Here is a 55,655-nt window from a genome sequence, read left to right as displayed (position 1 = left end):
GCAGCCGCCGCCCGACCCGGTCGCGTAGACCTCGGCGACGATCCGCTCGCTGTTGCGCGGTGCGGTGAGCGTCGTGCCGTCGGGCGTGTCGGCGAGGGTGAGCACGCGGTCCGGGGTCCGTTCGGCGGGGCTGCCCGCATAGAACGTCAGGGTCACGTCGACGTCGATGACGCCGGTGTAGGTGTCGTCGACCACGTTGCCGATCAGCATCTCGACGTCCCGCGGGCCGCGGAAAGTGTCGCTGTAGCGGGTGACGTCCTTCTCGACATGCCAGGCGATGCCGTCCGGCGAGGGCTCCGGGGTGGAGGTGCGCAGGATCTCGACCCCACCGACGCGCAGATAGCCGAGCCGGTCGTACTGACGGCCCTTCACCGTGCCGTCCAGGCGGAGTACGACCTTGCTCCAGCGGTCGCCGCATCCCTTGGGCGGGGTGTACGTCCCCTTGTAGGGGGTGAAGTCGCGGAACCGCGCGTCGGCCAGGGTGACCTGACAGGACTTGGTGTGCGGCCGGACGACGGGCGGGACGGCGGTCACCGGGTCGTGCCAGTCGGTGCCGAACTCGGCGGGGACGTCGGCGGCCCGCGCGGTCGCGGCTCCGCCGCCGAAGAAGTCGCGGCTCCGCCGCCGAAGAAGGCGCCGAAGAGGGCGCCGACCAGGAGGACCGCGGTCGCCAGCATGGACATGACTATCCGTTGTCTCATGGGCGGTTTTCTACGGGGAGTTGGGCTAGGCCGCAATGAGCCGATACCGCACCGGGGCCCGGCGGCAGGCACCTGGTGTTCCGTCACCCTGACGCATATTTAGTGCTATAAATGGATCATACTGACATAGTGCGTTCATGGAGATCACGCCCGCAGGCAACCCGGCGGGGCCCCCGCGCCAGGGGTCCGGACAGGGGCGCCCGGACCAGAAGCCGGGGAGAGAACGCCCAGACCGAAGGTACGAACGGCCACACCAGAGGTTCCTCGGGGCGCGTCCCCGCCGCGCGGCCCTCGCCCTCACCGGCGCACTCACCCTGACCGGCGCCGCCATCTGCTTCGACCTGTTCCCGCGCGAGGACCACGGCTCGCCCGCGCCCGGCCCCGCCGCCTCACCGGGGCGCGCCGCGGTCTCGGGTCCGGCAGGAGCGCCGCCCCCGTCCCCCGGCGCGAGCGGCATCGGCGACCCGCTGATGCCGCTCGCGGGAAACGGCGGCTACACGGTCCGCCGCTACACGCTGGACTTCGACTGGCGGGCGCCCCGCACCCCCTTCGAGGCCGGCGCCACGATCAGCGCCACCGCCACCCAGGCCCTGTCCCGCTTCGACCTCGACTTCGCGGGCAACACGCTGCACGGGGTCACGGTCGACGGCGTACCGGCCACGGCCGTACGCGACGGCGACGAACTCGTGGTCACCCCCGCCCGGCCGATCCCCCGCGGCGGCGCGTTCACCGTCCACGTCGCCTACACCGCCGACCCCACCCGGCAAGGCCACCGCGACGACGCGATCCGGGACTACGGCTGGGTCCCCACGCCCGACGGCACCGTGGTCTGCGCCCAGCCCGACGGCGCAAAGATGATCTTCCCTGCGGACGACCATCCGAGCCTGCGCGCGCCGGTCACCTTTCACGTCACCACCCCCGCGAACGTCAGCGCGGTGGCCAACGGACGCCTCGTCAGCACCGGCAAGCGGGCCGACGGACGCGTCGAGTGGACCTACGACTCCGAGCAGCCGATCGCGGCCCAGCTGGTTCAGCTGGCGATCGGAAAGTTCCGCGTCATCAACAGCAGCGGGCCACGCGGGCTTCCGGTGCGCGACGTGGTCCCCGACGGCCTGGTCGGCGAAACCGAGGAGTACCGCTCGCTCACCCCGGAGCACCTGGCCTGGCTCGAACAGCGGCTCGGGCCGTATCCCTTCCGCCGCTACGGCGTGCTGGTCGGGGACACCGAGCTGCCGGTGGCGCTGGAGACCCAGTCGCTGTCGGTCGTGCCGAAGGGCGACCTGCTCGGCGACCGGGTCGACGCCGAACGCAACCTCGTGCACGAGCTGGCACACCATTGGACCGGCGACAGCGTCGCCGTCCGGCGCTGGTCCGACCTGTGGCTGAGCGAGGGTCACGCCCGTTTCTACGAACGGCTGTACTCCGACTCGCACGGCGGCGTCAGCCTGGAGGACGCGATGCGCGACGCCTACGCGCAGCACGACCAGTGGCGGCACGACGACGGCGCCCCCGCCGAGCCCACCGCGGACACCCTGTTCAAGGTGATGCGCTACGACGGCTCGGCCCTGGTGCTCTACGCCCTGCGGGAGAAGGTCGGCGCCGCGGTCTTCGAGCGGATCGAGAAGTCCTGGGTGAGCACCTACCGGGGCCGCACGGCCGGTACCCAGGACTTCATCGCCCTCGCCTCCCGGGTCGCCGCCGAGGATCTGAGACCCTTTCTGACCGACTGGCTCTACGGCCCCCGCACGCCGCCCATGCCGGGCCACCCGGACTGGCGGGTGGACCCCGTCGAGGAGTGAGCCGGATGTCCCCCGTCAGCGGCCCGCAGGGGGTCCCGCACTGACGGGCCGTCGGAGCGCAGCCGCTGCCGCCGACCGGGTGGCCTCTGCCGGGCCGCTGGTCCACCCCGGTGACGGTTGGCGCGACGGGACACGCGGACCACGGAAACGTACGAGGGGTGGTTGTCAGGGGCAACTCCTTTGTCCTGGCGGCGAAGAGCGCGATGAACATGTTTGGAGACCCGTGCCATGAGAAGACCCACCGTCCCACGTGTCCCCAACGGCCGCGTGTGCCGCCGGACCGCCTGCGCCATCGGATTCGCGGCCCTGCTGGCGCCGCTGCTGCTCACCCCGATGACCGACGACGAGGCGCCGGAGCAGCGTCTGCAGGTCGCCTTCACCGACGCCGCCCACGACTTCCATGTGCCGCGCAGTGTGCTCATGAGCGTGTCGTATGTGCAGACCCGCTGGGACGCCCATCCGGGCTCCCCGAGCGTCGCGGGCGGCTACGGGCCGATGCACCTGGTGGACACCAGCCGGTTCCCGGCCGAGTCGCCCTCCCCGGGCATCCAGGGCGGTGGCGCGCTCCAGCCCAGCGCGGGCGCGGCGGGCGCGCCCGCCGCGCGGCCGGAGGGTGTCCTGGCCGGCCGTGCCGTGAAGCCGGCGGACCTCCAGCGCGCCGCCCGGCTGACCGATGCCCCGGCCGGGCGGCTGCGCACGGACGCCAGCGCCAATGTGCGCGGCGGCGCCGCTCTGCTCGCGGCCACCCAGCGGCAGCTGGGCAAGCCCCTCAGCGACGATCCCGCGGACTGGTGGGAGGCGGTGGAACGTTTCCCCGGCACTCCTGACGTCACCTCGGCGGCCATGTACGCGAACGACGTCTTCTCGGTGATCCGCAAGGGCGCCCACCGCACCACCGCCGAGGGCCAGGAGGTCTCCCTGCCCGCGAGTCCCTCCGTGCGCCCCCACACCGTCCGCACGGAGAAGCCCCGGCATGCCAAGGGGACGGAGTGCCCGGCCGAGGTGTCCTGCGACTGGCTCGCGGCGCCGTACGAGGAGATCGACGACGACGGCGACTACGGCAACCACGACCTCGCCGACCGGCCGCGCGACCAGAAGATCGAGTACATCGTCATCCACGACACCGAGGCCAAGCTGTCCAGCATGTTCCAGACGGTGCAGGACCCGACCGAGGCGTCCTGGCACTACTCGATCCGCTCCAGCGACGGCCACATCACCCAGCACGTCCAGACCAAGGACGAGGCCTGGCACTCCGGCAACCAGTACGTCAACGCCCGCTCCATCGGTATCGAGCACGAGGGCTTCCTCCGGCAGCCGGGCACCTGGTTCACCGAGCAGATGTACCGGACCTCGGCACGCCTGGTGCGCTATCTGGCGAAGAAGTACGACGTCCCGCTCGACCGGCAGCACATCTTCGGCCACGACAACGTGCCCTCGCCGACCGGCGACTCCATCCCCGACATGCACGACGATCCGGGCCCCTTCTGGGACTGGCGCCACTACTTCGACCTCCTCGGCGCGCCTCTGAAGGCCACCGCCGGGCCGGACAGCGACATGGTGACGATCCTGCCGGACTACACCACCCACTCGCCCAGGTTCACGGGCTGCCGCAAGGCCGGGGCGACATGTCCGAAGCACGGCTCCAGCGCCGTACGCATGTACACCCGCCCGGACGAGAAGGCGCCGCTGATCCAGGACCCGGGCCGCCATCCGGACGGCGCGGCCTCCACACTGGACGTCGACGACCTGGGGGCGCGCGCCTCGGCCGGCCAGACCTTCGCCGTCGCGGAACGCCGCGGCGACTGGACCGCGGTCTGGTACCAGGGTCGCAAGGCATGGTTCAAGAACCCGAAGAATCAGGAGACGGCGGTGGGTGCGGCCGGCAAGATGGTGACGCCCAGGGAGGGCCTGGACGAGATCCCGGTCTTCGGCCGCGCGCTCCCTGAGGAGGACGCCTACCCGGAGGGCATGGAGGAGGAGCCCGAGGCGCCGCTCCCCTACCACTTCCGCGCGGGCCAGCGGTACGTCACCGAAGGCACCATCGACAGTTCCTTCGTCCCGCGCTCGACCTTCGTCGACACGCCCCAGCCGGTGGTCAAGGGCGAGGAGACCTATTACCAGATCCAGTTCGACCACCGGATCGCCTACGTCCGCTCCAACGATGTGGACGTGATCGGCTCGGCCGTCACGGCGGGACCGTCGTCGGCGCCCCAGGGCGGCTCGTCGGACAACTGACGGGCGCGCGAACGTCAGGCGCCGAGATCCGCCCGGCCCCCCTCACCACCACAGGGTGCCGGGCCGGGCGAGCGTGCGCAGCAGCACCTCCATGGCGTTCCTCGGCATGCTCACGCGGGCCGGGGTGCCGCCGCGGTGGGCCGGGTACGAAACCGGACACCGCCCCCCATGGCCGCGCCCCAGGGGCGGGTGGCGGCGCGCGGCGGGGGCCGGTACCCGGCCGCGGTCGATGGTGACGACGTGACCGAAGTCGTGCTGGTACGCCTCGGGCCGCTCCTTCGGGGACGCGCAGGCGTAGATGTCGTGGTCGTACGGCAGGCCGCTCCCGGGACCGGCGAGCGTATGCCCTTCGGAGGACAGCGTGGACACGCGGACCGGGCCGCGCTTGTCGTCCTCGTGGTGGTCGGGGGTCCAGCCGCGCCGCCCGTTGTGCGTCGGCCGACCGCCCACCTGCTGCCGGCCGCTGCCCTGCCGTAGGTAGAGCGCCACGTCGGACTCGGGCCGGGTCCCGGTCCTCGTGGCCCGGTGCGGCGGTGGACGAGGCCGTGCCGCAGGCGGAAAGGGTCGTCAGGGGCAGGGTTCCGAGGGCCGCACGCCCTCTCTACGCGTCCGGCCATGCCGGCATGACGCCAGGTCGACGAGAAAACCGTTTGAAATCGCTGACTCTGCGAAGCGAACCTTTCACGGCTTGTCCCGGGCCGCCCCGCCGGCTGCCGCCCTTCCCTGACACCCTGTCACGAGCCCTCTGGACGTCATGCAGATTCACGACCTTCCCTATCCCGACCCGGGCGTGCCCGACGCACGCTCAGGACCTCGATTCCTGTGGTGGCTCTGGCGCAACCAACTGGGCGGCCAGCTGAAGGCGCTGGCCTGGGGCCTTCTCCACTTCGCCGCCGTCTCCGCACTCCCCTTCTGCGTCGGCCTCGCGGTGCAGGCCGTCGTGGACCGGTCGGGCACCCGGCTGGCCCTGACGGGCGGTCTGATGCTGCTGTGCGGCACGGCCATCGCCGTGGGCGACACTTTCCTGCACCGGGCCTCCGTCACCAACTGGATCACCGCCGCCGCCCGCGTCCAGCAACTCCTCGCCCGCAAGGCGGCGGAACTCGGTTCGGCGCTGACCCGGCGGGTGGCGGCCGGCGAGGTGGTTGCCGTTTCCACCGGTGACGTGGAGAAGATCGGCTGGTTCGTGGAGGCCGCCTCCCGCTTCACCGCCGCCGCACTGACGGTGGTCGTCGTCTGCGTCGGCCTCCTCGTCTACCAGCCCGCGCTCGGCACGGTCGTCGCCGCCGGACTCCCCGTCGTGGCGCTGGCGGTCCTGCCGCTGCTGCCGCGCGCCACCCGCCGCGCCGACATCCAGCGCGAGAAGGCGGGCCGAGCCACCGAACTGGCCTCGGACACCGTCGCCGGACTGCGGGTGCTGCGCGGCATCGGCGGCGAGGAACTCTTCCTCGACCGCTACCGCCGGGCCTCCCAGGACGTGCGGCACGCGGCGGTGCGCAGCGCCCGCATGTGGTCGCTGATCTCCGCCGTGCAGGTGCTGCTGCCGGGTCTGCTGCTGATCGCGGTCGTCTGGTACGGCGTCCGCCTGGCACGCGAGGGCCGCATCGCCGTCGGCGAACTGGTCACCGTCTACAGCTCGGTGATGGTCCTCAATTACCCGCTGCAACATTTCCAGGAGATCGCGATGTCCTACTCGTTCTCCCGGCCTTCGGCCAAGCGAGCGGCGCACGTGCTGTCGCTGCGACGGTCGACGGCAGGCGTCCAGGGAGCACCGGGCGGGGACCGGGCGGACGTACCCCGCGGCGATCTGTACGACCCCGCGACCGGGCTGGTCGCTGCGGCCGGCCGGCTCACCGCGGTGGTGTGCGGCGACCCGGACGCGGCCGGACGGCTCGCGGAGCGGCTGGGCGGGCACCCCACGGAACCGGGCCGCTCGGTGCTGCTCGGCGGTGAACCCCTGGACGACCTCCCCCTCGACCTCGCCCGGACCGCCGTCCTCGTCCAGGACAAGGACCCTGTCCTGCTCTCCGGCACCCTGCGCGAACTGCTCGACGTGCCCACGTCCGGCGCCGTCACGGCCGCCGACGCGCTCGCGGCCGCGCGGTGCGACGACATCCTCGACGCCCTGGTCCAGGGATCCCTGGACACCGCCGACCCGATGGACGCCCGCATCACCGAGCGCGGCCGGTCCCTCTCCGGCGGCCAACGCCAACGGCTCGCCCTGGCCCGGTCCCTGATCACCGACCCGGAGGTGCTGGTGCTGGACGAACCGACCTCCGCCGTCGACTCGCACACCGAGGCCCGGATCGCGGACGGGCTGCGTCGCCTGCGCTCGGGGCGCACGACGGTGGTGTTCACCTCCTCTCCGCTGCTACTCGACCTCGCCGACCGGGTCGTCCTGGTCGACGAGGACGAGGTCGTGGCGAGCGGCACGCACCGGGAGCTGTTCGACGGCGAGCCCCGGTACCGGCACGTGGTGACCCGGGAGACGGACGACGAACCGGCCACGGCCGACGAGGGCGCGCTGCTGGACGCCCTCAAGGAGCTGGACGAAATCGAGGAGAGCGCATGATCGGAGTGGCACCACCGGCGCACGACCCGGCGGCCCCGACGACCGCCGCCGCCCTGCCCATCGGCGCGGTCTCGACCGTACGCACCTACGTCGCCGAACTGTTCCGCCGGCACCGCCGGGCCTTCCTGCTGCTGGTCGCCGTGAACACCGTGGCCGTGATCTCCTCCATGATCGGTCCCTACCTGCTCGGCGACCTGGTCCAGCGGGTGTCGGACGGTACGCGGGAGCTGCGTCTCGGCCTGACCGCCGGGCTGTTCCTCCTGGCCCTCGGCGTGCAGGCGACGTTCGTCCGGCAGGTACGGCTGCGCGGTGCCATGCTCGGCGAACGGATGCTCGCCGACCTGCGCGAGGACTTCCTCGTCCGCTCGGTCGGGCTGCCGCCGGGCGTGCTGGAACGGGCGGGCACCGGCGACCTGCTCTCCCGCATCACCACCGACATCGACCGCCTGGCCAACGCCATGCGCGAGGCAGTGCCGCAGCTGGCGATCGGTGTCGTATGGACCCTGCTGCTGCTCGGCGGGCTCGTGGTCACGGCCCCGCCGCTCGCGGCCGCCGTGCTCCTCGCGGTGCCGGGACTGGTGGCCGGCTGCCGCTGGTACTTCAAACGGGCGCCCGCGGCCTACCGTTCGGAGGCCGCCGGGTACGCAGCCGTCGCCGCCGCGCTCGCCGAGACCGTGGACGCCGGCCACACCATCGAGGCACACCGCCTGGGCGCCCGCCGTGTCGCCCTGTCGGACCAGCGGATCAAGTCCTGGACCGCGTGGGAAAGGTACACGCTGTGGCTGCGGTCCGTGCTGTTCCCGGTCATCAACGCCACCCACGTCATCGTCCTCGGCTCGGTCCTGATGGTGGGCGGCCTGTTCGTCCTGCGCGGCTGGCTCGGCGTGGGCCAACTGGTCACAGGCGCGCTCGTGGCGCAGATGCTCGTCGACCCGCTGAACCTGATCCTGCGCTGGTACGACGAGGTGCAGGTGGCCCAGGTCTCGCTCGCCCGTCTCGTCGGCGTCCGGGAGATCGAGCCAGGCAGGGGGGACGCGTCGATGGTTCCGGAGGGGCGGGACGTGCACGCCGACCGGGTGCGCTTCGGCTACCGCGAGGGCGTCGACGTGCTGCGCGAGTTGTCCCTCCGGGTCCCGCCGGGCACCCGGCTCGCCCTGGTCGGCCCCTCGGGCGCGGGCAAGTCCACCCTGGGCCGGCTGCTCGCCGGGATCTACGCACCCCGGGACGGGCGGATCACCCTCGGCGGCGCCGAGCTGTCCCGGATGCCGGCCGAACGCGTCCGCTCGCACGTCGCCCTGGTCAACCAGGAGCACCACGTCTTCGTCGGCTCCCTGCGGGACAACCTCCTGCTGGCCCGCACCGGCGCCGACGACGCCGAGCTGTGGGCTGCCCTGGGCGCCGTGGACGCCGACGGCTGGGCACGGGCGCTGGACGAGGGCCTGGACACCGAGGTCGGATCCGGCGGGCTGACGCTGACCCCGGCGCAGGCCCAGCAGATCGCGTTGGCCCGGCTGGTGCTGGCCGACCCGCACATGCTGGTCCTGGACGAGGCGACCTCGCTCCTCGACCCGCGGGCGGCCCGCCACCTGGAGCGGTCCCTGGCCCGTGTCCTCGACGGCCGCACGGTCGTCGCCATCGCCCACCGGCTGCACACCGCCCACGACGCCGACGTGATCGCCGTGGTGGAGAACGGCCGGATCAGCGAGCTGGGCAGCCATGACGACCTCGTCGCGGCAAACGGCGCGTACGCGGCCCTGTGGCGGTCCTGGCACGGCTGAGCACCCGGTGCGGGCGGCCCCGGTGGGAGCCGCCCGCGCCCCGTGCCGTTGCGCGGTGGTGAGCAGCAGTGGAAGGCTGGAGAACGGCACCGGCTCGGGTTTCGCCCGGGAAGCCCCCGGTACACACCGTGTGACATCCGTGCCGTGTGTGCCGACGGCCCGCCGCCCCTTCCGGCGGTATCCGGCCGTCCTCACCACCTGGAGGTAGTCGTGGACAGCGCCGACAGCTGGGGGGACGACGTCTACCAGCCCGATCCCTCGGAGATCCGGGAGGACTCGGGGGTGCTCGACGTCGAGGACACTCTGGACTTCGACGGTGTCGACGACCCCCTCGACCGCGGCTGGTCTCCTCCGGAGCGGCCGTGGGCGGTGGAACACGAGGGTGTGACCGCGGCGGAGCGGAAGGCGGGCGAGACCCTCGATCAACGCCTCGCCGAGGAGGTGCCCGACCGGGAGGTCCCCGACGACGACGGCATCGGCGACTGCGAGGGCACCGACGGGGAACTCCTCGACAACGAGGTCGGCGACCTCCGCTCCGGCCGGCTGGTGGCCCCGGACGAGGGGGCTCACGAGGACGAGGAGGCCGCTCTCGTGGCCAGCGACGTCGGCATCGACGGCGCCGCCGCCTCCGCCGAGGAGGCAGCGATGCACATCGTGGACGAGGACTCCGTCTCCGGCTGACCCGCGGGTCCCCACCGACCCGCCCGCGCCCTGCCCGACCGCCCCGCACGAGGAGCCGCCATGCAGCAGGACAAGCATCCCGACTACCACCTTGTGGTCTTCCGCGACCGCGCCGCCGGCTACGCGTTCCTGACCCGCTCCACCGCGCAGAGCGAGCAGACCATCGACTGGGACGACGGACAGACCTACCCGGTGATCGACGTGGAGATCTCCTCGGAGAGCCACCCCTTCTACACCGGCAAGGCCCGCACGGTCGACACCGAGGGCCGCATCGCCCGCTTCGAGCGCCGCTACGGCGGGGCGGACCCGGGCGACGCCACCTGATCCGGCGTCGCCGCCGGAACCGCGGGTCGGGCTCAGATCACATTGAGGGCCGCAGCGCAGCCCATCCCCCCGAGCAGCATGAACACGGGCATCAGCACCTTCAGCTCCACCCAGCTGCCCGCCCTGAACCGGATCGCCTTCGGCGGGCCCACCGGGTACCAGCGCTTGCGACCCAGCGGGATCGGCCACAGGATCGGGCAGCCCGAGACGGTCAGCGCGTCCCCGATGTCGTGCACCAGCGCGCCCAGCACGATCGGCAGCCCCAGCCACATGTACTGCTGACCGGGCTCGGTGAACAACCAGTCCGAGCCGTTGCCGGGCTTGTCGAGCACGCCCGCCAGGATCCACGCCGAGGCCGCCGCCAGCAGCCAGACCAGCACGTCGCTGCTGGAACCCCGCGCCGCCCGCCACAGCAGGCCCTCGATGGCCAGCACCATGTGCACGAACAGGATCCCCAGTACCGCCCAGCGCCCCCCGGTGATCGCCACCGCCGAGGAACCGGCGCCGATCAGGACCGCCCACACCCAGGTGTGCGTCAGCGTGCGGTGGCCGCCGGAGCGGCGCGGGTCGCCCTTCTTCCTGGTCGCCTTGTAGACGGCGTAGGACAGCTTGTCCACGATCTCGCAGAGCCAGTGCGAGATCGGCCCGAAGGCGCGCGAGATGGTGGCCGCCTTGTGATCGAGGTCCGGGGCGAGCGCGGCGCCGGCGCAGATCAGGGCGCCGACCAGCAGGACCGGCCAGGGCATCGGGTGCCCGGCCGCGGCGGCTGCCGCTCCGACGCCGAGCCAGGCCGCGGCTCCCGACAGTGAGTGTGCTGGTCCCATCATGGCCGCTCCCCGCCCCATTCCTCGTGTACCGCTGTCCAGTTGACCTGGTGCGCTGACGCTCCGTCGGCGACACAGCGTAGCTGCCGTGATCTTCCCGGCCCCAGCCGATTCCCCGATCGGGGAGGAGGCCAGGCAAGATGGGAGGGTGACCCTCATCGATCAGCTGCCGCCGACCGCCGACCCCGACGCCCTCTACGAAGCCTTCGAGTCGTGGGCCCAGGAGCGCGGCCTCACCCTCTACCCCCACCAGGAAGAGGCGCTGATCGAAGCGGTGTCCGGGGCGAACGTGATCGTCTCCACCCCCACCGGTTCCGGCAAGAGCATGATCGCCGCGGGCGCGCACTTCGCGGCACTGGCCCGCGACGAGGTCACCTTCTACACGGCCCCGATCAAGGCGCTGGTGTCGGAGAAATTCTTCGAGCTGTGCAAGCTGTTCGGCACCGAGAACGTCGGCATGCTCACCGGCGACGCCTCCGTGAACGCCGACGCCCCCGTGATCTGCTGCACGGCCGAGGTGCTGGCCTCGATCGCGCTGCGCGACGGCAAGAACGCGGACGTGGGCCAGGTCGTCATGGACGAGTTCCACTTCTACGCGGAGGGTGACCGCGGCTGGGCCTGGCAGATTCCGCTGCTGGAACTGCCTCAGGCGCAGTTCATCCTGATGTCCGCCACTTTGGGCGATGTGTCGTTCTTCGAGAAGGACCTCACCCGCCGCACCGGCCGTCCGACCGCGGTGGTCCGCTCGGCGACCCGTCCGGTGCCGCTCTCCTACGAGTACAAGCTGACCCCGCTCACCGAGACGCTCACCGAGCTGCTGGAGAGCAAGCAGGCGCCGGTGTACATCGTCCACTTCACCCAGGCGCAGGCCGTGGAGCGGGCCCAGGCGCTGATGAGCATCAACATGTGCTCGCGCGAGGAGAAGGACCAGATCGCCGAGCTGATCGGCAACTTCCGGTTCACCACCAAGTTCGGCCGCAACCTCTCCCGTTACGTCCGCCACGGCATCGGCGTGCACCACGCCGGCATGCTGCCCAAGTACCGACGGCTGGTGGAGAAGCTCGCCCAGGCCGGTCTGCTGAAGGTCATCTGCGGCACGGACACGCTCGGCGTGGGCGTCAACGTGCCTATCCGCACGGTCCTGTTCACAGCACTGACCAAGTACGACGGCAGCCGGGTGCGAACCCTGCGGGCGCGGGAGTTCCACCAGATCGCGGGCCGGGCCGGCCGGGCCGGCTTCGACACGGCGGGCCTCGTCGTCGCCCAGGCGCCGGAACACGTCATCGAGAACGAGAAGGCGCTGGCGAAGGCGGGCGACGACCCGAAGAAGCGGCGCAAGGTGGTGCGCAAGAAGGCGCCGGAGGGATTCGTCGGCTGGACGGAGAACACCTTCCAGAAGCTGATCGACTCGGAGCCGGAGCCGCTGACGTCCCGTTTCCGGGTGACGCACACCATGCTGCTGTCGGTGATCGCCCGGCCGGGCAACGCCTTCGAGGCGATGCGCCATCTCCTGGAGGACAACCACGAGCCGCGCAAGCAGCAGCTGCGGCACATCCGCCGGGCGATCGCGATCTACCGTTCGCTGCTCGACGGCGGCATCGTGGAGAAACTCGACAAGCCCGACGCGGAGGGGCGCATCGTGCGGCTCACGGTCGACCTCCAGCAGGACTTCGCGCTCAACCAGCCGCTGTCCACATTCGCCCTCGCCTCGTTCGAACTCCTTGATCCCGAGTCGCCGTCCTACGCCCTCGACATGGTCTCCGTGGTCGAATCCACGCTCGACGACCCGCGGCAGATCCTCGTCGCCCAGCAGAACAAGGCACGCGGCGAGGCCGTGGCCGCGATGAAGGCCGACGGCGTCGAGTACGAGGAGCGCATGGAGCGCCTCCAGGACGTCACCTACCCGAAGCCGCTGGAAGAGCTGCTCTTCCACGCCTACAACACCTACCGCAAGAGCCACCCCTGGGTCGGCGACCACCCGCTGTCGCCGAAGTCGGTCGTCCGCGACATGTACGAACGGGCGCTCTCCTTCACGGAGTTGGTGTCCTTCTACGAGCTGGCCCGCACCGAGGGCATCGTGCTGCGCTACCTCGCCGGCGCCTACAAGACCCTCGACCACACCATCCCGGACGACCTGAAGTCCGAGGACCTCCAGGACCTGATCGAGTGGCTCGGCGAGATGGTGCGCCAGGTCGACTCCAGCCTGCTGGACGAGTGGGAGCAGCTGGCGAACCCCGAGGAGATGACCGCCGAGCAGGCCCAGGAGAAGGCCGACGAGGTCAAGCCGGTCACCACCAACGCACGCGCCTTCCGGGTGCTGGTCCGCAACGCGCTGTTCCGCCGCGTGGAGCTGGCCGCGCTGGACCAGGTCGAGGAACTGGGTGAGATGGACGCCGAGTCCGGCTGGGACGCCGACGCCTGGGGCGAGGCCATGGACAAGTACTGGGACGAGTACGAAGATCTCGGTACCGGCCCCGACGCCCGCGGCCCCAAGCTGCTGGTCATCAAGGAGGAGCCGGAGAACGGCCTCTGGCGGGTCCGCCAGATCTTCGACGACCCCAACGGCGACCACGACTGGGGTATCAGTGCGGAGGTCGACCTCGCGGCCTCGGACGCCGAGGGCCGCGCGGTCGTACGCGTCACCGATGTCGGCCAGCTGTGACCACAGGAGAATCCCACCCATGACGACGAACCCGGCCGAAAGACTGGTCGATCTGCTCGACCTGGAGCAGATCGAGGTCAACATCTTCCGTGGCCGAAGCCCGCAGGAGTCCCTGCAGCGGGTCTTCGGCGGCCAGGTGGCGGGCCAGGCCCTGGTCGCCGCAGGCCGCACCACGGAGGGCGACCGCCCGGTGCACTCGCTGCACGCGTACTTCCTGCGCCCGGGGCGTCCCGGCGTGCCGATCGTGTACCAGGTGGAGCGGATCCGCGACGGGCGTTCGTTCACCACGCGCCGGGTCACCGCCGTGCAGCAGGGCCGCACGATCTTCAATCTGACCGCCTCCTTTCACAAGCCCGAGGAAGGACCGTTCGAACACCAGCTACCGCCGGCCCGTGAGCTGCCGCATCCCGAAACGCTGCCGACGGTGGCCGAGGAGATACGCAAGCATCTGGGCACGCTGCCGGAGCAGTTGGAGCGGATGGTGCGCCGCCAGCCCTTCGACATCCGGTATGCCGACCCGCTGCGCTGGAACGACGAGGAGGTCAAGGGCGCCGAGCCGCGCAGCGCGGTGTGGATGCGCGCGGTGGGACCGCTGGGGAACGACCCGCTGGTCCACACCTGCGCGCTGACCTACGCCAGCGACATGACGCTCCTGGACGCGGTGCGCATCCCCGTCGAACCCCTGTGGGGGCGTCGGAACTTCGACATGGCCTCACTGGACCACGCGATGTGGTTCCACCGGCCGTTCCGCGCCGACGAGTGGTTCCTCTACGACCAGGAGTCGCCGATCGCCACCGGCGGGCGGGGGCTCGCCCGCGGGCGCATCTACGACATCGAGGGGCGGCTGCTCGTCTCGGTCGTCCAAGAGGGACTGTTCAGGTCCCTGTAGCGCCCCGGGCCGGCTCGACCACGCGTGCTCAGACCTCTGCGGGTCGCGGGCCTCTCCGCCGTAGCCAGGCGCGCAGACGGCTCGTGGAGCGCGGCGGTGTGCGTCCGGGCCCGGGGAACCGGGGACCGGAGGGCGGTGCCGGCCGTGCCCGGGGCGTGTGTCGCCGCTCGGGCACGTCTCCTGCGGGGATCGGACGCGGCTCGGCGGCCCGCACGGCCGCCCCCGCCGTCGGCTCCGGCGTGGGAACCGTCGACTCCCCCGACTCCAACCGCGCCGTCACCGTGCGTGCCATCGGCGGGATAGGCCGCGCCGTCGGACGCGTCGTCGGCCTCGCGCGGCGCACGGCCGGCCGGGGAGCCGGCGAGAGGACCCGTGCTTCCTCGACCGACTGGGCCAGGTCGCCACGCAGCCACTCGATCTCGTCCGCGTCCTGCGCGGTCGTGATCCGCTCGGCGACGTGGGCGAACGATCTTCCGGACAGGGCCTGACCGGGCAGCGCGGACCGGAACCGGTTCACCCAGGCACGTTCGTACGGGTCCTCGACGACATCGGCGACCTCGGCGGGCGGGAGCAGGGTGGCCAGGGCCCCGGCTCGGGCCCACGGGTCCCCGGCCTGTCGCAGCAGACATCCGAGCTGCCGCATGCGCCAGTTGCGGGCACGCAGGTCGACGCCCTCCGCGAGCTGGCTCCGCAGTGTCTCGGGGGTGCGCCCCTTGAGCAGGCGCGTGTTCTCCGCGGCGGCCGCGAAGTCCTTCAGCTCTTGGGCCAGATAGAGCCAGACCACGGTCCCGTACCGGTTGACGTACACCTTCATGGGCACGAGCAGGCCCAGGCGCGCGAGCCGGGTGAAACGGCCGGCCGGGATGTCCATCAGCTCGGCGCCGTCGCCGGTGCCCACGACCCGCACCCGATCGCTGAGCGAGTCCGGGAAACCGTCCTGCGCACGCAGCCGGTCGATCTCCGCGCGCTCCACCAGCCGACCGCCACCCCCACCCTCGTCGGGCACGGTCCGCACGTGCCCGAGCTGGACGGCGAGGTCGAACTCACCTCGCGGAACGCCCAGTTCACGAGCGGCCCGGCCCGGTGTACACGTTTCGGAGCGGGCTGGTCCGAAGATGTCTGCCGACATGGTCCTACTCCCCCGTGGAGTCAGTGGCTCACGCCTCGTGCGATCGCCGTGCACACACCGTAGCCGTTTCGGCGCATTGCGTGGCGAGCCTGTGGATAACTCTGGGGAGGCTGAAGAATTCCCAGGTCAGAGACCTGTGCCGGGTGCCTGCTCGGGTTTCCGGGCATCGACGCCGAGGTGCTCTCCGACCCGGTTGACGAGCAGGGTCATCTCGTAGGCGATCTGCCCGATGTCGGCCTCCGCCCCGCTGAGCACGCACAGGCAGCTGCCGGAGCCGGCCGCGGTCACGAACAGCACGGCGTCGTCGTACTCGATCATCGTCTGGCGTACCGCGCCCGCGCCGAAGTGGCGCCCCGAGCCCTTGGCCAGACTGTGCAGACCGGACGCCACGGCGGCAAGGTGCTCCGCGTCCTCGCGGCGCAGTCCGGTGCTCGCACCGGTGACCAGTCCGTCGTTGGACAGGACCAGCGCGTGCCGCACATCCTCCACACGTTCCGTCAGGTCGTCCAGGAGCCAGCCGAGTCCCTGGTTCTGCACCATTTCCGTCTCCCCGTGTGATGTCTCCCCCTGGCTGGAGGAACCCTCCGCAAGCCTTCCCCACGTGCGGCATACGGGCAAGGAGGATGGGCGCATGGCACAGAAGATGACCGACGAGGAATGGCGGGCGTTCGTCTCAAAGGGCACCCGCACCGGCAAACTGTCCACCGTTCGCGCCGATGGGAGCCCTCATGTGGCCCCGGTCTGGTTCCTGCTGGACGGGGACGAACTGGTCCTTCTCACCGGCCGGGACACCGTGAAAGGGCGCAATCTGGCCCGTGACGGGCGTGTCGCCCTGTGCGTGGACGACGACAGGCCGCCGTTCCATTTCGTGATGCTGGGCGGCCGCGCCCAACTGTCGGAGGATCCGGCGGAACTGCGCCACTGGGCGGCGCGGGTCGCCGCGCGGTACATGGGCGAGGACCGCGCCGAGGAGTTCGGCGCCCGCAACGGCGTTCCCGGTGAGCTGCTGGTCCGCGTTCCCATCGAACAGGTGGTGGCGGTGCGGGATCTGGCGGCCTGAGCGGCGGCCCCGGCCGATCAGCGGCAGGCTCGCCTCCGCGCCCACCGTCGTGCGCGCACGGGCACGAAATCAGGGCATCATGCGGGACATGAGCGACGACCACGCACACGTCCAGGAGTTCTTCGCCGCACGGGCCGCGGACTGGGACAGCCGGTTTCCCGATGACGGGCCCGCGTACGCGGCCGCCGTGGCCGACCTCGGGCTGCGGACGGGCGACCGCGTACTGGACGCGGGCTGTGGGACCGGGCGCGCGCTGTCGCCGCTGCGGGCCGCCGTGGGCCCCACCGGCGTGATCCTCGGCGCCGACCTGACCCCGGCGATGCTCGCGGCCGCCGTAGCGGCGGGCCGCGACCGGGAGGGAACGCTGCTGCTCGCGGACGTGGCCGCGCTGCCGCTGCGTTCGAAGTCCCTGGACGCGGTGTTCGCGGCGGGGCTGATCGCCCATCTGCCGCACCCCGTGGAGAACCTGCGGGAACTCGCCCGGGTGGTGCGGCCCGGCGGGCGGCTCGCCCTGTTCCATCCCGTCGGCCGCGCGGCTCTGGCGGCGCGGCAGGGCAGGCAGATCACACCGGACGACCTGCGGGCCGAACAGAACCTCGGCCCGCTGCTCTCACGTTCGGGGTGGCGCATGACGTCGTACGTCGACGAGGACGCCCGCTTCCTCGCGCTCGCCGTGCGCGAGGACTGATGGATCAGAGGTTTCCCGCGACGGCGGCGGCGAAGGCGTCGGGGTTGTCGAACATGATGTTGTGCCCGGCGCCCGTCACCGTCAGCACCCGTACACCGGCCGCTTCCAGCAGCCCGCGGTCCTCAAGTTCACCGCTCTTCTCCCCCTGCAGGTACACCCGGTCGATGTCCAGGTCCTCCAGGATCGTGCGCATCACGGGGTCGGAGCCGCGCCGCAGGCCGACGGCACTGCGGTGCAGGGCGCGCGGGTCGGCCAGCCGCATGGTGGCGGCCCAAAGGGGACCGACGGCCTCCAGCACGCGTGTGTACGCCTCCTCGACGAACTCGTCCTCCTCGTAGGTGGCGATCGCGCTGCTGCCCGCGGTCAGGGGCGGGAAGGCGTCCAGATTGGCCTCGGCGAGCACCAGCCGGGAGACGAGTTCCGGCCTCCGGTGCGCGAGCACGATGGCGACGGAGCCGCCCATGCTGTGCGCGATCAGCTCGGCACCGCTGACCTCCGCGGTGTCCAGGGCGGTCGCGACCGCGTCGGCGTGCTCCTCCAGCGTGTAACCGAAGTGCCGGGGCCGGTCGCTGAGGCCATGGCCCGGCAGATCCAGGAAGAGGCTGCGCCTGCCCGCGAGTTCGGGGCGGGCCGCGATGTGTGCGTGATAGGCCGCGGACATCGATCCCAGCCCGTGCAGATAGACCCGGGCGGGCTCCTCCCCCGACACCTCCGTCCAGCGGATCCGGCTTCCCTCACCGTCGAACACAGCCTGCCGCACAACGCCCTCCCTGCCGACCTCGATCACCGCTTCGACCATACATCCTCATCGAGGTATTGCGTCAACGGAGTATAGAAGCGTCGCTGTACAGCGGTACGCAAGAATGTGGTCATGCTCGAACTCGCCATCCTGGGATTTCTTTACGAGGCCCCCCTGCACGGATACGTCCTGCGCCGGCACATCGCGGCACTCACCGGTCATGTGCGGCCGGTCGCCGAGAGCACGCTGTATCCGGCGATCAAGCGGCTGGAGAAGGCAGGACTGCTGGTTCGCGCCACCGAGCCTGGGGCCGTGGCCGCGCCGCGCCATGTGCTGCGGCTGACCGAGGAGGGCCGGGTCGAGTTGCGGCGCCGGCTCGCCGAACCCGGGCAGCGCGAGATCACCGACGAGAACCAGTGGTTCGTCCTGCTCGCCTTCCTGCGGCACCTGGAGGACCCCGCCGCCCAGGCCGCCGTGCTGCGCCGCCGGCTCGCCTTCCTGGAGGAGCCGACGAGCTTCTTCTACGAGGGCGACCGGCCGGTCCGCGCCGAGGAGGTGGACGACCCCTTCCGGCAGGGGATCCTCACCATCGCGCGTGCCACGAGCCGGGCCGAACTCGCCTGGCTGCGCGACACCCTGGTGTCACTCGAGGGAGTCGGCCGCTGAGGCGTCCAGGTGCCGTACGGGGCAGCCGCGCAGTCCCGGGACCGGGCGAGTGCCGAGGTCGGCCACGCGATAGCCGTTCGGGTACCCCTTGATCTCCCGGTTCTGGCGCGCGAAGTGGGGCGAGCGGCGTGGCGGCAGCAGTCGGACCACCCAGCCGCGCGCCTTGACGGCGCGCCGCACCAGGGCGACGGTGACCGCGCCCGGCCTCTGGTAGCGGAAGGCGTCCAGCAGCGGTTCGTCGAGGAGGGCGAGCACACCCGTGCGCAGCAGGGGGGCCAAGGGGCGGGGATACCAGGACGCCATCAGGTCGAGGGTGGCGTCCGAGACGCGCCGGGCACCTTCGTCCCAGCCGAAGTGCGCCGCCTCGTAGGTGTCGAGAAGGGTTTCGAACTCCTCGTACGTCGTGGGGAGATCCGGGATGCCCATGTGCCGGCCGAGGGTTCGGTAGTACTCGGCGGCGGCGACGATCTCGTGCCGGGACAGCCGGCGCCAGCCGTAGGCGTCGATCCAGCGCTTCGGCACCACGACGAAGGTGCTGAGCACGTACCGCATGTCGTCGTCGCCGATGTCGTAGCTGCGGTGCATCTGGTTGATGCGGCGGATCGCCGTACGCCCCTGTTCGGCGGCGAAGCCGTGTTCCACGATCGTGTCGAGGAGCAGCGCGGTATCGTCGTACCGCTTCTGTGTGCGGTCGGTCAGCTCGGCGGTCTCGGCGAGGAGCCTGCCGATGCTCGGAACCGCGTAGGTGCGGTACAGGGCCAGTTCCAGGGCCCGGGTGTAGTCCCAGGGGAATTCGAAGACGGCGCTGAGCCGGTAGATCTCCGGCGCGTCCGCCACCGGGTCCAGTCGGCGGATCCGCTCCAGCCGTTCGAAGCGCTTCACCGCGCCGTCCCCCTTCTGTCGCCGGACTCCAACTCTACGTGGAAGGCGAGGAGATGAACCATCACCGGTGTCCCCGTCTCGGAGGGGGGCCGGCTGCCCTTGTCCGGCGGAGCCGCCACCGGAGAGGAACCCAGGGCGGGGGCGGTCTGGGGAAGTCCCGTGGAGACCGTGGTCGTTTCGCCCCCGTCCAGGGGGAAAGTGGCAGGTCCGCGTGGTGTGAGGAGTCGTGACAAGGGCCTTCCGCCCGGATTAGGGTGCGCGCGATTGGACAAGCCGATGGGGAGGCACGGATGGCCGGGACGGACGATGGGGCCGTCGCCGCCGCGGACGATGCGCTGTATGTGCTGACGGCGGTGCTGCTGACACCGGCGCAGTTCCCGAGCGTGCTGGGCGACGATTATCCGGAGGCGTGCGCGACGCTGGGGCTCGCTTCCCGCGCCGACGGCTACGGCCTGGTACTGGGGCAGGACGGCGACGGCGCCCGCTGGACGGTCGTCATCGACGACGTCTCGCTGGTCGCCGTGGCGATCGCGTCCTGGGACTGCGGCCTGGAGTACGACCTGTCGCCGGACGAGCAGGCCATCGTGACCGCGCTGCCGGGCTGGCCGCTGGCGGTCGCCGTCGCGGCCCCCGGCGTTCCCGCACCGCACGATCCCGCTCCCGAGACGGCGGACCAGCCTCCGCTGAGTCCGCCGGACACCAGCGTCTGGGGGCCGGCCCAGCGGCGCCTGGGCGCCGACGAGATCGCGTCGCAGTGGGGCGAGTGGCGGCAGCGGATCAACGACGACGAGTTCGCCGTGCCGGCCGACCGGGGCCCCACCGCCGAGCCCTCGGCGCGGGCCGAGGAGGGCGGCGAGGGCCACGGGGACGAGGTGGCACCGCCGAAGAGCGGGCACCAGGGGATCCGCCGGGTGCTCGCGGAGGCGCGCGCCTATGTCGACTCACCGCCGCCGCTCGGCCGGGTGCGCTCCACCTTCGCCCCCGGCGACGCTCGCACACTGCGTGCGGACGGCCCCGGCTGGTCGATGGTGGCCCGCACCGACGACATCGCCTTCGTCCTGCTCGACGACGAGCCGGGCGAGGTCCTGCCGATCGGCCGCGGCCCGGAACTGCCCGGCCTGCTGGAAGCGCTCGACAAGATGGCCGTACGCCCTCTGTGATCCGGGGCGGCACAGTCTCCGTCTCAGCGGCCGAGTTCCTTGCGGGTGACCCTGCGGAGCCTGCGCCGCTGGGACGGGTCCAGTGCCAGGTAGGCGGCCGCCGGGACGCCCACCACGATCAGGAACGCCACCCACCAGGGCAGCCATATCAGCAGGATCAGGCCGACCGCCACACCCCCTGCGGCGATCTTCGCGCTTCTCGACATGAGCGTCGCCTCCTTCACGGCCGCTGCCGTTCTCTGCTGGGAGAATCCCTGCTGTGAGAACGGCTTCCCGCTCCCCGCGGTTCCGGGCCTCGCCCCTGAGACATCCCTGAGGTGTGCCCCTAGTGGACCGGCCGGACCGCCGGTGGAGCGGCACCCACGGAGCGCGGTCGAGGTGACCCCGGGCCACGGCGTCCGTTTGAGGGGTCCGGGGTGAAAGCGCCACACGGTGTACGCGGAACGGCCGGAAAGCAGGCACGCGCGGGCGCCGTGCTCTCCGGCCTTCTTCCGTCACCGCTTCCTGGGCGTGACCGTCAGCCGCGCGCGCCCAGCAGGTGGTCCATCGCCAGCTGGTCGAGGCGCTCGAACGCCATGCCGCGCGCGGCGGCCGCGTCGACGTCGAAGTCCTCGAACGCGGCGCGGTCGGCGAGCAGTGCCTCCAGGCCGTCGGCCGCGGTCGGCTGGGCCAGCTGGTCCAGGCGCGCGGCGCGCAGGGCCTCCTGCACCTCCGGGTCGGCGCGGAAGGCGGCCGCGCGCTCCTTGAGGATCAGGTAGTTGCGCATGCAGCCCGCGGCCGAGGCCCACACGCCGTCGAAGTCCTCGGTCCGCGGCGGCTTGAAGTCGAAGTGCCGCGGGCCCTCGTAACCGGCGCTCTCCAGGAGGTCGACCAGCCAGAAGGCCGCCCGCAGGTCGCCGGCGCCGAACCGCAGGTCCTGGTCGTACTTGATGCCGGACTGGCCGTTGAGGTCGATGTGAAAGAGCTTGCCCGCCCACAGGGCCTGCGCGATGCCGTGCGGGAAGTTCAGGCCGGCCATCTGCTCGTGACCGACCTCCGGGTTGACGCCGTACAGCTCCGGGCGCTCCAGGCGCTCGATGAAGGCCAGGGCGTGGCCGACGGTGGGCAGGAGGATGTCGCCGCGGGGCTCGTTGGGCTTGGGCTCGATGGCGAAGCGGAGGTCGTAGCCCTGGGTGGTGACGTACTCGCCGAGGAGGTCGAACGCCTCCTTCATGCGGTCGAGGGCGTCGCGCACGTCCTTGGCGCCACCGGACTCGGCGCCCTCACGGCCGCCCCAGGCGACGTACGTCTTGGCGCCCAGCTCGACGGCCAGGTCGATGTTGCGGATCGTCTTGCGCAGCGCGTAGCGGCGCACGTCGCGGTCGTTGGCGGTGAAACCGCCGTCCTTGAAGACGGGGTGGGTGAAAAGGTTCGTGGTGGCCATCGGCACCGTCATGCCGGTGGCGTCCAGGGCCTGGCGGAACCGCTTGACGTGCGACTCGCGCTCGGTGTCGGTCGACCCGAAGGGGATCAGGTCGTCGTCGTGGAAGGTCACTCCGTAGGCGCCCAGCTCGGCCAGGCGCTGCACGGTCTCGACCGGATCGAGGGCAGGGCGGGTGGCGTCGCCGAACGGGTCCCTTCCCTGCCAGCCGACGGTCCACAGACCGAAGGTGAACCTGTCCTCAGGGGTGGGCTGGAAGCTCATGGCGCGGCTCCTTGTTCCGTACGACTATTTCGTCATGGCCGTTTACAAATTAGTATGCGACCACGCCTCTGGGAAGAGACAAGGTGTCTTCGACCACAAAGGTGTCTTCGACAGATGTCTTCCACGGACGCCCTCGGGGTGTCCTCGGGAGCGCCCCACAGCACATCCCGCTGAGCCGCGGAAGAGGGAGAGACCCATGTCAGCAGCGGAGGGCCCGCTCGTCATCGGCGTGGACACGTCCACCCAGTCCACGAAGGCCCTGGTCGTCGACGCGGCCACCGGACAGGTGGTGGCGAGCGGCCAGGCGCCGCACACCGTCACCTCCGGGGCGGGCCGGGAAAGCGATCCGCGCCAGTGGTGGGACGCCCTGTGCGAGGCGCTGCGCCAGTGCGGCGACGCGGCGCACGAGGCGGCCGCGGTGTCGATCGGCGGCCAGCAGCACGGCCTGGTCACGCTGGACGAGCACGGTGAGCCGGTGCGCCCGGCGCTGCTGTGGAACGACGTCCGCTCGGCGCCGCAGGCCCGCCGGCTGGTGGAGGAGCTGGGCGGCCCGAAGGCATGGGCGGAGCGCACCGGCAGCGTGCCCGGGGCGTCGTTCACGGCGACGAAGTGGGCGTGGCTGGCCGAGCACGAGCCGGAGGCGGCCCGCGCCACCAGGGCCGTGCGGCTCCCCCACGACTACCTCACCGAGCGCCTGACCGGGCAGGCCGTCACCGATCGCGGTGACGCCTCCGGCACCGGCTGGTGGGCGTCCGGCACGGAGCAGTACGCCGAGGAGACCTTGGCGCACATCGGGCTCGACCCCGCTCTGCTGCCCCGGGTGGTGCGTCCGGGCGAGGTGGCCGGGACCGTGCGCGACGGTCACGGCCTGCCGTTCTCCAAGGGCACGCTGGTGGCCGCCGGCACCGGTGACAACGCGGCGGCAGCGCTGGGCCTCGGTCTGCTGCCCGGCACGCCGGTGCTGAGCCTGGGGACGTCGGGCACGGTGTACGCAGTCTCCCGGCACCGCCCGGCCGATCCGACCGGCACGGTGGCGGGCTTCGCCGATGCGCGCGGGGACTGGCTGCCGCTCGCCTGCACCCTGAACTGCACGCTCGCCGTGGACCGCGTCGCGGCCCTGCTGGGCCTGGACCGCGAGGCCGTGGCGCCCGGCGGCTCCGTGACGCTCCTGCCGTTCCTGGACGGCGAGCGCACCCCGAACCTGCCGAACGCCTCCGGGCTGCTGTACGGACTGCGCCACGACACGACCCCGGGCCAGCTGCTCCAGGCGGCGTACGACGGTGCGGTGCACTCTCTGCTCGGCGCCCTCGACCTGGTTCTCGACGAGGACGCGGACCGGGGCAGTCCGCTGCTGCTGATCGGCGGTGGAGCGCGCGGCCGGGCCTGGCAGCAGACCGTTCGACGGCTGTCCGGGCGACCGGTGCAGATTCCCACGGCGAGGGAACTGGTCGCCCTGGGTGCGGCTGCCCAGGCGGCCGGGCTGCTGACCGGCGAGGACCCGGCGGCGGTGGCGCGTCGCTGGAACACCGCGGCGGGCCCGGTGCTGGAGTCCGTGCCCCGTGACGAGGAGACACTGGCGCGGATCGGCGGGGTACTCTCCGACGCGTCCCCGCTGCTGGAGCGGGGGACGGGAGACCACTGAGCCGCGCCGCCGGGCCCTGGAACGAGGATGGACACAGGCATGACCGCACCGCCTCACGAGGCCCGACCCGCGGGGGTCGGCCGGGCCCTGCCGGACACCCAGCAGGGCATGCGCCGGCGCAATCTCTCACGGGTGCTGCACACGGTCGGGGCCGAGGGTCCGCTGTCCCGGGCCGCGGTGGCGTCGCGCATCGGTCTGACGCGGGCCGCGGTGTCGACCTTGGTGGACGAGCTGATCCGGTGGGAGCTGCTGGAGGAGCTGGGCCCCGAGCGGCCGGGGCGCGTGGGACGGCCCGGGTCGGCACTGGCGGTGAGCGGCCGCGGCCCCGCCGGGATCGGCGCGGAGATCGGCGTCGACCATCTCGCGGTGTGCGCGGTCGACCTGCGCGGGGCGGTCCGCGCGCGGGCCGTGCGCCGCAGCGCCAACCGCGGCCGGGCGCCCGAGCCGGTGATCGCGGAACTGACGTCGCTGGTCCGCCAGGTGGTCGCCGAGGCCGAGCAGGAGGAACTGTGGCCCGCAGGGCTCGCGGTCGCCGTGCCCGGACTGGTCGCGTGTGACGGCCGTACGGTCGTCCGCGCGCCCAACCTCGAATGGCGCGACACCGATCTCGGTGACCTGTTGCCCCCCGACTGGCCGCTCACCGTGGACAACGAGGCCAACTTCGGTGCGCTGGCCGAGCTGTGGCTCGGCGCCGGCACACCGCGCGAGTTCCTGCATGTGTCGGCGGAGATCGGTATCGGTGCGGCGGTCGTCGTGGACGGGCAGCTGCTGCGCGGAACGCGAGGGTTCGCGGGCGAGCTGGGCCATGTGCCGGTACGGCCGGACGGGCCGTCCTGCGCGTGCGGGGGGCGCGGCTGTCTGGAGCAGTACGCCGGTCAGGAGGCGGTACTGCGCGCGGCGGGGCTCCGCCCGCGCGAGGACCTCGTCGGCCTGCTCGCGGAGCGCGCCGAGAAGGGCGAGGAAGGGGTACGGGCGGCACTGCGGGACGCGGGCACGGCCCTCGGCATCGCCCTGACCGGCGCGGTGAACCTGCTCGACCCCGAGACGGTGGTCCTGGGCGGCGCCCTGGCGGGGCTCTCGCCGTGGCTGCTGCCCTCGCTGGAAGCGGAGCTGACGGGCCGTACGGCGGGTCCGGCCTGCCCCGTCGCGGTGTCGCCGCTGGGCCCCGAGGGTCCGCTGCTGGGCGCGGCTCACTCCGTCGTCCGCGCCGTGCTGGACGATCCGGCAGCGGTGGCGAACCGGACCTGACGTCCCGTCGGCGCTCGTGCGGACCTGGCTCTCGGGGGGATCCGGCGCGGCCGCACGGCTCCCGGCGCGCACTGTCCCCACCCGAACGAGTGGCGAGGTTGTCCACAGACCTCCGCTTGTCCACGGAACCGTGGCGCACCCTTCTGCCCGGCCCACCCGCGCCGTACCGTGAATCGCACGAGGCACGCGCTGCCGATACGTCAGGACCGGTGGAGTGCCCGTGACATGAGCGCCATCCACCCGGATCGGGCGGCAGCGGACGGACAGGTATCGGGGGACACATGCGCGAGGAGACCACGAGGATTTTACGGCCCGATGCGATCGGGCTGCGCGAGGTCCTGTTCCAGAGCATCACGGCGATGGCACCGGCGGCCGCGGTGGCCGCGTCCATCCCGTCGGGCGCGGCCTTCGCGGGCGGCAGCCTGCCGCTGGCCGTGCTGGTCGCCCTGGTGGCCTGTCTGTTCACCGCCTCCTGCGTCGCCGAGCTGGCGCGGGAGCTGCCCGCGGCCGGCTCGGTCGCCACCTACGCGGCGCGGGGACTGCATCCGGCCGTCGGCTTCCTCGTCGGCTGGGGCTACGTCTTCGTGGAGACGCTGGTCCCTCCGCTGCTGCTCCTGCAACTGGGCTTCACGGTGGCGGGGACACTGCACGACGAGTGGCCCTCGTACCCGGCGGATCTCTGGTGGCCGTACTCCCTGGCGGGCGCCGCCGTGATCGCCATCGCCGGATACCTCGGTGTCCGCGCCTCGGCCCGCTTCGGCACCGTCCTCGGAGCCTTCGAGGTCCTCGTCTTCCTGGTGTTCGCGGCGCTGTTGATCACCAAGGCCGGTGGCGCCAACACCCTGTCCGTCTTCGGCACTTCCCACACCGCAGCGGGACATGGCGGAGTCGGCGGTGTCTTCGCGGGATCCGTGTACACGGTGCTGGCGTTCGCCGGATTCGAGGCGGCGGCACCGCTCGCAGAGGAGACGCGCGAGCCCCGGCGGACGATGTATCGCGCCGTGCTGGGCGCGGCCCTGGGCATCGGCCTGTTCTACGTGGTCACCACCTATGCGATGACCGTCTACTTCGGGCCGGACCGGTTCGCCGGGTTCGGCGCGTCGGGCAGAGCGTCCTGGGAGGGCGTCGCCCGGACCTCGTTCGGGCTCTTGTGGGTGCTGCTGTTCCTCGCGGTGGTCAACTCCACGATCGCCAACGCCAACGCGTGCGCGAACGTGTCGACCCGTACGGCCTTCGCGCTGGCCCGCATCCGGGTACTGCCCCGGGTGCTCGCCACGCTCCATCCCCGGCACCGCTCCCCCGTGGCAGGCATCGCCGTGCAGACCGTCGTCGCCGTCGCCGCCGTGCTGGGACTCGGCCTCTCGTACGGCCCCGAGACCGCGTTCCTGCTCCTCGCCACAGTGATCGTGACGGTCGTCATCGGTGTCTACATCGTGGTGAACCTGGCGTGCGCCGGCTACTTCCTGCGCGTCGGCGGCAGTGCCTTCAGGCCGATACGGCACCTGCTGGTCCCGGTGCTGGGCATCGTCGCCTTCGTCCCCGCGCTGCTGACGTCGGCCGGCCTCCCGGTGTTCGACTTCGTGACCGAGCTGGCGGCTCCGGTGTCCTACGCGGGTCCGGTCGTCGGGGTCTGGATGGCGGCGGGTGCGGTGGTGCTGCTGGTCCTGACCCGGCGTCATCCCGGACGCATAGCCGAGACCGCGCGGGTGCACATCGAGGACACCGGCACGGCCGGCCACCGCCAGGACGGGACCGTGCCCCGCTGACCGGCGACCGCACCGACCCCGTGCCGTACGACCGGCCGCACCCGGCACTCCCTCCACCGAACACCACACCGCGCCGCACCCCGCTGCTCCGCCCGCCCTGTCCCCCCCTCCTCCCCCCTCTCCGCACCCCTGTCCGCTTCTCCCCCACGACCGCTCCACCCGAAGGGAACCCGACACGATGACCGACCCCCGGATCCTCACCGTGCGACCGGAACCGGGCGAGTACGCCTGGACGTTCGGCGGCGCCGCGCCCGTGGCCCGCATCGCGCCCGGCACGGTGCTCGACCTGTTCACGGAGGACTGCTTCGCCGGCCGGGTGCGCTCCGAGAAGGACCTGGTGTCCGAGGTCTGCGCGTTCCCGTTCCTCAATCCCCAGACGGGCCCCTTCCACATCGAGGGCGCCGAACCCGGTGACACGGTGGCCGTGCACTTCGTGTCCATCGAACCGGCCCGTGACTGGGCGGCGTCCACGACGGTCCCCCTCTTCGGGGCACTCACCTCCACCCATGCCACCACCTCGCTCCAGCCACCGCTGCCGGAGCGAGTATGGATCTGGGAACTGGACCGTACGCGGCGCACCGCCCTCTTCCGGGCGCGGGACAGCGACTTCGAGCGGGAACTGCCCATGGAACCGATGCACGGCACGGTGGGCGTCGCGCCCGCCAACCTGGAGGTCCGCTCGGCGCTGGTCCCGGACGCGCACGGCGGAAACATGGACACACCCGAAATGCGCGCCGGAGTCACCTGCTACCTCGGGGTCAACGTGGAGGGCGCGCTGCTCAGCCTCGGCGACGGACACGCCCGGCAGGGTGAGGGCGAGACCTGCGGGGTGGCGGTGGAATGCGCGATGAACACCGTGGTGATCGTGGACCTCCTCAAGGACGTCGCCACACCGTGGCCCCGGCTGGAGTCGGACACGCACATCGTCTCGACCGGTTCCGCGCGCCCGTTGGAGGACGCGTTCCGCATATCCCAGCTGGACCTGGTGCACTGGCTGGCGCGCGACTACGGGTTCAGCGAGCTGGACGCGTACCAGTTCGCCACCCAGACGGTCGAGTCGCCGCTGGCGAACGTGTGCGACACGAACTACACGTGCGTGGCCAAGCTCCGCAAGGAGTGGCTGCCCGCACGGGAGACCTACCGCGGTGCGCACGCGCGGCTGCGGGAGACCGCGCGTGCACTGCGCGGCTGACGAGCCGGTCCGTCCCCGACGCCGTACCACACCCGCGGCGCCCGAATCACCGGCCCACCGGCGCACCGCCCCCACCGCCCCCACCGCCCCGTCGGGCGGGCCCTCCCCCGAGCCCTTTCGAGACACGCAGGAAGTCCCACCTCCCGTCCTCCCGTCACTCCCCGACTCCCCCACTCCGAGAAGGAATCCCAGGATGGACATGAACCGGGAAAGGCCGCGTCCGAGCAGACGATGGATCCTGAAGGGCGCGGCGCTCGCCGCCGTTCCGTACGCCCTGCTTCCCGAACCGCGCGCGGGCGCGAGCGGTTCCGTCGACTACCCGCCCGCCGAGTGGGCACCCGCCAGCACCTCCAACTACACGGCCTCCGCCCGGCCCGGCAGCTACGCCATCGACCGCGTCATCATCCATGTGACCCAGGAGACGTACGGCGACACCCTGGCCATCTTCCAGGACCCGCAGAAACAGGTCTCCGCCCACTATGTGGTGCGCTCGGCGGACGGGCACGTCGCCCAGTGCGTACACGAGAGCGACATCGCCTGGCACGCGGGCAACTGGAGCTACAACACCCGCAGCATCGGCATCGAGCACGAGGGCTGGGTGGACCAGCCCTCCTACTTCACCAACGCACTCTACGAGCAGTCGGCGAAGCTCACGGCGTCCGTCTGCGACAGGTACGGCATTCCCAAGGACAGGGAGCACATCATCGGCCACTACGAGGTACCCGGCACCGACCACACCGACCCCGGCCCCGGCTGGGACTGGGTCCGCTACATCAGACTGGTCAATTTCGCCTAGCACAGATCCCGAACCGGCGGCACACCGGTTGTCTGCGCGGACAGGGCACGTGACGATGGTCCCAGCCGGATCAACGCCGCAACACGTCCGGGGAGGCCGAGTTGACCGATTCGTGGGTGGCCCTGGAGCCGGGGGCCGATCCCGCCGAGCGGGTCCGGGTGCTGCGCCGGGCGCACGAGACGTTCACCACGATGGGTGCGGTGCCGCGCCCGGTGCGGTCGGTGGTGGCCGAGTCGTGGCGGCGCAGCGCGCGGGCCGGCGTCGTACCGGACGGCACGGCGGCCGTGGAGCTGTCCGACGGGGACCTCGGTGCCCACCGGGCGGAGCATCCGCTGGCCCGGCTGATGCCGTTGTTCCGGGAGCTGCTGGGCACGTTCGCCGCGGAGGAGGAGCAGCTGCTCGCGGTGTGCGACGCGCAGGGCAGGCTGCTGTGGGTCGAGGGGCATCCGGCGGCGCGGCGGCGGGCGGACGCGATGAACTTCGTGCCCGGGGCGCGCTGGTCGGAGGCCGCGGTGGGCACCAACGCGCCGGGGACCGCCGTGGCGCTGGACCGGCCGGTGCAGGTGTTCGCGGCGGAGCACTTCACCCGGCGGGTGCACCCCTGGACGTGCGTGGCCGCGCCGGTGCACGATCCGCGCACCGGGCGGGTGCTGGGCGCCGTGGACGTCACCGGCGGGGACGGCCTGGCGCACCCGCACAGCCTGGGTTTCGTGCAGGCCGTGGCACGGGCCGCGGAGGCCCAGTTGGCGCTGCTCGCGCCGGCACCGCAGACGGGTGACACTCCGATGCTGCGCGTGCTGGGCCGGGACGAGGCCGAACTCGTGCTTCCGGAGCGGCGGGTGAAGCTCAGCCGTCGGCACAGCGAGATCGTGCTGCTGCTGTCGCGGCACCCCGAGGGACTGACGGGGGACGCGTTGCTGTGCGCGCTGTACGCGGACGAGTCGGTGACCCCGGTGACGTTGCGGGCGGAACTGGCGCGGCTGCGGCGGCTGTTGGGACCCGGACTGCTGGCCTCGCGACCGTACCGTTTGACGGCCGCGGTCGACGCGGACGCGACCGTGGTGGAGCGGCGGCTGGCGTCGGGGGCGCTCACCGCGGCGGCCGAGGCGTACGCCGGCCCGCTGCTGCCCGGATCGGGAGCACCGGCGATCGTACGGCTGCGGGAGCGTCTCGCTCGGGGTCTGCGGACGGCACTCGTGACGCACCGCGATCCGGACCTGCTGGCGGACTGGGCGCACGCTCCGTGGGGGGAGGACGACATCGAGGTGTGGCGGGCGCTCGCGGCGGTGCGGCCGACGGCGTCGGTGCGGGCCCGGCTGGCGGCGCTGGAGACCGAGTTGGCGGTGCCGGTCACGCGGACACAGGAACGAATCCGCGGCGCAACGTACTTGCAACGTCCGCCCGCCTAGCCTCGCGCCGAGAGCTGCCCAACGGCGGGCAGCGCTGCACCGGGAGGCACACCAGGATGACTCGTTACGCGGCGCCGGGCACCGAGGGCGCGATCGTCTCCTACCAGGCGCGCTACGACCACTTCATCGGCGGCGAGTACGTGCCGCCGGTGCGCGGGCAGTACTTCGAGAACCCGTCCCCGGTGAACGGATTGCCGTTCACCGAGATCGCGCGCGGCACGGCGGAGGACGTGGAGCGGGCGCTGGACGCGGCGCACGCGGCCGCCCCCGGGTGGGCCCGCACGTCGGTGACCGAGCGTTCGGACGTCCTGCGGAAGATCGCCGACCGCATGGAGGCCAACCTCGAGTCCCTCGCGGTGGCGGAGACCTGGGAGAACGGCAAGCCGGTGCGGGAGACGCTGGCGGCGGACATCCCGCTGGCGATCGACCACTTCCGGTACTTCGCGGGGGCGATCCGGGCGCAGGAGGGGTCGTTGGGCGAGATCGACGACGACACGGTGGCGTACCACTTCCATGAGCCGCTCGGGGTCGTCGCGCAGATCATCCCCTGGAACTTCCCGATCCTGATGGCCACGTGGAAGCTCGCGCCGGCGCTCGCCGCGGGCAACGCGGTGGTGCTCAAGCCGGCCGAGCAGACCCCAGCCTCCATCCACTACTGGGTGAGCCTGATCGCGGATCTGCTGCCGCCGGGCGTGCTGAACATCGTCAACGGCTTCGGGGTCGAGGCGGGCAAGCCGCTGGCGTCGAGCCCGCGGGTGGCGAAGGTGGCGTTCACCGGCGAGACCACGACGGGGCGGCTGATCATGCAGTACGCCTCGGAGAACATCAAGCCGGTCACGCTCGAACTGGGCGGCAAGTCGCCGAACATCTTCTTCGACGACGTGTGGGCGCACGACGACGACTTCCGCGACAAGGCGCTGGAAGGCTTCACGATGTTCGCGCTCAACCAGGGCGAGGTGTGCACCTGCCCGTCCCGGGCGCTCGTCCAGCGCGGACACTACGCGGAGTTCGTGGCGGCCGCGGTCGAGCGCACCCGGCAGATCAAGCCGGGGCACCCGCTCGACACCGACACCATGATCGGCGCCCAGGCCTCCAACGACCAGCTGGAGAAGATCCTCTCCTACCTGGACATCGGCCGGCAGGAGGGCGCGAAGGTCCTCACGGGCGGCGAACGCATCGAGTACGACGGTGAGTTGAAGGGCGGCTACTACGTACAGCCGACCATCTTCGAGGGTGACAACCGGATGCGGGTCTTCCAGGAGGAGATCTTCGGCCCGGTCGTCTCGGTGGCCTCGTTCGACGACTTCGACGACGCCATCAAGATCGCCAACGACACGCTGTACGGGCTCGGCGCGGGTGTGTGGACCCGCGACGCCAACACCGCCTACCGGGCGGGCCGGGCGATCCAGGCGGGCCGCGTCTGGACCAACTGCTACCACGCCTACCCGGCGCACGCGGCGTTCGGCGGCTACAAGCAGTCCGGCATCGGCCGTGAGACGCACAAGATGATGCTGGACCACTACCAGCAGACGAAGAATCTGCTGGTGAGCTACTCGCCGAAGAAGCTGGGCTTCTTCTAGACACCTGCGAAAGGGCGCCTGACCTGGGTTTTCACCCGTCAGGCGCCCTTCGCGCAAACCGCTCTCGACCGGGCCCGGCTTGCGCGCTAACTCCCAATTCCTCCCACGACTGCACCCCTCCTGACCAGTGCTTCCGGACCAGTCACGGACCGAACCCCCGGATCAGCCCTCGAGTACGTCACCCTGACTGACGCGCTGCCACTCGTTCATGGACTGCTCGATGAGACGGTTCGCCTGCTCTCGAAGGCCGTCAAGGAACTTGGCGTAGTGGCGAAAGAGAACCTCGATGCTCTGGCCGGCGCGGCGGGCGCACTCGGCCGGGTCCACTCCGGAGTAGAGCCAGAACGAGATCCCGGCGTGACGGAGATCGTAAGGCCGCTTGGCCAGGCGAGAAGAGCGCTCAGTACGGGTCAGGGCGTATTCCCGGGCCCGCGCCCATGTGATGCCGTATGCGGCAGCGTCCACGTAGTTGCCAGCCTGGTTCCGGAAAAGTCGACCGTCAGGTGCCACGTCGAACCGATTCACATGGGCACGCAGCATGCGTACGAACTGCGGCGGGATGGGAACAGGCCGCGTCGCGCTTGCCGCACGACGCTTGAGCGGGTGCACCTCGTGCACCTCACCGTCGTCGGTCCACCCCTTGCCAGACGTGACGACCCCGCCCGAGAGGTTCAGCATGCCCCACCCTGTCTTTGGCAAGTGGCATTGCTCGATCCGAAGGTGGATGACCTCTGCTGGCCGCATAGCCGCGAAGTACATGCAACCGAAGAATGCTTCAAGATGAGGACCCCGCCCCCGCTGGCGAGCAACGGCCTCGAGCAACCGAAGCACCTGGGCCGGATTGGGAACGGCGGCCGGATCCACCTCCTCACTGACTGCTGGCGCTTGCCACCGGAGCCCTTTGAGGGGGTTCTCTGCGAAGTACCCCTTCTCCACCGCAGTGTTGAGAGCTTCGTTGAACGCAGCCCTCTTGCGTCGGGCTGTTTTAGCCGCAGCCGCCTTGCCGTCCAGCTTGCGGCACATCGCATCGAGGGCCCGCCTCAAAACGTCGGCTTCCGCGAGGACGCTGACCGGCAGCGAGTTGCGCTTCATCCAGTCCAGCGCATGGAGCCACTCCTCGGTGGGCTCGCACTCCCAAGCTTTCTTGTTGAATGCCCACGAGTACAGGGCACGCCGCAGTACCCGCGGATCGGAATACGCTGCGCCGGGGCGTACCAGGGCGGGCGTGACCGTAGCGAAGGCATCAGCCAGGGTGCGGCGGGTGTTCCCTGGCGTGCGCTCCCATCTTTGCTCGATGTATTCGTGCACCAGGTCGTACCACGTAGTGCGCTGCTTGATGGCCCGCAACTCGGATGCTGGCAGACCTGTGTGCTCGTCAAACGGCTCACCCTCGCGCGCGGCTGTCATCAGCTTCGCACGCCGGCTGTCAGCAAGCGCGAACGCGATGAAGGATTCAGACTTCTCTCGCCCGTTAACCGTCCACCGAATCTGGAAAGGCTTGCGCCGGTCGGGGCGCTCACGTATCTCCCAGAAGCGGACGTTATAACTCATCGCCATCCAGGGTATCCCTTTCACACGCATCCCACCACGCATCCAGATCGGCGCGGCGGCAGCGCAGTTCACCATTGGGCAGCTTGATCATTCGGGGTGCCTGACCGCGAGCGCGCAGGCGATAGAAAGCCGACGGGCTCATCCTTATTTCCGCTAGGACCTCGGCGAGCTTGAGCGCAGGTGGACGAGCCATTGATGTTTCCTCGGATGTTCCAGATATGTTGGCGGCCCAAGCAGCAGTGCTCGACTTGCACCACTCCGCCGCAACTGATAGCCGAACTCTGTCAGTTACGGGGACTACTGGTCGCCGACATGAAGGGCCATGGTGTCCGAACGGCTCCACCGCCAAGCACAGCCGCTGAGAACACCTCAATGGTCGTCACGATCGCCGGTTTGGCCAACCGGCGATCGTGGTCTATGTTGCGCCCCGCAGGGCAAGTCACGGACGACTGCAACGAACGAAACACAGGGGGCCAGTCCGCGCGATCGGAGAACGAGGCCGCGCCGTCCGTCGCGAACACCCCGAGTCCGTTGTCAACGCGGTCGCACAAACACAGAGGCACAGCGCCGGGGAGGAGCGGCGCAATCCTCTCGCTCCGATGTGGTCCATACGTTCAGGGCGCCGAGTGTCGAGCAGATGGGGGCGTTGAATCGGACCGATCGGAGAGCGGCATTCGACAGGGGTGCTCCTTGGGTCGGGGCCTCCGCGATGAGGCCGAGCAGCGCGAGGTGTCGGATGTCGTCATGGCCGACATGCAGGTCGGCCTGGAATCCTGAATCCCGCCGCTGACCTGGTATTTTCCGGGACGTTGTACGTTGACATATTCCCAGAGGAGGTTCCAGTCCTTCGGGGCTATTTCTCGTCTGCCGTGGGCGAATGCCGAGCCGCGGGAAGGCCAACCGAAAGACGCAGGGGGCGTTCCGTCGGAGCAGAAGGGCAAGGCGTGCTCCTCCTTCACCTGACTCGGTCGCACCGTGATGTCGATGTGCACGATGCTAGGGACCAGCCCGGACGAGCGGCCGACAGCCTCCGAAAAGAAGGCGGCGGAGGTCGCCGGCTACGCTGCAGACATACCAGTGGAGGGCGCAGGCAATTGGGGAGCGAAGTGAAACTGAAGAGCTACAACATCTGAGTGTCAGAGTGTTCGTGAGGGTTACATGGATCCCTCTCCAGTTCCAGGGTCACGGCGCTGCACGGCCATGCAGGCAGTCGACACAGTACTGAGCCTCTGCTTGCCACTCGGTCGCGTGGCCTCATACGGGGCTTTGTAGGTCGCCATGCGCAACTCGCGAGTAGGAACTCGTATCCTTCGCACCTCGGTGACGTCCGTGCCGTACGTCTCGCGAAACTGGGCGTACTCGGTCTCGGTGGCCGCGTCAGCCGTCGTCATCTCCGCGGCCATAGAGTCAAGATCCCACTCCGACGGCAGGACGGGGACCCACTTGAAGTCCATCAGTAGCGGACGGGCCGTCGTGCGGTCGACGTTCACAGGTCACGCACTCGGGTGTGCCCGCGGCTCTGTGCCCCCCCTAATTGCGGGGTTCCGCTTTCGATGCCGCAACTACCCGTGACCGTCCTCGGACAGGGGCGTCGCCGCCTCGATGGCTCGGTGACCCGCATGATCACGCCGCTCTGTTTAGCGGATGGTCCGGCACGGGCCGGGATGATGCTGTTTCAGCAGCGTGACGTGTGCCCTTGACGGCTCGGTAGAGTCGCGGTAACTGAACTGGAGAGGTAATTGCATGGCCAACGAGATTGTGATCGCGCAGACGACCAGCGACAACGAGGATCAGGCGAAGGCGTTGGCCCGTGGCGCGGTCGAGAGCAAGCTGGCAGCGGGCGTTCACATTGATGCGCCGATCACAGCCTTCTACTGGTGGAAGGGGAAGGTCGAGACGGCGCAGGAGTGGCGGATCTCGTACATGACTACGACGGACCGTCTCCCTGCACTGGAGGCGTGGCTGCACGAGAAGCACCCCTACGACGTACCCCAGTGGATCACGCTGCCCGTGACCGGCGGGTCGGAGGCGTACCTGTCCTGGGTTATCGAGGAGACAGCATAGGTTCTGCGGAGCGCCGGGCCGCCCATACGACGGCGCTCGCGTCCTGGGCTTACCCGCCTACTGCGTGTGGGGTCTCAGGATGCGAACTTCCGTAGATGGCGGCCGAGTTCCTGCTCACTGTCAGGGAGCGACGAGGCGATAGTCGATGCGCGCTCCTTGCCCATCGTGTTGGGCTTGGCCTCTGCAGCTGCGATGAACTGACGTGACACGTACACCCCTTGATCGACGTCACCCCCGCGCAGTAGGGCCGAAGCGAGATCACCGAGGACCACGACGCCCCCGTCCGGTAGTCCGTCTCCGAGGCGGTCGACCGCGGTGTCAGCTGTGGACGTGAGCTCGGGACGCCTCAGCTGGCCGTACACGGATAGGGCCAACGAATCCATGCGGTACGGGGTCACGAACCTGACCCATGCCTGCTCGCTGGTGTGGTCCGCGAAATCGTAGGCGAAGCGCGCTCGGTCCAACGCCCGGAGCGCCCCCGCCTCGTCGCCGGCCGCCGCAGCTTCTTCCGCGCGTCTCCCGAAAACCCAGGCGGCAGCAGTAGCGTTGCCGTGGCCTCGTACGTCGTTGGCGGCTTGGGAGAGCAACTCCATCTTCGCCTTTGGCGTCAAAGCGCCGTAGCTGCTGTAGGTCAGGGCCAGGGCTCGGAGTGGAGGGTGCCCGGCAGCCGCCGCGCACTGCGACGTGACTTTGTAGTAGGCGTTGGCTTTGTCGTGCTCCCCCAGGTCCCAGGCCACCCAACCGGCCAGAGCGGCGGTTTCTCCGGCGGCGATGGTGAGAGCGCCTTCGTGTTCGCCTGCACGAGGCAGGGCCGCAGTGATCGCGTCAAGATGCGACTCGACCGTTTTTTGTAGCCGCCGAGCGCTGAGGTTGAGTTCCTGGACGTGCAGTTCAGCGGCTCGGTCGATGAGCGCGGCGGCGGTGGGCGAATCGATCTTGGTCCCCTTGCTGAGGGCGAAGGCGAGGCGCCCCCAGGGCTCGGCGGCCACGCTCACGCCGATAGTGGCGCTGCCCAGGAGCGTGCGACGCTTCACGGCGTCTTGGTCCTCCCCTGTATCGGCATGCCCCTTTCTCTTCCGAGCGCGGGCGGCCTTGGCCTCTCGCTGTAGTTCCTCGAAGGGGACACCGCAGGCCGCCGCGATGTGGCCGATTGTGTGGTTGGTAGGAATGTTCTCGAAGTTCTCATAACGGCTGATTTCTCGGCGGGTCATGGTGTCCCGGCCGGAGACAGCGTTGATCGCCTCCGCCTGCTCCTCCTGTGTCCGGCCCGCCTCCTGCCGAAGCCGGAGGAGCAGGTCGGCGAACGGGTCTGGCATGAGTGTGACCTCTGTCGGTGGGCGGAATCCAATCATGGCCTCAATTCCCCCCTTCAGTTTCCCCCTTGACATGATTTTCCCCCTCTGGATTCCCCTGGTCGACGGCGTCGCCGCACGGTGCCATAGTCCACATGACCAGGCTCCAAGAGGCGGCCCCGCCCGGCGGGGGCATCCGCAGCTGTGCGGCTACAGCAGGCGCGTCATGCGTCAGGCCGGTTCAAGAAGATGAGGCCGGCGCATGGGCGAGGGCAGAGGTACCGGCGGCATCCCATGCCTGTCAGGCGGCCCTTCTCCCCGACCTTGCGAAGGTCGAGGAGATGCGGCGCATAGCCAGGGCGTTCCTGCGGCGGTGCCGTGTTTCGGAGCCGGTGGCGGGGCTCGTCGTACTGGCCGTTTCGGAGCTGGTCACCAACGCCATGGTCCACGGTGAGGGCGAAGTCGTGCTCCGCATCACGGTGGCCGTCGACGTGGTGCGTGTCTCGGTAACCGACCACAACCCGGCGCCCGCTGTGCTCAAGGAAGCCGGACCCGACGGCGAATCGGGGCGCGGGATCCGGCTGGTCGATGCGATCTCAGACGCATGGGAGAGCAACGGCGAGGAGACGTGGTGTGAGTTCCGAGACGCGAGGGCTGCAGCTTGAGCCAGACCTCCAGTTGGTTGCCGACGATGCAAATGGCAAGCCGGGCAGCTCAGTCGCTTCTGTCACACAGGGCGCTCCGAGGGCCGTTCGCTTGCCTTCGCCCAGTAATTCGGTTCGAGCATCTCGCCGGGCCAGGCGGGCTGACGGATCGGGCCACGAGGCCCCATCTGTTCGAAGTACGGTGCCAAGTCGATCACGGGCGTTCCGTCTACAGCATCGAGATCGGTGACCAACAGGTCCCGTCCCTCGACCTCGAGCAGCCGCGGGTAGCTGATCGCCAGTTGATTGGGACGCCGATGGTTGCGGTGGACGAAGGTACCGGTGGACGGCCAGTCCGGATTCCCGCGGGGGCTGCGTGCGTGGAGCTGGACGTCTTCCGGTCGCGCCAGGTGGAAGAGCCAGGTCACCGTCAGGTGGGAAAACTCTTCGATTCCCTGCAGCGTCTCAAGGGGGTACGCCTCGTTGAGTCGGATGACCGACTCGACTCCGCCCTGGTAATCGTCCTGAACGCGGGTGTGGCCCCCGACCACCGTTGCGATCGATTCGACCTCGTACGTTGCCATCGGCGCTCGTTCCTCTCTAACGGGGTCGCGTGTTCAGCAGCTGCCGTCAATAGCTGCGGACGTGCCCTGTGGTCAGCCTATGGCGCGCAGCATTTCCCGCGCCCGGCGGTCCAGTTCGGCGACGTGGCGGCCACCACGTTGCCGCACAGGCGAGAGGTCGCTCTGCATGCGGACGATGACGTCGCGGGCGCGGCCGGACTGGACGCCAGCCATGGCGTCAAGTGCTTGTCCCCAGGTACCACATGCCTCATCGAGGCGTCCCTGCTGGACCTGGACAGCACCGAGGTAGCCGAGGGTCACACTGTGGGTACGGGCATACTGCTGCCGCCGGCGGGTGGCGACGCTGCGCTGGAAATGCAACTCCGCGTCGAGAGGATTTCCCAGGTCCCGCAAGGCACACGCGGTCTCGTGGGCGAGGGAGGCTTCCTGGAAGAAGCTGACGCGGTCGGGGGCATCCTCGTTATCGGCACGTGCGAGGTCCCTCTCCGCGCGACTGATGGCCGCGAGAGTGCCGCGGCGGTCGCCGCCGGCGGCCAGGGCGCGGGCATGGACTACCGCGAGCAGGGCCTTCTCCCGCGAGCTGGCCTGGCCGTAGTGGGTGCGGGACATGGAGGCGTCGGCCAGGTCGAGCGCTCTGCGTGGGTGCCCGAGGTCGACTGCTTGATGGGCGAGGGCACGCAGGATGTGGCCGCCCAGCGGTCCGTCTGCGGCTTCGGCCGCAATGCGTGCGGCGAGGGTGAGGTAGCGCTGGGCGGTCCGATGCTCGGAGGCGTCGAAGGCCATCCAGCCGGCGAGGTAGGTCATCTCTGCCACGGCCGAGTACGTATCCCGGCGGTGCTGTTCCGTTCGGAACCTGCTGCCCAGGAGCGGCACCGCTTCGTCGCGAAGATGGCCGGCCAGGGCCGAGCGCCCCGAGGCTCCACCGCGCTGCTGGTCCCTCGCGGAGTAGAAGGTGGTCAGTTTGCGGACATCGTCGATGTCAGCCTGAGTCACCAGCCGGGAGGAGACTGCAGGGCGCGAGGCCGCCGCGGCCGGGGCGGCTGCCCACCATGGAGCGGCAGGCAGGACGAGGCCGGCGGCCGAGTACACGGTGGTAGCCAACAGCTTGCGTCGGTGCATGTCCAGATCGTCGCTTCCCAGCTCGGCCAGCACGGTCAGAGGGTCGACGCTCCAGTCAGAACTACTGTCAGTGGATCCTGTCGGCCCATCTTCCAGTCCGAGGTCAGCGAGGGTGAGGCGTCGGCCGAGCCTGCGGGACAGCGTCTCACGCAGGATATGAGGCGCTCGTCCACTGGGCTTCGTGCCCTGGACCCACATGGCGATGTGGGAGCGGGAAATAGCCTCCAGTTCGCGTACACCGCTCTCCGCGGCAACGCGAGCGACCGCGGCGGCTGCTTGGGGCTGGGACCAGCCCGCTTCGCGCAGGAGCGCGGCAAGGGCGACGTTTCTCTCACGGGCCATGTACTGCCCCTCGGTTCCGAAATGATCTTTGACGCCTTTGACGGCCTTGAGGGCCGCGTAGGCATACCCCCTGACAGGGATTCGCGGTTCGCTCAACGTAGCCGCAGGATCACTCACCTTGCACGTCAGTTGCCTGCGGTGCACAGCGTTCCTCGCTCAAGTTGGCTTGATTCACCTAGGAGTTGCGTCATGCGTCCCTCGCTGGCCCTTCGCCGGGCGTGCCAACTCAGTGATCAGGGAAGGAGAAGCCACGCCCTTGGTGAGCCCATCCTGCGACGGGACCCGGCGGCCTCGGCGACGGAAACGGTGGCGCTCGTGCTGGGCGAGGACTCGCCGTTACCCGATACTGCCGCCGATGTGGAGGACCTCGCACTGCGGCTGCGAGGACACGTCAGCCAGCTCGGAGCTCTGACGCCTTCGCAAGAGCCGGCCCTGCTCCGTGCGCAGCAGCTCTGTTCGGGCGGCCTCCCCGATGGCTACATGCCCAGCAGGGTCCATCTAGTCAGGCTGGCCGAGGCAACCCAAGACCTTATCGCTGCCGTGCAGGCCCACGACGTGGCCCCTGCGAAGTCGGTCCAGAGACGGCGCTGGTGGAAGCCGCCGATCAACGTGCTGCGCGGCGCGGTCTTCGCTCTCGCCCTCGCGTGCCTGGTTCTGGCCGCGTCGGTGCCCCGGACATGACCGCCGCCGAGGCAGTTCTGATCGCGCTGATTCTCGGTCCCATGGCGTGGCTGGCTCTTCGCAGCACGCCTAGCCACCCCCACCCTGACGAGGATTCCCATGCCTGACAGCGCCTTTGCGGCAGGGCCGGCCGCCACCGGCCACCGCCGACGGCGGCCTCAGATCGACGCGTTCACGCTGCACCATGTCCACCGCGCCGTCGCACTGCCCCTAGTGCTCCTTGCCGCACTGCTGGGCGCCGCCTTCATCCTCTGGTCGGTGTCCGCGGTGGGCCCCGGCTGGCTCCTCGCCGGCCTGGTCTGCGGACTGGCGGGAGTCGCCACGCTGGCGGCTCGCGGAGCGCGAACGGCTGCAGGGGCCGTGCAGACGGCTGCGGAGCATGCCCAGGCAGCGGCACTGGCAGCGATCGCAGGAGCCGCGGCGGCCGTCGAAAAGTCGGTGCAGTGGTCGGCAGACGAGCTGTGCCGCGGGGGACGGCCGCCGCTGCCGGACCTGCAGGTGCCACCATCGGCCAGTCCGAACGTCGAGATCAACAAGGCGTTGAGTGCCCTCCAGGTGCAGGCCATCGCGTCGCTGATACGGGTGCACGACGAGTCCCAGTCCGTCGTACTCCTGGAAGTGCTGCGTCGCCTGGCCATGCGCGAGCACGCGCTGGTCGGCAAGGCGCTTGAGGCACTGAGCCAGCTGGAGATGCTGACCGACGACCCGGAGCTGCTCGCCAAGATCTTCGAGATCGATCACCTCGTGACGCGGATGCGTCGTCAGGTCGAGAGCACAGCGGTGCTGGGCGGGCAGTCCCTGCGCAGCGTGCGTCGGCCCGTTCCCGTCAAGAGCGTGCTACGCGGCGCGGTCTCCGAGGTCGTGCAGTATCCGCGGGCGGCGGTAGCGGCCGGGTCCGTGGGCGCGGAGGTGGGTCTTCCCGGCCATGTGGGTCCGGACCTGACGCACCTGCTGGCTGAGCTGATCGAGAACGCCTGTGAGTGTTCCGATCCGGCTACGAAGGTGATGGTGCGTGCGCAGCGGGTGGCGAACGGGCTGGCGGTCGAGGTCGAGGACCGGGCCATCCCCATGCATCCGCAGACGCGGGCGCAAATGAACCACCTGCTCCAGGCCCCCGACGAGGTCGACGTCAGCGGCCAGGTGCGAGCGGGGCAGCTCGGCTTGCTGGTCGCCGCGAAGATCGCCCAGTCGCACGGGCTGTCCGTTCTCCTGCAGGAGAACGTGACGGGAGGCACCACCGCCCTGGTGGTCATCCCGGCACGGCTCCTAGTAGCGATTCCCTCCGTCGACGATGCGAGCGCGCTGCCCCAGGACGCCCGCCCCTTGGCGCCGCAACCGCAGCAGGTTGCCGCGACTCCAGCCACCCCGAGGCCGGGGCAGGTCCCACGCCCCGGTACCGCAGGGGCGCCGGAAGCCGCACAGGCAGGTCACTCTGCTGATGCGCCCGCCCTTCCCATGCGTAGACGCCAGGCCGGCACGTTCCATCCGCCACACGAGCGGGAGCAAGCCCCCGTGACCGCGGCGACGCCAGGGCTCGCTGCCGCCTTCCGCACCGGCATCCAGGCCGGCGGGCAAGCCGGTTCTCCCACCGCTTCGGCAGAGCACCCCAGTCCCTGAACCTCGTCCCTCCACGTTCCCGGTGGCCGTTACATCCGCTGGCCCTTCCCCCCCTTCTGGAGCGATCCCTATGAGCACCCACCCCGCGATGAACAACGTGACCGGCGACGCACCCGCAACCGAGACAACGGCAAGCGGAAAGCGGGACAACATGGCGTGGCTGCTGCGGCAGTTCGCCTCCGACACGACGGGCGTCACGCACGCCGTCCTGCTCTCGCGGGACGGACTACGGCTGCTGGACAGCGACGTCGACAAGGACTGGGCGGACGAACTGTCGGCCGCCATCAGCGGAGTGGCCTCACTCGCGGCGAACATCACCGGTCCCACCCACAAGAAGAGGCCGGCGAGGCAGGTCGTCATCGAGCGAGACGACTGTCTGATCTTCGTCCAGAGCTCCGGTCGCAGCGCGGCCTTCGAGGGCCATCCCGGCAACGAACGGGGCGTGGTGGACACGGTCCTCGCGGTGATCGCGACCATGGACGCCGATGCCGGCACCGTCGGGTTCGAGATGGGGCGCCTGGTGCAGAAGTTCGCCCCCTACATGCAGATCCCCGTCCGCGTCGGCACGGGTGATGAGGTCCGGTGACCGCACACGGCAGCGCGGCCGAGGATTCGACGTTCGTGCGGACTTACACCCTGACGCGCGGTCGCACCCGGCCACGGCATCTGCTCGGCCTGGACACGGTGCTGGATGCCGGACCCGGGCGGCCCGGCCCGGGCCAGGCCGAGGAATGCGCAGAGATCCTCGCCCTGTGCCGGGAGCACCGGCGTTCGGTGACCGAGCTGGCGGGCCGACTCGGCCGTCCCGTAACCGCCGTCAAGATCCTCATCTCCGACCTCCTGGACGCCGACGCCCTGGTCGTCCCTGTCACCGCCTATGCCGCGTCCGACGCGCATGCACGTCCCTCTGCACAACTGCTGGCGGCCCTGTCTGCCGGCCTGAAGAGGAAGTGGCCCGATGCCATCGCCTACCCCCAGGCCGGGTGACCCGGCCGTGGTGCTGCGGCCGTCGTCGCGCCCGCGTACCGGTGCACCGACCGTGCTGAAGGTCGTGATCGCTGGCGGTTTCGGCGCGGGCAAGACCACCGCCGTGGGTGCCGTCAGTGAGATCACGCCGCTGAGCACGGAGGAGTACCTGACCGAGGCGAGCGCGGACGTGGACAGCCTGGCGGGCGTCGAGGCCAAGCAGACCACCACGGTCGCCTTCGACTTCGGTCGCCTCAACCTGCCCGACGCGCCCGTGCCCCTGGAATTGTTCCTGTTCGGCACGCCCGGCCAGGACCGGTTCGTCGACCTCTGGTACGACCTCTGTCGCGGAGCCGTCGGCGCGGTCGTCCTGGTCGACACCCGCCGCCTGGAAAGCAGCTTCACCCCCGTCGGTTTCTTCGAGGACATCGGCCTGCCCTTCGTCGTCGCGGTGAACCAGTTCGACGGAGCACATCGTTACCACCCCGATGAGGTCCGCACCGCCCTCGAACTGCCCGCCTCTGTGCCGGTGGTCACCTGCGACGCCCGCGATCCGAACCACGTCGCTGGCGTCCTGCTGACCCTCGTTGGCCACGCCTTGAAGAGCGCATCGGCAAGCCCCGCTCGCCCCGCATCCACTACCACCTTTCAGGACGCCTGATGTCGTATCAGCCCAACGACCCCTACCGCGCGCGGCAGACCGCCCCCCTCACGCAGTCGCTGCCGCGACGTACCATGCGGGACGTCACCCATGGGCCATCCCTCCCCGCCGGCGCCGCCGTCCCCGTCCCGCAGGCCCAGCAGGCGACCGAGCTGGCGCAGCGGTACGAGCTGCTGGATCGCCTAGGCGTGCCCACCGCTGCCAGCGAGGACTTCGACGAACTGGCCCGCGACATGGCCACACAAGCCGGGTTCCTGTACGGCTTCGTCAACCTCTTCCTGGAGGAGCAGACCTTCGTCGGGCTGCACCAGCCGCCCGCGGACAGCGGATACGTCATCGTCGGCCGCACCATGAGCCGCGACCACGGCTGGTGCCCGGAGGTCATGGCCCGCAAGAAGGCCCTTCCGCTGCACGACGTGCACGCCAGCCCGCGCTTCAGCGGCAACCCCGTGGTCGACGCGGTCGGGATCCGCTCCTACTTCGGTGCCCCGCTCATCCACGACAGCGGCACCGTGCTGGGCACGGTGTGCGTCATCGACCCCGAGAAGCGGCCCCTGAGCGAGGCCCGACGGCTGAGAGACATCGTCATCAACGCCGGCGTCCGGGTGATGGACCACATCGCCCGCGCGCCCGTCCGCTAGTCCGTTGCACGACCCCCCACCCGGGAGCCGCAGGCGATCCCCGGCCGCTCCACCGTGCGACCTTCATCCAGGGAGAGGGAGAGGACCATGCCCGCCACACCCACCACGCCGCCGCCGGCGCTGCGCCCCTATCTCAACGCCCGCCACGAACTGCTGTGGGACGAGGCGGACGCCTTCGCGGCCGAGCACATCGCGCCGCGCGCCGCACGCATGGAGGCCGCCCCCGGCAGGGTGGAGCGCAAGGTCGCCGACCTGATGGCCGCACGACGCTGGTTCGCCGTCAGCGTCCCGTCCTCCTTCGGCGGGCTGGACGCCGGACACGTGGCCAAGACAATCCTCGTCCACCGCATTGCCCGCGTCTCGGCGGCTGCGGCGGCCATCCTCCAGGCCACGCTGATCCCCGTCGGCGCCCTGCTGCACTTCGCCACCTACGAGCAGAAGGGCCGCTGGCTGCCCCGCGTAGCGGACGGTTCACTGCTCTTGTCGATCGCCGTGACCGAACCGCGAGCCGGCGGACACATCGGCGGCATCGAGACCATCGCCGAGCACGTCGGCAACGAATGGGTGATCACCGGCAGCAAGATCCACATCGGGAATAGCCACCTCGCGGGAGCCCACCTCGTGGTCGCCCGGACCGCCAAGGCAGGCGTGAGCACCTCCCAGGCGCTGACCGCGTTCATGGTCGAATCCAAGCGCCGAGGGCTCTCAGTCGCCGACCACCGTCCCGGCCTCGGCCTGCACGGCTTCTCCGCCGGCCGCCTCGACCTCGATCATGTCCGCGTCCCCGAGGAAAACGTGGTCGGAGAGATCGGCCAGGGGCTGGGCGTAGCGCAGAGCAGCAGCATCCTGTACGGCCGTCCCAACCTGGCCGCAGTCAGCCTGGGAATACACGAGGCAGTCGTGGCCACCTCGACCGCTTACCTCAAGACGCGCTCCCGCTACCGGGGCGCCCTCTCCGATCTGCCGGTTCTGCGGGACCGCATCGGTGACATGGAGGCCCGCCTGCGCGCCGGGCGAATCCTGGCCTATCAGTCCGTGCACCTCCTCGACCAGGGCCTGCCCTGCGACGCCGACCTGATCAACGCCAAGTACCTCGGCCACCAGTGGGCGATGCAGTCAACCCAGGACGCCATGGAGCTGCACGGCGCCCATGCCCTCAACGGCGACTACATCCTCCAGCGCCTGTGGCGCGACATCCAGTTCACCTACCCACCGGCCGGAACCGGCGAAGTCCAGCGCATACGCCTCGCCGACGCCGCCTTCGACGAGGCCCACATCCAGTGGTCAGAACGTCTCGCCGCCGAAGCGGCGTGGGCCCGCCCCGACCCGACAGCCGCATGAGCCCCCGTGTGCGGCGCCCCGTGAATCCAGACCGCCGCGCACGGGCCCGTGTCGCCGGCCCCCGTCCCCCGCGGGGTCCGGCGACACCCCACCCGATATCCCTCAACCCAGCCGCGAAAGAGACACCCGTGACCCTGCGCATGATGACCAGCGCACCGATCACCCCCCTGACCCCGACCCAGCAGCGCGTCGCCCAGCACCTCGTGGACGGCCTCGGCCCTCAAGAGATCGCCGCGAGGACCGGGCTGTCGGCCGTGACCGTCCGCCAGTACGTACGCGACATCCGGGAGAGCCTCCACTGCCCGCCCCGCTGCAAGCCCCCGGTGATCGTGCACTTCCTGTGCAACGCCCGGCAGGTCGCTCCGCCCACAACGGACAGGCCAATGCCGGAACTCAGTCCAGAGCAGCAACTGTTGCTGCGGGCGGTCGCTGAGCACAGCAATCCCAGCGACATTGCTGCCATAGCCAAGATCGCGCCCGCCGACGTGCGAGCCGCACATGACGAACTGCTCGACAAGACCGGGGCGGCCAACACCACCCAACTTGTCGCCTGGGCCCACGCGTGGGGCCTGCTGGGCGCCAGGGGGGCCACCACGATGGAGAGCGGAGCGAGCCAGTGAATGCCTCACCCGCTTCTGCGGCCATCGAGTCCTCCCCCGCGCCTCGAAGCCAGTGCGCGAAAGGGTTACCGGCCGTGTACGAGATGCGGTCGTTGCGCACCGACGCCGAACGGGACGAGGCCGCGGCCCTCGTCCAGGACCGTCAGCGCTGGCTCGCCATACGCGGGGTGCCTACACCCGCCCGGTCCGATATCCCGGCCCTGTTCCGCGCCCCGCAGGTGAAACCGGCTGGACTGTTCGAGGACGGGCTGCTGCTGGCCTGCATGATCCCGCAACGCGGGCCCGACCTCGGATGGGGCGAAGGCCCGTGCCTCTTCCTGGACTGCGTTCACACCCTGCCCGGTCACTCCGATGACACCGTCCGGCTGATCACTCTGTGGGCCTCCGACTTCGCCGCCCGGCTCGAGGTACCGCTTGTGCGGGCCGAGGCCATGGCCCGCCATCCTCTCGACGTTGATCCGATCGCCACATTCCTTCGTCGGCTCACCGACATGGGCTGGGACGTCCGTGGATCGGGCACCGGACAGCACCATGAGCGAGTCGCGCGCCTCGAACTCACCGCTGAGCTTCGGCCTGGGCTGAGCGCGCTCATCGGCTGCCAGGTCCACGAGCCGCAGTCCGCCGCCGACCAGCGGAGTATCGCGTGAGGACCGCGGAACCGCTGCGGCCGGACCTCGCCCGCGAACTCATCGCCCGCGCCGCACAGTCGGCAGCACGCCGGGCCAGACGCGTACGCAACCAGCTCGACGCCGTCCACCTCGGCCAGGACCGTCACGCTGAGCACGCCGACACCAAAGTGCTGCGCCGCATCCTGGCCGAACATGACTGGCCCGGCCACCGTCTCGTGGGCCCCGACGCAGCACGTGCCGCCTGGAGCATCGCTCTTCACGCCGACGACGAACCCGACTTCCAGCGGGCGGCCACCACCCTTTTGAAACGTGCGGTCCAGGTCGGCGATGCGCGCATCCAGCACTGGGCCCACCTTCACGACCGCGCCCTGGTCAACAGCGGGCGCCCCCAAGAGTTCGGGACGCAACTCGTCCTCAGCGCAGCAGGGGTGGAGCTGTGCCCACTGCGTGCGCCGCAGTTGCTGGACCAGCGAAGGGCCGCCGTCGGACTGCCGCCGATCGCCGTCGCTTTGGACACTGTGCGCCGCCGGTACGCCCTGGATCGCATTGTCGGCGGCTCACCGGCCGTCGTGCTAGCGGGGGTCGCATGACGCAGCGAGCCCCGCAGGCTTCCACAGACCCGCCCTCGCCCCGGATCACTTTGCGTGAAAGGACCGTTAAAGCATGAAGCTCACCACCGCCGTCCTCGCTGCCGGCGCCGCGGTTTCCCTCGCCACCGTCGTGGTCGGAGCCGCCCGGCTGAGGCAGGACGCGCGGCACCAGGCCGAACGAAATGAGGCGACCGTCGCGCGCAACCAACTCGACTGGCTGACGCAGATGTCCGCCAACCCTGACCTCGCCAAGCTCTGGACGCCCGAGGACCTGGACGTCGAGGAGTACATGCAGCTGCTGAAGGCCAACCAGCTCATCTGCATGCTCAGCCTGCGCGACCGCCTCGGCTTCGTCCGGGAGGGGCGTCTGCCGTTCTACGCCTCGAAGCTGATGGAGAGGGACGTCTGCCGGCGGTAATGGGCCCGTTTCGGGGGCCTCCGCGCTCAGGAGGCCGAGGGCGACGAGCGCGCCGAGCACTTCACCAAGGTGCTGGACAAGGCCGCGAAGAACCACCTGGGGGCACAGACCGTAGCCGCCTGAAGAGGCGGCTGCCCCACCCCGCCCGAATCAGCCACACCCTCACCTCTCGGAGAAATCGAATGGGCTTCACTGCTGTTCCACTACCGCCCGGCAACTTCACCATCGGTAAGAAGTTCGCCTTCGAGGCTGGCCATCGGCTTCCCCGGCTGCCGCATGAGCACAAGTGCTCCCGCCAGCACGGGCACAGCTACGAGGTTGAGGTCATCCTCACTGCATCCGCGCTGGAGGATCCCGGCTTTGTCACGGACTTCGGTGCGCTCGCCCCGTTCAAGTCGTTCCTGGACACCGAGCTCGACCACCACAACCTGCACGAGATCCTGCCCTTCGAGCCCACCTCGGAGCGCCTGGCGCAGTTCCTGGCTGGCTGGTTCGTTCAAAACCTCCAGTCGGAGATCCCCGGCCGCCTTGTCGCCGTCCTAGTCCGCGAGACCGCAAGCAGCTGGGCCCGCTTCGATGTGGTGGGCCAATGACAACAACCAAGCCGCTCAACCTCGAACCGGAAGCTGCCGAAGGCGAATCCCTGATCGTCGCGGAGTGCTTCGGTACCGAGGTGCCGACGTTTCAGGGCGAGGGCCCAAGCTGCGGACACCCGGCCCTGTTCATCCGCCTGTCCCGGTGCAACCTCACTTGCACGAGATGCGACACGAAGTACACCTGGGACTGGTCTCGTTTCGACCCGCACGAGGAGTCGACGAGGCAATCCGTCGCGGGCCTGGTGGCCTGGGCCACGTCTTCACCGGTCGAGCTGGTCGTGATCACCGGCGGCGAGCCGTTGATCCAGCAGGCGCGACTGGTGCCTCTCGTCCGGGGACTGATAGCAGCCGGCAAGCGGATCGAGTTCGAGACGAACGGCACCATCGCGCCCACTCCCGAGCTGGTGGCCGACGGGGTCCGGTTCAACGTCTCGCCCAAGCTTGCCAGCTTCGGCGTGAAGGAGACCAAGAGCATCGTGCCAGCCGCGCTGGAGGCGTTTGTGGCCTCCGGGCGGGCGGCGTTCAAGTTCGTCGCTTCCACGGTGGACGACCTCGACCGGATCGCCGAGCTGGCCGACGCCCACCGGCTCGCGCCGGTGTGGGTGATGCCGGAGGGCACCACCCCCGAGGTGATCACCGCGACTACCCGGGTCCTCGCGGACGGGGTCGCGGCCCGGCACTGGCACTTCACCACCCGCCTTCACGTGTTGGCCTTCGCGGACGCCAGAGGCCGCTGACCGCACGCGACTCCACGCCCCATCCGTTCCCCAGTCCCCGGAAACGAGAGACGCCCATGACGACCTCTATCGCCAGCCCTGCGGCGGCGCCGACGGCTGCCGTCGCCGGGCCCACTGCGGTCATCGACACCGGCCGGGTCGCCGGCCTGATCCACCAGCTCTTGGTCGAGCTGGGCGAGAACCCCGCCCGCGAGGGGCTGACCGGCACCCCGGACCGCGTCGCGGCCTGGTGGAGAGCCTTCCTGTCCCCGGACGGCGCCGAAACGGCCACCTGCTTCACCGAGTCCCAGCTGGGTGGTCAGCTGGTCATCGTGGGCGGCATGAGCGTGTGGTCGCTCTGCGAGCACCACATGCTGCCCATGAACTTGCAGGTCACGGCTGGATACGTGCCGGATGGCGAGGTGGTGGGCCTGTCGAAGTTCGGGCGGATCGCCCAGCACTTCGCCGGCCGACTGCAGGTCCAGGAACGCTTCACCCGCCAGGTCGCCGAATACCTCAACGGCGTGATCGGACACGAGAACATCGCCGTCGCCGTGCGCGGCGTGCACCTGTGCATGAGCATGCGGGGCGTACGGATGGAGGAGGCTCGCACCACCACGGTGCACTCGGGCGGGCGCTTCGGCACCGACCCTGTCCTTTCCCAGCAGTTCCTCACCCTCACCACCGGCCTGTGGGGGGCGTCGTGATCACCACCGCGGGCATCGACTTCTCCGTCATCGCTCCGCCTGCCTACCTGAAGAACTTCGTCGCCCAGGAGCCGGCCCGCGTCCACCACGTGGCCGCCCAGCACGTGCTGTCCGACGAGAGCTACCGGGCCTTCTTCGCTCACGAGGCCGAGCGCGGCGCCGAGATCATCATCGACAACGGGCTCTTCGACCTCGGCTACGCCCTGCCGGCGGAAAGCCTCGTCGAAGCCGCGCTGGCGGTGTCCGCGAGGGAGATCATCCTGCCGGACGTCATGCGGGACGGGACCGCGACCTTGAAGGCGAGCGAGAAGGCCGCGCGAGAGATCCGGAAGCTGTCCGGCGACGCATTCCGGCTGTGCGCGGTCCTGCACGCCGCGGACGACGACGAGTGGCTGCGCACCTACGACGCCTTCGTGACCAGCGGCTGGGCCGGGGCCATCGCCCTGCCGGCCTCGCGTCGACCGGATCCCGACGAGCAACTGTGCCGCACCCGCTGGTTGGCGACCGCCTACCTGCAGGATCGCGGCCTGGTCGACGATCTGCTCATCTACCGGCTGCTCGGTCTGGGCCGGACCGGGCACCTGGAGCTGATCGAGCAGCGCGAGCACGAGTGGATCTCCTCCGTGGACGGCGCAGCCCCGGTCATCCTCGGCGCGATGGGTGTCGCCCTGCTGCCCGAAGGGCCGTACGAGAAGCCCTCCACGCCCCGCATCGAGAAGCTCGGCCCGATCCCCGAAGACCGGTTCGACCTCATCCGGAAGAACATCTCCGTCGTTCGCGCGGCGGCCGGCAGCACCGTGACGATCGCCGAGGAGCACCGATGACGCCCTTACTCGCCGACCCGACCCCCGGACTCCTGCGCGCCGCCCCGATCGAGCCGGCCGGGCACACTATGACCCACGCGAGGCTGCTGCGCTACCTGGAGATCAAGGTCCACCACCTCATCCAGGACCAGGACTGGGACAGCATCCGCGTCATCGGCGGCTACGACCGCACGACGGTGATCTCCCGGTACGAGAAGACCGGGAAGCTGTTCAACATCGAACGGCCCACCGCAGAGATCCACGGCCGTGACCTCATCGTCAAGGCGTTCCCCGGAGCCGACTACGTCCAGCACTACGCCCTGATCATCGCCACGTACCTGGCCATGACCGGCCGTCCCGCCGATACCGTCACCTATCAGCCGCCCGAGCAGGAGGAGTGCCGAACGGCGCTCGATGCGCTCGACCTGGAACTGGACGGCGACCTGGTGATCGTCGGCTGGGGCCTTCAGTACCTCGCTCCCGAGAACGGAGTGTGGACCCGCGGACCCGGCTACGCCTGGCAGCGCCTCGACGTCGCCGGCCGTCGCGTGGTCTACCTCGGGTTCCTCCACAGCATCTGGGGAGACGTGGCCGGACGGGTCGTCACGCGCCTTGCCGAACTCGGCGCAGGCGACGTCGTCTACGTCGGCAAGGTCGGCTCGCTGACCCCCGACGTCGAACCGAACGCCTGGCTGGCGACCGGCAACACCAGCCTGGTACGCGGGGCGATGGTGAGCTGGGACGACTTCTTCGGCGACTACGCCGCCGCCCACGATGGGGTGCGCAGCGGCCTGCACGTGTCCTCCCCGTCGATCCTGCTGGAGAACCGCGACTGGCTGGCCCAGCACACCGCCTCGTACGCCTTCGTCGACCCGGAGATCGGCCCCATGGGGGCGGCGGCGCGCCAGGCGGGGATCAGATTCGGTTACCTCCACGTCATTTCCAACAACCTCGCCACGCACTATCCCGCCGACCTGTCCAATGAGCGTCACAGCGACGTCCTGCGCCAGCGCGCCGTCCTGGTGGACCGCATCCGCACCATCATCACCGGCCGCCTGACCGCCAGCCCGACCCACCCCTTGGGAGAATCCCGATGACGGCGAACGCGCCGACCACCACCGCAGCCGGGAAGCTGATCACCTTCTTCGGTGGTGACGGGGCCGGCAAGTCCACCCTCGCCGCCCGCCTGCACCAGGCCCTCAACGACGCCGGCCACACGGCAGTCCTCATCGGCAAGCACAGCACCGACGTCCGCCGGGACCCGGAGCTGTCCGCCTACCTCGACCGCCTCAACGAGCTGGTCTACCGGCGCGACGCCGGCGTCGCCCAGGCATGCGGCGACCACTACTGGCTGCTTGCCCTGGCCTCCTGGTACACCCTGCAGGACCGGCTCGTCATCCAGCCGGCCCTCGCCGCGGGAACCCACGTGATCCTCGACAACGCGCACCACAAGATCCTCGCTCGGTACGCGGTCAACCCCGAGGTCTCCCCCCGCCTGTGCGAGCAGGTCTTCGCGCATCTCACAAAGCCGGACCTGGTGTTCTTCCTGAACATCGGTGCCCGCGAGGCTCTCGTCCGCAAAGGCTCGTTCACTTCCCTGGAGGCCGGCCACGCCGGCGGCGGTGACGAGGACTTCATCCGCTACCAGGACACCGTCCTGGACCAGATGCGCGAACAGGCGGAGCGCGGCGCCTGGCTGACGCTGGACGTCGCCCAGTTGGACCGCGACCAGGTCTTCAAGGCCGCCGCCGCTGCCCTGACCGACCGTCTGCGCCTGACCGTCTAAACCGGCCCTCCCTCCCCGATCGACAAGGAACGCACCATGGACCAGGCCCTGCCCGCCAGCGGGACATACGTCTGTCACGGCATCACCTGGGCGAGCGCAGACCCCCTTCTTCTGCTCGCCCCCGTGACCGGCGGACCACTCGTCTATGCCCCGGTCATGGGCAGGCGCCTGAGTTACCAGGTGAGCGGTACCGGCCGGTGGTGCACCGGCCGGTACCGGTTCGCCGACCGCGTCCGCGTCGAGGCGGTCGCCTGCCCTGACCGGGCCCCGGCCGAGGCCGGCGGACAGTGCCCGGCCTGCGCCGGGCGGGACGACTTCCGCTTCGCCCACCGGTTCCACTCCGGCGGGCATGTTCCCGACGCCCTGGCGGCGTACATGGCCCAGCCGCACTGGCTGTACCTGGCGACGTTCGCCGACGGCACCACCAAGATCGGCACCGCGGCCGAACCCCGTAAGCGCTCCCGCCTCGACGAACAGGGTGCCCTGATCGCTACCTACCTCGCCCGGAGTGCTGACGGCCGCGCCGTGCGGTTCGTGGAGGATGCCCTCACCCGCCACCTCGGCCTGACGCAGACCGTGCGAGCCGCGGCCAAGCTGACGGCCCTGGCCGAGCTGCGCGACCTCGCCCCGGCCGGTGCCGCCCACCATCAGCACCTCGACCGCGCCACCGCGGCCCTGAGCGGCCTGAACGTCCCGGCCACACCGGAGCCGTGGACGCCGCCCGGCGAAGGCGACCTGCTGCGGACGCCGAAGACCGGGCGCGCCTTGTACCCGCACGACCCACGCTCCGGTGAGCACGGGCTGACGGTGCTCTCCTGCCTCGGCTCCCAGGTCCTCGCCACCCTCGACGGCGACGGTGAACAACTGCCCTACCTGCTCGACCTCGGCACCCTCAAGGGCCGACGCATCGTCCTCGGCGCACAGTTCTCCTCACCACCCGCCGCCGTACAGTCCGCGCTCTTTTGACCCTGCCCGAACGCCCGGCCTGCACTGCCGGGCCGCTCTGAGAAGCGAGGCCACAGCAACATGGCACCCCAGGACGCCATCCTCGGCTGGGACGAGGACAGCAACGCCGAGGCGTACGACGCCTTCACCCGCGCCCACCCCATGTACGACGCGACCAGCCGCGACCTTGCCCGCCGAGGCCATCTGGCCAACGCCAGCCTGGTGGTCGACCTGTGCGGCGGCGCCGGCGCGACCGCCCGCGCGATCCTCGACCTGATCCCGGCCCGCGCTCGGGTCGTCTCTGTCGACAACGCCGCCGCGATGCAGCGTGTCGGTCGCCGCACCCTGACCGACGCCCGCCTGACCTGGATCACCTCCCCGGCCGAACGGCTCGCCGACCACCTGCACGCCAGCAGCGCCGACGCCGTGGTGTGCAACTCCGCGATCTGGAAGACCGACACCGCCGCAGTGTTCGCAGCCGTCGCCCACATCCTGCGCCCAGGCGGGCACTTCGTCTTCAACATCGGCGGCGGCTTCGCCGGCGTCCGCCACCCCGACGAACTGTCAACCCGCACCGGGCCTTCCCTGAACGCCCTCATCCGCCAAGTCGCCGCTGAGGCCCACGGATACACCCCACCGCCGCGCGACGCGGACAGGCCGCCGAAGCTGCCGCTGAAAACAGTCACCGAGCAGCTGACCGCAGCCGGACTGACGGTCGTCGGCACAGAGCTCACCGCCCAGCACAGCACCATGGCCGAGAAGAAGGCGTGGCTGTCCATCCCCGTCTTCGCGCGGCCCGAAGGCGACTTCACCCACGCCCAGCGGATGCAGATCCTCGACACCGCCTACGCCATGACCACCCCCGATGCCCCGGCCGTGACGAGCTGGCTCGTCGTCGTCGCCCAACGGCCGAAGGCCGCCGCATGACTCCGGCCGCCCCGGCTCCCGGCGGCGGGGCCCGCCTCTGTGACCACGCAAGCGTCGGGGTACTGATCTCCTCCCCGAGCGGCCTGCTGGTGTTCGAGAGGGCGATTCCTCCGGCCGGAATCGCCCCGGTCGCCGGCCACGTCGACGAGCATGGCGGCCCCGAGCAGGCCGCGCGCGACGAAGTCACCGAAGAGGTCGGTCTCACCGTCACCCACCTGCACCTGCTGCTGGACCAGTGGCGGCCCAACCACTGCCACCGCGCGCCCAGCGGTCCGGTCGGCCACCACTGGTGGATCTTCCAGGCCGAGGTTTCCGGGTCGCTGTGCCCATCGCCCCGGGAGGTCCGCGCCCCTCGGTGGATCCACCCGGCCCAGCTGCAGCAGCACGCGCTGCGGACCACCGCGCACGCCAACGGGTACCTGGACCGCGAGGAGTTCGAGCGCGAACCCGGCCTGGAGCCGGTGTGGTGCCGCTTCCTGCACGACCTTGAGCTCGTCAGCCTGCCCTCGGCGGACCTCGACCGGATCGAGGCCCTCCTGTGAACGTCAGCCAAGGGCCTACCTCAGCGGGAGCCGACCGCCCGGCCGGCTGCCAGACGGCGAGCGTGCGCACGGATCCGCTCGCGGTCCTCGGGGAAGACGCTGTCCCAGCTTGTATCCAGACGGAACCATGCCGCCGGCTGGTTCTGCTCCCCGGCGAGCGGCACGTCGCGTCCCACGATCGCGGCGTAGGACAGGCCCAGCGTCGGAGACCAGTCGGCCCGGTAGGAACGCACCGCCACGGCCGCGGGCTCGGGCAGCAACTCGGTGCGCAGGCCGGTCTCCTCCAGCAGCTCTCGTGCCGCCGCCGCACGCGGCGCCTCGCCCGGCTCCACCTTGCCACCGGGCGGCACCCATCCGCGCACGCGGTGCTTGACCAGCAGGACGTGCTCGAAAGCAGGGTCGGTGACCCACACCTCGGCCGCCAGCGGCTCCATGGGATGTCGGCGGGCTTCCTCCAGCCAGGCCCGTGCACCGTCGAACTCCCACGCGGCGAGGCGGGCATCCGCAACAGCCTCGCCCAAGATCACCTGACCGACTTCACCATGACTCACCCGCCCCACCCTAAGACTTGTCCCGTAATCACTGCGTCGTGTCAGTGCCTCTGACGTGAACAACGCGGTCGGGTTGACCCAGGCCGAAGGTGTTGCCCCAGCCGTCACCACGGTCGAATCCCGCGGCGGTCAGGCGCTTAATCCGCCCGGGCGGGGCGAGGGAGGCTTCGTAGCCTTGGCTGAGGCCGGTGCCGGTGTCGGCATATGAGTACCTCG

55 protein-coding genes and 2 pseudogenes (1 of these 57 running past the window's edge) are annotated in these 55,655 nt (G+C 70.4%); 41 read left to right on the top strand and 16 right to left on the bottom strand.

The annotated features are described in order from the left end of the window. Positions 1–701, bottom strand: a pseudogene (locus tag QSK45_RS17290) (peptide-N4-asparagine amidase) (it extends 945 nt beyond the left edge of the window). Positions 702–838: 137 nt separating this feature from the next. Here QSK45_RS17290 and QSK45_RS17285 point away from each other — a divergent pair. After that, positions 839–2,500: a M1 family metallopeptidase gene (locus QSK45_RS17285; RefSeq protein ID WP_285557809.1), complete on the top strand. Its 1,662-nt coding sequence runs from the start codon at positions 839–841 to the stop codon at positions 2,498–2,500. A gap of 228 nt (positions 2,501–2,728) precedes the next feature. Further along, positions 2,729–4,735, top strand: coding sequence for an N-acetylmuramoyl-L-alanine amidase (locus QSK45_RS17280; RefSeq protein WP_285557807.1), 2,007 nt, complete (start codon positions 2,729–2,731; stop codon positions 4,733–4,735). A gap of 42 nt (positions 4,736–4,777) precedes the next feature. Here QSK45_RS17280 and QSK45_RS17275 read toward each other — a convergent pair whose 3' ends face one another. Continuing rightward, positions 4,778–5,224 carry a hypothetical protein gene (locus QSK45_RS17275; protein WP_285557805.1) on the bottom strand — a complete coding sequence of 149 codons (447 nt, stop codon included), beginning with the start codon at positions 5,222–5,224 and terminating at the stop codon, positions 4,778–4,780. A gap of 265 nt (positions 5,225–5,489) precedes the next feature. Between QSK45_RS17275 and QSK45_RS17270 the strand changes: the two genes are divergently transcribed. The 4 genes from QSK45_RS17270 to QSK45_RS17255 all read left to right on the top strand — a co-directional run bounded on the left by QSK45_RS17270 (position 5,490) and on the right by QSK45_RS17255 (position 10,090). Further along, the gene (locus QSK45_RS17270) at positions 5,490–7,307 is read left to right on the top strand and encodes an ABC transporter transmembrane domain-containing protein (RefSeq protein ID WP_285557803.1); all 1,818 of its coding nucleotides are present in this window, start codon (positions 5,490–5,492) and stop codon (positions 7,305–7,307) included. Then, positions 7,304–9,085 (top strand): ABC transporter ATP-binding protein, encoded by a 1,782-nt coding sequence (locus QSK45_RS17265; RefSeq protein WP_285557801.1) that lies wholly within the window; start codon positions 7,304–7,306, stop codon positions 9,083–9,085. Before QSK45_RS17270 ends, QSK45_RS17265 begins: the two co-directional genes overlap by 4 nt. Positions 9,086–9,295: 210 nt before the next feature. Further along, entirely contained in the window at positions 9,296–9,766 is a 471-nt protein-coding gene (locus QSK45_RS17260) for a DUF5709 domain-containing protein (RefSeq protein WP_285557799.1), read from the top strand. Between the two features lie 60 nt (positions 9,767–9,826). Further along, complete coding sequence (locus QSK45_RS17255; RefSeq protein WP_285557797.1) at positions 9,827–10,090, top strand: type B 50S ribosomal protein L31; 264 nt, start codon at positions 9,827–9,829, stop codon at positions 10,088–10,090. Positions 10,091–10,122: 32 nt separating this feature from the next. On the opposite strand, the gene QSK45_RS17250 is transcribed toward QSK45_RS17255, so the two are convergent. After that, positions 10,123–10,917, bottom strand: a complete 795-nt coding sequence (locus QSK45_RS17250; protein ID WP_285557795.1) for a metal-dependent hydrolase — start codon at positions 10,915–10,917, stop codon at positions 10,123–10,125. 145 nt (positions 10,918–11,062) lie between these two features. On the opposite strand from QSK45_RS17250, the gene QSK45_RS17245 reads away from it, so the two are divergent. Then, positions 11,063–13,576, top strand: a complete 2,514-nt coding sequence (locus tag QSK45_RS17245) for a DEAD/DEAH box helicase (RefSeq protein WP_285557794.1) — start codon at positions 11,063–11,065, stop codon at positions 13,574–13,576. 19 nt (positions 13,577–13,595) lie between these two features. Continuing rightward, positions 13,596–14,465 carry an acyl-CoA thioesterase gene (locus QSK45_RS17240; RefSeq protein ID WP_285557793.1) on the top strand — a complete coding sequence of 290 codons (870 nt, stop codon included), beginning with the start codon at positions 13,596–13,598 and terminating at the stop codon, positions 14,463–14,465. Between the two features lie 28 nt (positions 14,466–14,493). Here the strand turns inward: QSK45_RS17240 and QSK45_RS17235 are convergent, their stop codons facing one another. Then, positions 14,494–15,594, bottom strand: a complete 1,101-nt coding sequence (locus QSK45_RS17235) for a DUF6397 family protein (protein WP_395482271.1) — start codon at positions 15,592–15,594, stop codon at positions 14,494–14,496. 126 nt (positions 15,595–15,720) lie between these two features. Beyond that, entirely contained in the window at positions 15,721–16,134 is a 414-nt protein-coding gene (locus QSK45_RS17230; protein ID WP_285557790.1) for a roadblock/LC7 domain-containing protein, read from the bottom strand. Positions 16,135–16,225: 91 nt separating this feature from the next. Here QSK45_RS17230 and QSK45_RS17225 point away from each other — a divergent pair, with 91 nt between their 5' ends. Both QSK45_RS17225 and QSK45_RS17220 read left to right on the top strand, forming a co-directional pair. After that, positions 16,226–16,654 carry a PPOX class F420-dependent oxidoreductase gene (locus tag QSK45_RS17225; protein WP_285557788.1) on the top strand — a complete coding sequence of 143 codons (429 nt, stop codon included), beginning with the start codon at positions 16,226–16,228 and terminating at the stop codon, positions 16,652–16,654. An 88-nt stretch (positions 16,655–16,742) separates the two neighbouring features. Continuing rightward, on the top strand, positions 16,743–17,342 hold the full coding sequence (locus tag QSK45_RS17220; RefSeq protein ID WP_285557787.1) for a class I SAM-dependent methyltransferase: 600 nt from the start codon (positions 16,743–16,745) through the stop codon (positions 17,340–17,342). A gap of 4 nt (positions 17,343–17,346) precedes the next feature. Here the strand turns inward: QSK45_RS17220 and QSK45_RS17215 are convergent, their stop codons facing one another. Beyond that, a complete protein-coding gene (locus QSK45_RS17215) occupies positions 17,347–18,102 on the bottom strand; it encodes an alpha/beta fold hydrolase (RefSeq protein ID WP_285558276.1) in 756 nt (251 codons plus the stop codon). A gap of 111 nt (positions 18,103–18,213) precedes the next feature. On the opposite strand from QSK45_RS17215, the gene QSK45_RS17210 reads away from it, so the two are divergent. Beyond that, positions 18,214–18,747, top strand: a complete 534-nt coding sequence (locus QSK45_RS17210) for a PadR family transcriptional regulator (protein ID WP_285557785.1) — start codon at positions 18,214–18,216, stop codon at positions 18,745–18,747. On the opposite strand, the gene QSK45_RS17205 is transcribed toward QSK45_RS17210, so the two are convergent. After that, complete coding sequence (locus QSK45_RS17205) at positions 18,724–19,629, bottom strand: oxygenase MpaB family protein (protein ID WP_285557783.1); 906 nt, start codon at positions 19,627–19,629, stop codon at positions 18,724–18,726. The genes QSK45_RS17210 and QSK45_RS17205 overlap by 24 nt on opposite strands. A 290-nt stretch (positions 19,630–19,919) precedes the next feature. On the opposite strand from QSK45_RS17205, the gene QSK45_RS17200 reads away from it, so the two are divergent. After that, a complete protein-coding gene (locus QSK45_RS17200; protein WP_285557782.1) occupies positions 19,920–20,789 on the top strand; it encodes a hypothetical protein in 870 nt (289 codons plus the stop codon). A gap of 23 nt (positions 20,790–20,812) precedes the next feature. Here QSK45_RS17200 and QSK45_RS17195 read toward each other — a convergent pair whose 3' ends face one another. Together QSK45_RS17195 and xylA are read right to left on the bottom strand one after the other, a co-directional pair. Further along, entirely contained in the window at positions 20,813–20,995 is a 183-nt protein-coding gene (locus QSK45_RS17195) for a tail-anchor membrane protein (RefSeq protein WP_285557781.1), read from the bottom strand. 311 nt (positions 20,996–21,306) lie between these two features. Then, positions 21,307–22,473 carry a xylose isomerase gene (gene xylA, locus QSK45_RS17190; RefSeq protein WP_285557780.1) on the bottom strand — a complete coding sequence of 389 codons (1,167 nt, stop codon included), beginning with the start codon at positions 22,471–22,473 and terminating at the stop codon, positions 21,307–21,309. A gap of 196 nt (positions 22,474–22,669) precedes the next feature. On the opposite strand from xylA, the gene xylB reads away from it, so the two are divergent. From xylB to adh, 7 genes are all read left to right on the top strand, one after another. Continuing rightward, complete coding sequence (gene xylB, locus QSK45_RS17185) at positions 22,670–24,115, top strand: xylulokinase (RefSeq protein ID WP_285557779.1); 1,446 nt, start codon at positions 22,670–22,672, stop codon at positions 24,113–24,115. Between the two features lie 39 nt (positions 24,116–24,154). Then, a complete protein-coding gene (locus QSK45_RS17180; RefSeq protein WP_285557777.1) occupies positions 24,155–25,363 on the top strand; it encodes an ROK family transcriptional regulator in 1,209 nt (402 codons plus the stop codon). A gap of 281 nt (positions 25,364–25,644) precedes the next feature. After that, complete coding sequence (locus QSK45_RS17175) at positions 25,645–27,129, top strand: APC family permease (protein WP_285557775.1); 1,485 nt, start codon at positions 25,645–25,647, stop codon at positions 27,127–27,129. A gap of 178 nt (positions 27,130–27,307) precedes the next feature. Beyond that, positions 27,308–28,321, top strand: a complete 1,014-nt coding sequence (locus QSK45_RS17170) for an acetamidase/formamidase family protein (RefSeq protein WP_285557774.1) — start codon at positions 27,308–27,310, stop codon at positions 28,319–28,321. 199 nt (positions 28,322–28,520) lie between these two features. Further along, positions 28,521–29,117, top strand: coding sequence for an N-acetylmuramoyl-L-alanine amidase (locus QSK45_RS17165; protein WP_285558275.1), 597 nt, complete (start codon positions 28,521–28,523; stop codon positions 29,115–29,117). Positions 29,118–29,218: 101 nt separating this feature from the next. Continuing rightward, positions 29,219–30,526 carry a GAF domain-containing protein gene (locus tag QSK45_RS17160; RefSeq protein ID WP_285557772.1) on the top strand — a complete coding sequence of 436 codons (1,308 nt, stop codon included), beginning with the start codon at positions 29,219–29,221 and terminating at the stop codon, positions 30,524–30,526. Positions 30,527–30,582: 56 nt separating this feature from the next. After that, positions 30,583–32,106 carry an aldehyde dehydrogenase gene (adh, locus tag QSK45_RS17155; protein ID WP_285557770.1) on the top strand — a complete coding sequence of 508 codons (1,524 nt, stop codon included), beginning with the start codon at positions 30,583–30,585 and terminating at the stop codon, positions 32,104–32,106. A gap of 162 nt (positions 32,107–32,268) precedes the next feature. On the opposite strand, the gene QSK45_RS17150 is transcribed toward adh, so the two are convergent. Both QSK45_RS17150 and QSK45_RS17145 read right to left on the bottom strand, forming a co-directional pair. After that, a complete protein-coding gene (locus tag QSK45_RS17150; protein WP_285557768.1) occupies positions 32,269–33,663 on the bottom strand; it encodes a tyrosine-type recombinase/integrase in 1,395 nt (464 codons plus the stop codon). Continuing rightward, positions 33,647–33,850 (bottom strand): helix-turn-helix transcriptional regulator, encoded by a 204-nt coding sequence (locus QSK45_RS17145; RefSeq protein WP_285557766.1) that lies wholly within the window; start codon positions 33,848–33,850, stop codon positions 33,647–33,649. The genes QSK45_RS17150 and QSK45_RS17145 overlap by 17 nt, the downstream gene beginning before the upstream one ends. A gap of 1,550 nt (positions 33,851–35,400) precedes the next feature. Here QSK45_RS17145 and cutA point away from each other — a divergent pair. After that, the gene (gene cutA / locus QSK45_RS17140; RefSeq protein ID WP_073948164.1) at positions 35,401–35,721 is read left to right on the top strand and encodes a divalent-cation tolerance protein CutA; all 321 of its coding nucleotides are present in this window, start codon (positions 35,401–35,403) and stop codon (positions 35,719–35,721) included. A 74-nt stretch (positions 35,722–35,795) separates the two neighbouring features. Here the strand turns inward: cutA and QSK45_RS17135 are convergent, their stop codons facing one another. Continuing rightward, positions 35,796–37,037, bottom strand: a complete 1,242-nt coding sequence (locus QSK45_RS17135) for a helix-turn-helix transcriptional regulator (RefSeq protein ID WP_285557762.1) — start codon at positions 37,035–37,037, stop codon at positions 35,796–35,798. Positions 37,038–37,168: 131 nt separating this feature from the next. Between QSK45_RS17135 and QSK45_RS17130 the strand changes: the two genes are divergently transcribed. Then, entirely contained in the window at positions 37,169–37,678 is a 510-nt protein-coding gene (locus tag QSK45_RS17130) for an ATP-binding protein (protein ID WP_285557760.1), read from the top strand. A 62-nt stretch (positions 37,679–37,740) separates the two neighbouring features. Here QSK45_RS17130 and QSK45_RS17125 read toward each other — a convergent pair whose 3' ends face one another. Both QSK45_RS17125 and QSK45_RS17120 read right to left on the bottom strand, forming a co-directional pair. After that, entirely contained in the window at positions 37,741–38,241 is a 501-nt protein-coding gene (locus tag QSK45_RS17125) for an SAM-dependent methyltransferase (RefSeq protein WP_055493703.1), read from the bottom strand. A 72-nt stretch (positions 38,242–38,313) separates the two neighbouring features. Beyond that, positions 38,314–39,702 (bottom strand): NsdA family TPR-like regulatory protein, encoded by a 1,389-nt coding sequence (locus QSK45_RS17120; protein ID WP_285558273.1) that lies wholly within the window; start codon positions 39,700–39,702, stop codon positions 38,314–38,316. Between the two features lie 189 nt (positions 39,703–39,891). Here QSK45_RS17120 and QSK45_RS17115 point away from each other — a divergent pair, with 189 nt between their 5' ends. From QSK45_RS17115 to QSK45_RS17020, 20 genes are all read left to right on the top strand, one after another. After that, positions 39,892–40,383, top strand: coding sequence for a DUF6415 family natural product biosynthesis protein (locus QSK45_RS17115; RefSeq protein WP_285557755.1), 492 nt, complete (start codon positions 39,892–39,894; stop codon positions 40,381–40,383). Positions 40,384–40,482: 99 nt separating this feature from the next. Then, positions 40,483–42,000 (top strand): sensor histidine kinase, encoded by a 1,518-nt coding sequence (locus tag QSK45_RS17110; protein ID WP_285557753.1) that lies wholly within the window; start codon positions 40,483–40,485, stop codon positions 41,998–42,000. Between the two features lie 70 nt (positions 42,001–42,070). Next, complete coding sequence (locus tag QSK45_RS17105) at positions 42,071–42,586, top strand: roadblock/LC7 domain-containing protein (RefSeq protein WP_285557751.1); 516 nt, start codon at positions 42,071–42,073, stop codon at positions 42,584–42,586. After that, on the top strand, positions 42,583–42,987 hold the full coding sequence (locus tag QSK45_RS17100; RefSeq protein WP_006143017.1) for a DUF742 domain-containing protein: 405 nt from the start codon (positions 42,583–42,585) through the stop codon (positions 42,985–42,987). Before QSK45_RS17105 ends, QSK45_RS17100 begins: the two co-directional genes overlap by 4 nt. Before the next feature lie 52 nt (positions 42,988–43,039). Beyond that, a complete protein-coding gene (locus QSK45_RS17095; RefSeq protein WP_073948172.1) occupies positions 43,040–43,627 on the top strand; it encodes a GTP-binding protein in 588 nt (195 codons plus the stop codon). Further along, positions 43,627–44,268 (top strand): GAF domain-containing protein, encoded by a 642-nt coding sequence (locus QSK45_RS17090; protein WP_285557742.1) that lies wholly within the window; start codon positions 43,627–43,629, stop codon positions 44,266–44,268. The genes QSK45_RS17095 and QSK45_RS17090 overlap by 1 nt, the downstream gene beginning before the upstream one ends. Before the next feature lie 87 nt (positions 44,269–44,355). After that, positions 44,356–45,609 carry an acyl-CoA dehydrogenase family protein gene (locus QSK45_RS17085; RefSeq protein ID WP_189902702.1) on the top strand — a complete coding sequence of 418 codons (1,254 nt, stop codon included), beginning with the start codon at positions 44,356–44,358 and terminating at the stop codon, positions 45,607–45,609. Positions 45,610–45,737: 128 nt separating this feature from the next. Further along, positions 45,738–46,229, top strand: coding sequence for a LuxR C-terminal-related transcriptional regulator (locus QSK45_RS17080; RefSeq protein WP_285557741.1), 492 nt, complete (start codon positions 45,738–45,740; stop codon positions 46,227–46,229). Between the two features lie 74 nt (positions 46,230–46,303). Then, on the top strand, positions 46,304–46,876 hold the full coding sequence (locus QSK45_RS17075) for a carbohydrate kinase family protein (protein WP_403646614.1): 573 nt from the start codon (positions 46,304–46,306) through the stop codon (positions 46,874–46,876). Further along, positions 46,873–47,448 (top strand): DUF6624 domain-containing protein, encoded by a 576-nt coding sequence (locus QSK45_RS17070; protein WP_189902700.1) that lies wholly within the window; start codon positions 46,873–46,875, stop codon positions 47,446–47,448. Before QSK45_RS17075 ends, QSK45_RS17070 begins: the two co-directional genes overlap by 4 nt. Before the next feature lie 73 nt (positions 47,449–47,521). Then, positions 47,522–47,866, top strand: coding sequence for a DUF6082 family protein (locus QSK45_RS17065; protein WP_285557739.1), 345 nt, complete (start codon positions 47,522–47,524; stop codon positions 47,864–47,866). Positions 47,867–48,048: 182 nt separating this feature from the next. Beyond that, positions 48,049–48,459, top strand: a complete 411-nt coding sequence (locus QSK45_RS17060; protein ID WP_093593327.1) for a 6-pyruvoyl trahydropterin synthase family protein — start codon at positions 48,049–48,051, stop codon at positions 48,457–48,459. Next, on the top strand, positions 48,456–49,199 hold the full coding sequence (locus tag QSK45_RS17055) for a 7-carboxy-7-deazaguanine synthase QueE (RefSeq protein ID WP_285557734.1): 744 nt from the start codon (positions 48,456–48,458) through the stop codon (positions 49,197–49,199). Before QSK45_RS17060 ends, QSK45_RS17055 begins: the two co-directional genes overlap by 4 nt. A gap of 56 nt (positions 49,200–49,255) precedes the next feature. Further along, positions 49,256–49,885 carry a GTP cyclohydrolase I gene (folE, locus tag QSK45_RS17050; RefSeq protein ID WP_181802182.1) on the top strand — a complete coding sequence of 210 codons (630 nt, stop codon included), beginning with the start codon at positions 49,256–49,258 and terminating at the stop codon, positions 49,883–49,885. Then, positions 49,882–50,709, top strand: a complete 828-nt coding sequence (locus tag QSK45_RS17045) for a hypothetical protein (RefSeq protein WP_189902691.1) — start codon at positions 49,882–49,884, stop codon at positions 50,707–50,709. Before folE ends, QSK45_RS17045 begins: the two co-directional genes overlap by 4 nt. Further along, positions 50,706–51,785 carry a hypothetical protein gene (locus QSK45_RS17040; RefSeq protein WP_285557729.1) on the top strand — a complete coding sequence of 360 codons (1,080 nt, stop codon included), beginning with the start codon at positions 50,706–50,708 and terminating at the stop codon, positions 51,783–51,785. The genes QSK45_RS17045 and QSK45_RS17040 overlap by 4 nt, the downstream gene beginning before the upstream one ends. Then, on the top strand, positions 51,782–52,474 hold the full coding sequence (locus QSK45_RS17035; RefSeq protein ID WP_285557727.1) for a dTMP kinase: 693 nt from the start codon (positions 51,782–51,784) through the stop codon (positions 52,472–52,474). Before QSK45_RS17040 ends, QSK45_RS17035 begins: the two co-directional genes overlap by 4 nt. Before the next feature lie 36 nt (positions 52,475–52,510). Beyond that, entirely contained in the window at positions 52,511–53,440 is a 930-nt protein-coding gene (locus QSK45_RS17030) for a DUF2797 domain-containing protein (protein WP_285557725.1), read from the top strand. 60 nt (positions 53,441–53,500) lie between these two features. Next, positions 53,501–54,346: a class I SAM-dependent methyltransferase gene (locus QSK45_RS17025; protein WP_285557722.1), complete on the top strand. Its 846-nt coding sequence runs from the start codon at positions 53,501–53,503 to the stop codon at positions 54,344–54,346. Beyond that, complete coding sequence (locus tag QSK45_RS17020; RefSeq protein ID WP_055493688.1) at positions 54,343–54,888, top strand: NUDIX domain-containing protein; 546 nt, start codon at positions 54,343–54,345, stop codon at positions 54,886–54,888. The genes QSK45_RS17025 and QSK45_RS17020 overlap by 4 nt, the downstream gene beginning before the upstream one ends. Before the next feature lie 20 nt (positions 54,889–54,908). On the opposite strand, the gene QSK45_RS17015 is transcribed toward QSK45_RS17020, so the two are convergent. Both QSK45_RS17015 and QSK45_RS17010 read right to left on the bottom strand, forming a co-directional pair. Beyond that, entirely contained in the window at positions 54,909–55,439 is a 531-nt protein-coding gene (locus tag QSK45_RS17015; protein ID WP_285557716.1) for an NUDIX domain-containing protein, read from the bottom strand. Positions 55,440–55,467: 28 nt separating this feature from the next. After that, positions 55,468–55,655 (bottom strand): annotated as a pseudogene (locus QSK45_RS17010) (hypothetical protein); the annotation flags it as partial.

Source organism: Streptomyces hygroscopicus subsp. hygroscopicus (assembly GCF_030269125.1).
In the GTDB taxonomy this organism is placed as follows: Bacteria; Actinomycetota; Actinomycetes; order Streptomycetales; family Streptomycetaceae; genus Streptomyces; species Streptomyces hygroscopicus_C.
The sequence above is the reverse complement of the archived record's forward strand: the minus strand, read 5'-3'. Positions and strand labels throughout refer to the sequence as shown.

Excerpts from the sequence above, each read along its gene's own strand:
- QSK45_RS17285 (WP_285557809.1), top strand. The coding sequence starts at position 839 with ATGGAGATCACGCCCGCAGGCAACCCGGCGGGGCCCCCGCGCCAGGGG.
- QSK45_RS17280 (WP_285557807.1), top strand. The coding sequence starts at position 2,729 with ATGAGAAGACCCACCGTCCCACGTGTCCCCAACGGCCGCGTGTGCCGC.
- QSK45_RS17270 (WP_285557803.1), top strand. The coding sequence starts at position 5,490 with ATGCAGATTCACGACCTTCCCTATCCCGACCCGGGCGTGCCCGACGCA.
- QSK45_RS17265 (WP_285557801.1), top strand. The coding sequence starts at position 7,304 with ATGATCGGAGTGGCACCACCGGCGCACGACCCGGCGGCCCCGACGACC.
- QSK45_RS17255 (WP_285557797.1), top strand. The coding sequence starts at position 9,827 with ATGCAGCAGGACAAGCATCCCGACTACCACCTTGTGGTCTTCCGCGAC.
- QSK45_RS17250 (WP_285557795.1), bottom strand. The coding sequence starts at position 10,917 with ATGATGGGACCAGCACACTCACTGTCGGGAGCCGCGGCCTGGCTCGGC.
- QSK45_RS17240 (WP_285557793.1), top strand. The coding sequence starts at position 13,596 with ATGACGACGAACCCGGCCGAAAGACTGGTCGATCTGCTCGACCTGGAG.
- QSK45_RS17235 (WP_395482271.1), bottom strand. The coding sequence starts at position 15,594 with ATGTCGGCAGACATCTTCGGACCAGCCCGCTCCGAAACGTGTACACCG.
- QSK45_RS17230 (WP_285557790.1), bottom strand. The coding sequence starts at position 16,134 with ATGGTGCAGAACCAGGGACTCGGCTGGCTCCTGGACGACCTGACGGAA.
- QSK45_RS17225 (WP_285557788.1), top strand. The coding sequence starts at position 16,226 with ATGGCACAGAAGATGACCGACGAGGAATGGCGGGCGTTCGTCTCAAAG.
- QSK45_RS17220 (WP_285557787.1), top strand. The coding sequence starts at position 16,743 with ATGAGCGACGACCACGCACACGTCCAGGAGTTCTTCGCCGCACGGGCC.
- QSK45_RS17210 (WP_285557785.1), top strand. The coding sequence starts at position 18,214 with ATGCTCGAACTCGCCATCCTGGGATTTCTTTACGAGGCCCCCCTGCAC.
- QSK45_RS17200 (WP_285557782.1), top strand. The coding sequence starts at position 19,920 with ATGGCCGGGACGGACGATGGGGCCGTCGCCGCCGCGGACGATGCGCTG.
- QSK45_RS17195 (WP_285557781.1), bottom strand. The coding sequence starts at position 20,995 with ATGTCGAGAAGCGCGAAGATCGCCGCAGGGGGTGTGGCGGTCGGCCTG.
- xylA (WP_285557780.1), bottom strand. The coding sequence starts at position 22,473 with ATGAGCTTCCAGCCCACCCCTGAGGACAGGTTCACCTTCGGTCTGTGG.
- xylB (WP_285557779.1), top strand. The coding sequence starts at position 22,670 with ATGTCAGCAGCGGAGGGCCCGCTCGTCATCGGCGTGGACACGTCCACC.
- QSK45_RS17180 (WP_285557777.1), top strand. The coding sequence starts at position 24,155 with ATGACCGCACCGCCTCACGAGGCCCGACCCGCGGGGGTCGGCCGGGCC.
- QSK45_RS17175 (WP_285557775.1), top strand. The coding sequence starts at position 25,645 with ATGCGCGAGGAGACCACGAGGATTTTACGGCCCGATGCGATCGGGCTG.
- QSK45_RS17170 (WP_285557774.1), top strand. The coding sequence starts at position 27,308 with ATGACCGACCCCCGGATCCTCACCGTGCGACCGGAACCGGGCGAGTAC.
- QSK45_RS17165 (WP_285558275.1), top strand. The coding sequence starts at position 28,521 with ATGAACCGGGAAAGGCCGCGTCCGAGCAGACGATGGATCCTGAAGGGC.
- adh (WP_285557770.1), top strand. The coding sequence starts at position 30,583 with ATGACTCGTTACGCGGCGCCGGGCACCGAGGGCGCGATCGTCTCCTAC.
- QSK45_RS17150 (WP_285557768.1), bottom strand. The coding sequence starts at position 33,663 with ATGGCGATGAGTTATAACGTCCGCTTCTGGGAGATACGTGAGCGCCCC.
- QSK45_RS17145 (WP_285557766.1), bottom strand. The coding sequence starts at position 33,850 with ATGGCTCGTCCACCTGCGCTCAAGCTCGCCGAGGTCCTAGCGGAAATA.
- cutA (WP_073948164.1), top strand. The coding sequence starts at position 35,401 with ATGGCCAACGAGATTGTGATCGCGCAGACGACCAGCGACAACGAGGAT.
- QSK45_RS17135 (WP_285557762.1), bottom strand. The coding sequence starts at position 37,037 with ATGCCAGACCCGTTCGCCGACCTGCTCCTCCGGCTTCGGCAGGAGGCG.
- QSK45_RS17130 (WP_285557760.1), top strand. The coding sequence starts at position 37,169 with ATGACCAGGCTCCAAGAGGCGGCCCCGCCCGGCGGGGGCATCCGCAGC.
- QSK45_RS17125 (WP_055493703.1), bottom strand. The coding sequence starts at position 38,241 with ATGGCAACGTACGAGGTCGAATCGATCGCAACGGTGGTCGGGGGCCAC.
- QSK45_RS17120 (WP_285558273.1), bottom strand. The coding sequence starts at position 39,702 with ATGGCCCGTGAGAGAAACGTCGCCCTTGCCGCGCTCCTGCGCGAAGCG.
- QSK45_RS17115 (WP_285557755.1), top strand. The coding sequence starts at position 39,892 with ATGCGTCCCTCGCTGGCCCTTCGCCGGGCGTGCCAACTCAGTGATCAG.
- QSK45_RS17110 (WP_285557753.1), top strand. The coding sequence starts at position 40,483 with ATGCCTGACAGCGCCTTTGCGGCAGGGCCGGCCGCCACCGGCCACCGC.
- QSK45_RS17105 (WP_285557751.1), top strand. The coding sequence starts at position 42,071 with ATGAGCACCCACCCCGCGATGAACAACGTGACCGGCGACGCACCCGCA.
- QSK45_RS17090 (WP_285557742.1), top strand. The coding sequence starts at position 43,627 with ATGTCGTATCAGCCCAACGACCCCTACCGCGCGCGGCAGACCGCCCCC.
- QSK45_RS17085 (WP_189902702.1), top strand. The coding sequence starts at position 44,356 with ATGCCCGCCACACCCACCACGCCGCCGCCGGCGCTGCGCCCCTATCTC.
- QSK45_RS17065 (WP_285557739.1), top strand. The coding sequence starts at position 47,522 with ATGAAGCTCACCACCGCCGTCCTCGCTGCCGGCGCCGCGGTTTCCCTC.
- QSK45_RS17060 (WP_093593327.1), top strand. The coding sequence starts at position 48,049 with ATGGGCTTCACTGCTGTTCCACTACCGCCCGGCAACTTCACCATCGGT.
- QSK45_RS17055 (WP_285557734.1), top strand. The coding sequence starts at position 48,456 with ATGACAACAACCAAGCCGCTCAACCTCGAACCGGAAGCTGCCGAAGGC.
- folE (WP_181802182.1), top strand. The coding sequence starts at position 49,256 with ATGACGACCTCTATCGCCAGCCCTGCGGCGGCGCCGACGGCTGCCGTC.
- QSK45_RS17040 (WP_285557729.1), top strand. The coding sequence starts at position 50,706 with ATGACGCCCTTACTCGCCGACCCGACCCCCGGACTCCTGCGCGCCGCC.
- QSK45_RS17035 (WP_285557727.1), top strand. The coding sequence starts at position 51,782 with ATGACGGCGAACGCGCCGACCACCACCGCAGCCGGGAAGCTGATCACC.
- QSK45_RS17030 (WP_285557725.1), top strand. The coding sequence starts at position 52,511 with ATGGACCAGGCCCTGCCCGCCAGCGGGACATACGTCTGTCACGGCATC.
- QSK45_RS17025 (WP_285557722.1), top strand. The coding sequence starts at position 53,501 with ATGGCACCCCAGGACGCCATCCTCGGCTGGGACGAGGACAGCAACGCC.
- QSK45_RS17020 (WP_055493688.1), top strand. The coding sequence starts at position 54,343 with ATGACTCCGGCCGCCCCGGCTCCCGGCGGCGGGGCCCGCCTCTGTGAC.